Source organism: Lysobacterales bacterium, assembly GCA_019634735.1.
Lineage (GTDB): Bacteria > Pseudomonadota > Gammaproteobacteria > Xanthomonadales > UBA2363 > Pseudofulvimonas.
In genome coordinates this window covers 1-57671 of the sequence record JAHCAT010000019.1, presented here as the reverse complement: position 1 = coordinate 57671, position 57671 = coordinate 1, and the positions used below count along the sequence as shown (strand labels likewise).

The 57671-nt window shown below is 68.5% G+C and carries 51 protein-coding genes, 1 tRNA gene and 1 pseudogene (1 of these 53 running past the window's edge); 34 read left to right on the top strand and 19 right to left on the bottom strand.

Annotated features, from left to right (window positions below):
* From rplM to KF823_15320, 8 genes are all read left to right on the top strand, one after another.
* Positions 1–117: the final stretch of a 50S ribosomal protein L13 gene (gene rplM / locus KF823_15355; protein MBX3727284.1), read on the top strand. The gene continues 315 nt to the left of window position 1, outside the view; only the last 117 of its 432 coding nucleotides appear in the window; its start codon lies beyond the left edge, outside the window; it ends in the stop codon at positions 115–117.
* Between the two features lie 11 nt (positions 118–128).
* Positions 129–521, top strand: coding sequence for a 30S ribosomal protein S9 (gene rpsI / locus KF823_15350; GenBank protein ID MBX3727283.1), 393 nt, complete (start codon positions 129–131; stop codon positions 519–521).
* 74 nt (positions 522–595) lie between these two features.
* Positions 596–669, top strand: a tRNA-Gln gene (locus KF823_15345).
* A 1242-nt stretch (positions 670–1911) separates the two neighbouring features.
* Positions 1912–2829, top strand: a complete 918-nt coding sequence (locus KF823_15340; protein ID MBX3727282.1) for an AAA family ATPase — start codon at positions 1912–1914, stop codon at positions 2827–2829.
* Positions 2826–3299, top strand: coding sequence for a hypothetical protein (locus KF823_15335; protein ID MBX3727281.1), 474 nt, complete (start codon positions 2826–2828; stop codon positions 3297–3299). Before KF823_15340 ends, KF823_15335 begins: the two co-directional genes overlap by 4 nt.
* Positions 3296–3799 (top strand): HORMA domain containing protein, encoded by a 504-nt coding sequence (locus KF823_15330; protein ID MBX3727280.1) that lies wholly within the window; start codon positions 3296–3298, stop codon positions 3797–3799. The genes KF823_15335 and KF823_15330 overlap by 4 nt, the downstream gene beginning before the upstream one ends.
* Complete coding sequence (locus tag KF823_15325; protein MBX3727279.1) at positions 3796–4695, top strand: nucleotidyltransferase; 900 nt, start codon at positions 3796–3798, stop codon at positions 4693–4695. Before KF823_15330 ends, KF823_15325 begins: the two co-directional genes overlap by 4 nt.
* 15 nt (positions 4696–4710) lie before the next feature.
* A complete protein-coding gene (locus KF823_15320) occupies positions 4711–5445 on the top strand; it encodes a hypothetical protein (GenBank protein ID MBX3727278.1) in 735 nt (244 codons plus the stop codon).
* A gap of 70 nt (positions 5446–5515) precedes the next feature.
* Here KF823_15320 and KF823_15315 read toward each other — a convergent pair whose 3' ends face one another.
* Complete coding sequence (locus tag KF823_15315) at positions 5516–5764, bottom strand: transposase (GenBank protein ID MBX3727277.1); 249 nt, start codon at positions 5762–5764, stop codon at positions 5516–5518.
* A gap of 48 nt (positions 5765–5812) precedes the next feature.
* On the opposite strand from KF823_15315, the gene KF823_15310 reads away from it, so the two are divergent.
* Positions 5813–6691 carry a DUF4238 domain-containing protein gene (locus KF823_15310; protein ID MBX3727276.1) on the top strand — a complete coding sequence of 293 codons (879 nt, stop codon included), beginning with the start codon at positions 5813–5815 and terminating at the stop codon, positions 6689–6691.
* Between the two features lie 60 nt (positions 6692–6751).
* Here KF823_15310 and KF823_15305 read toward each other — a convergent pair whose 3' ends face one another.
* The 7 genes and pseudogenes from KF823_15305 to KF823_15275 all read right to left on the bottom strand — a co-directional run bounded on the left by KF823_15305 (position 6752) and on the right by KF823_15275 (position 19400).
* Positions 6752–7768, bottom strand: coding sequence for a site-specific integrase (locus tag KF823_15305; protein MBX3727275.1), 1017 nt, complete (start codon positions 7766–7768; stop codon positions 6752–6754).
* Between the two features lie 215 nt (positions 7769–7983).
* Positions 7984–9114 (bottom strand): hypothetical protein, encoded by a 1131-nt coding sequence (locus KF823_15300; protein MBX3727274.1) that lies wholly within the window; start codon positions 9112–9114, stop codon positions 7984–7986.
* The gene (locus KF823_15295) at positions 9111–10406 is read right to left on the bottom strand and encodes a TniQ family protein (protein ID MBX3727273.1); all 1296 of its coding nucleotides are present in this window, start codon (positions 10404–10406) and stop codon (positions 9111–9113) included. The genes KF823_15300 and KF823_15295 overlap by 4 nt, the downstream gene beginning before the upstream one ends.
* Entirely contained in the window at positions 10403–11452 is a 1050-nt protein-coding gene (locus tag KF823_15290; protein ID MBX3727272.1) for an ATP-binding protein, read from the bottom strand. Before KF823_15290 ends, KF823_15295 begins: the two co-directional genes overlap by 4 nt.
* Positions 11449–13809 (bottom strand): DDE-type integrase/transposase/recombinase, encoded by a 2361-nt coding sequence (locus KF823_15285; GenBank protein MBX3727271.1) that lies wholly within the window; start codon positions 13807–13809, stop codon positions 11449–11451. The genes KF823_15290 and KF823_15285 overlap by 4 nt, the downstream gene beginning before the upstream one ends.
* 688 nt (positions 13810–14497) lie before the next feature.
* Positions 14498–15749, bottom strand: a pseudogene (locus KF823_15280) (transposase).
* Positions 15750–16076: 327 nt separating this feature from the next.
* Positions 16077–19400, bottom strand: coding sequence for an N-6 DNA methylase (locus KF823_15275; protein ID MBX3727270.1), 3324 nt, complete (start codon positions 19398–19400; stop codon positions 16077–16079).
* Positions 19401–19548: 148 nt separating this feature from the next.
* Between KF823_15275 and KF823_15270 the strand changes: the two genes are divergently transcribed.
* From KF823_15270 to KF823_15225, 10 genes are all read left to right on the top strand, one after another.
* Positions 19549–19743, top strand: coding sequence for a hypothetical protein (locus tag KF823_15270; GenBank protein ID MBX3727269.1), 195 nt, complete (start codon positions 19549–19551; stop codon positions 19741–19743).
* A gap of 78 nt (positions 19744–19821) precedes the next feature.
* Positions 19822–20202 carry a DNA-binding protein gene (locus KF823_15265; protein ID MBX3727268.1) on the top strand — a complete coding sequence of 127 codons (381 nt, stop codon included), beginning with the start codon at positions 19822–19824 and terminating at the stop codon, positions 20200–20202.
* A 237-nt stretch (positions 20203–20439) separates the two neighbouring features.
* The gene (locus KF823_15260) at positions 20440–20673 is read left to right on the top strand and encodes a hypothetical protein (protein MBX3727267.1); all 234 of its coding nucleotides are present in this window, start codon (positions 20440–20442) and stop codon (positions 20671–20673) included.
* Positions 20674–20965: 292 nt separating this feature from the next.
* The gene (locus KF823_15255) at positions 20966–22108 is read left to right on the top strand and encodes a LysM peptidoglycan-binding domain-containing protein (GenBank protein ID MBX3727266.1); all 1143 of its coding nucleotides are present in this window, start codon (positions 20966–20968) and stop codon (positions 22106–22108) included.
* A 28-nt stretch (positions 22109–22136) separates the two neighbouring features.
* Complete coding sequence (gene dprA / locus KF823_15250) at positions 22137–23306, top strand: DNA-processing protein DprA (GenBank protein MBX3727265.1); 1170 nt, start codon at positions 22137–22139, stop codon at positions 23304–23306.
* Entirely contained in the window at positions 23303–23782 is a 480-nt protein-coding gene (locus KF823_15245; GenBank protein ID MBX3727264.1) for a DUF494 domain-containing protein, read from the top strand. The genes dprA and KF823_15245 overlap by 4 nt, the downstream gene beginning before the upstream one ends.
* Before the next feature lie 808 nt (positions 23783–24590).
* Positions 24591–26048: a TIGR03013 family PEP-CTERM/XrtA system glycosyltransferase gene (locus tag KF823_15240; protein MBX3727263.1), complete on the top strand. Its 1458-nt coding sequence runs from the start codon at positions 24591–24593 to the stop codon at positions 26046–26048.
* Between the two features lie 96 nt (positions 26049–26144).
* Positions 26145–26969, top strand: coding sequence for an acyltransferase (locus tag KF823_15235; protein ID MBX3727262.1), 825 nt, complete (start codon positions 26145–26147; stop codon positions 26967–26969).
* A gap of 113 nt (positions 26970–27082) precedes the next feature.
* On the top strand, positions 27083–27340 hold the full coding sequence (locus KF823_15230; protein MBX3727261.1) for an acyl carrier protein: 258 nt from the start codon (positions 27083–27085) through the stop codon (positions 27338–27340).
* On the top strand, positions 27340–28905 hold the full coding sequence (locus KF823_15225; GenBank protein ID MBX3727260.1) for an AMP-binding protein: 1566 nt from the start codon (positions 27340–27342) through the stop codon (positions 28903–28905). Before KF823_15230 ends, KF823_15225 begins: the two co-directional genes overlap by 1 nt.
* 10 nt (positions 28906–28915) lie before the next feature.
* Here the strand turns inward: KF823_15225 and KF823_15220 are convergent, their stop codons facing one another.
* Positions 28916–29830: a glycosyltransferase gene (locus tag KF823_15220; GenBank protein ID MBX3727259.1), complete on the bottom strand. Its 915-nt coding sequence runs from the start codon at positions 29828–29830 to the stop codon at positions 28916–28918.
* Here KF823_15220 and KF823_15215 point away from each other — a divergent pair.
* On the top strand, positions 29829–30848 hold the full coding sequence (locus KF823_15215) for a polysaccharide deacetylase family protein (GenBank protein ID MBX3727258.1): 1020 nt from the start codon (positions 29829–29831) through the stop codon (positions 30846–30848). The genes KF823_15220 and KF823_15215 overlap by 2 nt on opposite strands.
* Before the next feature lie 35 nt (positions 30849–30883).
* Here KF823_15215 and KF823_15210 read toward each other — a convergent pair whose 3' ends face one another.
* Genes KF823_15210 through KF823_15190 form a run of 5 tightly spaced genes read right to left on the bottom strand, consistent with a single transcriptional unit; the run spans position 30884 to position 35827 of the window.
* Entirely contained in the window at positions 30884–32083 is a 1200-nt protein-coding gene (locus tag KF823_15210) for a PQQ-dependent sugar dehydrogenase (GenBank protein ID MBX3727257.1), read from the bottom strand.
* Positions 32084–32085: 2 nt separating this feature from the next.
* Positions 32086–33135, bottom strand: coding sequence for a hypothetical protein (locus KF823_15205; protein MBX3727256.1), 1050 nt, complete (start codon positions 33133–33135; stop codon positions 32086–32088).
* 5 nt (positions 33136–33140) lie between these two features.
* Positions 33141–34127 carry an NAD(+) synthase gene (gene nadE, locus KF823_15200; protein ID MBX3727255.1) on the bottom strand — a complete coding sequence of 329 codons (987 nt, stop codon included), beginning with the start codon at positions 34125–34127 and terminating at the stop codon, positions 33141–33143.
* A complete protein-coding gene (locus KF823_15195) occupies positions 34124–35617 on the bottom strand; it encodes an AMP-binding protein (protein MBX3727254.1) in 1494 nt (497 codons plus the stop codon). Before KF823_15195 ends, nadE begins: the two co-directional genes overlap by 4 nt.
* Before the next feature lie 3 nt (positions 35618–35620).
* Positions 35621–35827: an acyl carrier protein gene (locus KF823_15190; protein MBX3727253.1), complete on the bottom strand. Its 207-nt coding sequence runs from the start codon at positions 35825–35827 to the stop codon at positions 35621–35623.
* A gap of 76 nt (positions 35828–35903) precedes the next feature.
* Between KF823_15190 and KF823_15185 the strand changes: the two genes are divergently transcribed.
* Entirely contained in the window at positions 35904–37112 is a 1209-nt protein-coding gene (locus tag KF823_15185; GenBank protein ID MBX3727252.1) for a PQQ-dependent sugar dehydrogenase, read from the top strand.
* Between the two features lie 34 nt (positions 37113–37146).
* Here KF823_15185 and prmC read toward each other — a convergent pair whose 3' ends face one another.
* The 5 genes from prmC to KF823_15160 all read right to left on the bottom strand — a co-directional run bounded on the left by prmC (position 37147) and on the right by KF823_15160 (position 41923).
* Positions 37147–38064 carry a peptide chain release factor N(5)-glutamine methyltransferase gene (gene prmC, locus KF823_15180; protein MBX3727251.1) on the bottom strand — a complete coding sequence of 306 codons (918 nt, stop codon included), beginning with the start codon at positions 38062–38064 and terminating at the stop codon, positions 37147–37149.
* A 5-nt stretch (positions 38065–38069) separates the two neighbouring features.
* A complete protein-coding gene (locus KF823_15175; GenBank protein ID MBX3727250.1) occupies positions 38070–38339 on the bottom strand; it encodes an acyl carrier protein in 270 nt (89 codons plus the stop codon).
* Between the two features lie 286 nt (positions 38340–38625).
* Positions 38626–40575, bottom strand: a complete 1950-nt coding sequence (asnB, locus tag KF823_15170; GenBank protein MBX3727249.1) for an asparagine synthase (glutamine-hydrolyzing) — start codon at positions 40573–40575, stop codon at positions 38626–38628.
* Positions 40576–40592: 17 nt separating this feature from the next.
* Positions 40593–41201 (bottom strand): class I SAM-dependent methyltransferase, encoded by a 609-nt coding sequence (locus KF823_15165; protein MBX3727248.1) that lies wholly within the window; start codon positions 41199–41201, stop codon positions 40593–40595.
* Complete coding sequence (locus KF823_15160; protein MBX3727247.1) at positions 41198–41923, bottom strand: J domain-containing protein; 726 nt, start codon at positions 41921–41923, stop codon at positions 41198–41200. Before KF823_15160 ends, KF823_15165 begins: the two co-directional genes overlap by 4 nt.
* A gap of 373 nt (positions 41924–42296) precedes the next feature.
* On the opposite strand from KF823_15160, the gene KF823_15155 reads away from it, so the two are divergent.
* From KF823_15155 to KF823_15095, 13 genes are all read left to right on the top strand, one after another.
* A complete protein-coding gene (locus KF823_15155) occupies positions 42297–43295 on the top strand; it encodes a polysaccharide deacetylase family protein (GenBank protein MBX3727246.1) in 999 nt (332 codons plus the stop codon).
* Positions 43295–44563 carry an O-antigen ligase family protein gene (locus tag KF823_15150; protein MBX3727245.1) on the top strand — a complete coding sequence of 423 codons (1269 nt, stop codon included), beginning with the start codon at positions 43295–43297 and terminating at the stop codon, positions 44561–44563. Before KF823_15155 ends, KF823_15150 begins: the two co-directional genes overlap by 1 nt.
* Positions 44560–46116, top strand: a complete 1557-nt coding sequence (locus KF823_15145; protein ID MBX3727244.1) for a polysaccharide biosynthesis C-terminal domain-containing protein — start codon at positions 44560–44562, stop codon at positions 46114–46116. Before KF823_15150 ends, KF823_15145 begins: the two co-directional genes overlap by 4 nt.
* On the top strand, positions 46113–47468 hold the full coding sequence (locus tag KF823_15140) for a phenylacetate--CoA ligase family protein (protein MBX3727243.1): 1356 nt from the start codon (positions 46113–46115) through the stop codon (positions 47466–47468). The genes KF823_15145 and KF823_15140 overlap by 4 nt, the downstream gene beginning before the upstream one ends.
* On the top strand, positions 47465–48592 hold the full coding sequence (locus KF823_15135; GenBank protein ID MBX3727242.1) for a glycosyltransferase: 1128 nt from the start codon (positions 47465–47467) through the stop codon (positions 48590–48592). Before KF823_15140 ends, KF823_15135 begins: the two co-directional genes overlap by 4 nt.
* Positions 48589–49758, top strand: coding sequence for a glycosyltransferase (locus tag KF823_15130; protein MBX3727241.1), 1170 nt, complete (start codon positions 48589–48591; stop codon positions 49756–49758). The genes KF823_15135 and KF823_15130 overlap by 4 nt, the downstream gene beginning before the upstream one ends.
* Positions 49755–50396 (top strand): polysaccharide deacetylase family protein, encoded by a 642-nt coding sequence (locus tag KF823_15125; protein ID MBX3727240.1) that lies wholly within the window; start codon positions 49755–49757, stop codon positions 50394–50396. Before KF823_15130 ends, KF823_15125 begins: the two co-directional genes overlap by 4 nt.
* Positions 50393–51568, top strand: coding sequence for a glycosyltransferase family 4 protein (locus tag KF823_15120; GenBank protein ID MBX3727239.1), 1176 nt, complete (start codon positions 50393–50395; stop codon positions 51566–51568). The genes KF823_15125 and KF823_15120 overlap by 4 nt, the downstream gene beginning before the upstream one ends.
* On the top strand, positions 51559–52764 hold the full coding sequence (locus tag KF823_15115) for a hypothetical protein (protein ID MBX3727238.1): 1206 nt from the start codon (positions 51559–51561) through the stop codon (positions 52762–52764). The genes KF823_15120 and KF823_15115 overlap by 10 nt, the downstream gene beginning before the upstream one ends.
* Positions 52761–53702 (top strand): methyltransferase domain-containing protein, encoded by a 942-nt coding sequence (locus KF823_15110; protein ID MBX3727237.1) that lies wholly within the window; start codon positions 52761–52763, stop codon positions 53700–53702. The genes KF823_15115 and KF823_15110 overlap by 4 nt, the downstream gene beginning before the upstream one ends.
* Positions 53699–54454 (top strand): glycosyltransferase family 2 protein, encoded by a 756-nt coding sequence (locus KF823_15105; protein MBX3727236.1) that lies wholly within the window; start codon positions 53699–53701, stop codon positions 54452–54454. The genes KF823_15110 and KF823_15105 overlap by 4 nt, the downstream gene beginning before the upstream one ends.
* A 20-nt stretch (positions 54455–54474) precedes the next feature.
* Entirely contained in the window at positions 54475–55476 is a 1002-nt protein-coding gene (locus KF823_15100) for a glycosyltransferase (GenBank protein MBX3727235.1), read from the top strand.
* A gap of 194 nt (positions 55477–55670) precedes the next feature.
* Positions 55671–57671: DUF11 domain-containing protein (locus tag KF823_15095; GenBank protein ID MBX3727234.1), on the top strand; the 2001-nt coding region annotated here is incomplete at its 3' end.

Genomic DNA, 57671 nt, shown 5'->3' with positions numbered 1-57671 from the left:
GTCAAGGGCATGCTGCCGAAGAATCCGCTGGGTCGGGCCATGTTCAAGAAGCTGAAGGTCTACAAGGGTGCCGAGCATCCGCATACCGCCCAGCAGCCGGCTCCGCTCGAGATCTGAGGACAGCAACGATGGCAACCAACCAGCACTACGGCACCGGCCGCCGCAAGTCCTCCGCCGCGCGCGTGTTCCTGCGCCCGGGCAACGGCAGCATCGTCGTCAACGGCAAGCCGCTCGACAAGTTCTTCGGCCGCGAGACCGCGCGCATGATCGTGCGCCAGCCGCTGGAACTGACCCAGAACACCGACAAGTTCGACGCCTACGTCACCGTCGAGGGCGGCGGCATCACCGGCCAGGCCGGCGCCATCCGCCTGGGCATCTCCCGCGCCCTGGTCGAGTACAACGCCGAGCTGAAGACCGACCTGCGCAAGGCCGGCTTCATGACCCGCGACGCCCGCGAGGTGGAGCGCAAGAAGGTCGGCCTGCACAAGGCCCGTCGCGCCACCCAGTTCTCCAAGCGCTGATCCGCCTGCGTCTGCCGCGACCCTGCCGGGTCGCGGCCGGCCTTCCGGGTTTGTTACGCTTGCACCGGTCCTGCTGGGGGATCGTCTAACGGTAGGACAACGGACTCTGACTCCGTTTATCTAGGTTCGAATCCTAGTCCCCCAGCCAATCATTGGAGGCCGCCCGTCCAGGTGTGGGCCTCACCATAAAGTGGCACGAACTGCCACTTTATGCTTACCAAGCCACCATAAAGTGGCACGGAAGGCGAAAGACTCCAGCCGCCGCGGTCCGCAAGGCCCCGGCGGCTTTTCTTTTTCTGGGTGCATCGGGTCACCTTGGTCTGTCAGGACTTCTGTGGGCGGCTTGGGGGCAGTCGCCCGCACTTCAGCTCGCCCCGACACGGCTGGGCTTGTTCTCAGCCGAGACTGTAAGTCCGCGATATCGGCACGTGTCACGGTATGTAGCTTCCAAGGCCCGCCCTTGAGCCCAAGTGGCCGCAGGCACGACGAATGATCGTCGCCTCTCGTTAAGCTTCTGTTTAGGTTTGCCCCGGCCTTCGCGAGCGCTCCCGGCCCCTTGAGAGCTAAGGCAGCGCCAACACAAGGTTGCCGCCATGGGACACCGGGACACCGCAATGCCGGGCCAGAACTCACCCGGAGCTGGTTACCGAGCTCCAGAACCGCCCTGGAGCTCGTGCACATTACATCGCGCCAACCATACGCCTCAGGGTCCCAATGCCTCGATATAGACAGGCCCGACAAGTGTGGGGCCTCTCATAAAGTGGCACGAAGTGCCACCTTATGCTTCCCGGGCCACCATAAGGTGGCAATGGGAGGCGAAATACTCGAGCCGCCGCGGGCCACAGGGCCACGGCGGCTTTTCTTTTGCTAGGTGCATCCGGTCACCCTGGTCTGTCGGGACTCCTGTTGGTGGCTTTGGGGCAGTCGCCGGCGCCCCGACGCTGCTGGCCTTGCCGTTTGTTGAGACTGCAGGTCCAGGGAATGTAGCTTCACATCGCCCACCACCGAGTCTCAGTTGCCGCAGACATGGCGGATATCGTCTAATATTGTTCAGTTTCTATTTAAGTATTACAGCGGCTTTTGCGACCGCGTCCGGCCCCTTTGATAGCTGCGGCAGCGCCACTGCGCCAAGCTTGCGGACTTTGGGGCACGGGGGCATGGCAGTGCCGGCCCAACTCCCCGGATGGCGTCCCGCCTACTGGTCTAACAGTTCGATCCTAACCGCCTAATCGGGGAAGCGAGAAAACGGCGAGTTCGACTGTCCCCTTGAAGCTCAACAACCACGCCCCAAGATCTTGTGTTTGAGGTAGTAGCGGACAACCACATCTGGTGTCTCGCTTGGTGAGACGTGGCTCATCTAGCCTCTCCTCAGGTCAAAAGAGGTACAATGATGTCGCAACGGCCAGCTTCAGATCCTGACCACCTTCCTACGGGAATCCAGCGGATTCGGGTCCTGCCCGACCCCGAATTGGACGCCTTGTGGGTGTCGATCTTCACGGAGCCCCGATTCAAGGAAAGCCTTGTCGGCCAGGCCGTCCTCAACTTTACGATCCGGCGCCGCGTGAAGCGCTCGGTGTTGCCGCTCCATGGGGTGATCCTACTCACCGGCGAACCCGGCACGGGCAAGACGTCTCTGGCCCGTGGGCTGGCCAGCCGGATCGCCTCCATCCTCACGGGCGTAAGAAACTTCAGACTCTTGGAAGTCGAGCCGCACGCGTTGACCAGTTCGGCAATGGGCCGGACGCAGCGCGCCGTGTCGGACCTTTTCTCGAAGGCGATCGCGGAGGCAGCGACGCTGGGGCCCACCGTGGTGCTGCTAGACGAGGTTGAAACCCTGGCGGCAGATCGCGCGAAACTCAGCCTAGATGCCAACCCTATTGATATCCATCGCGCGACCGATGCGGTGCTGGTGCAGCTGGATGCTCTCGCTGAGGAATACCCCGACCTGCTCTTCGTGGCCACTTCGAACTTCCCTGCAGCCGTTGACAGTGCCTTCACCTCGCGCTGCGATCTCTTAGTGGAAGTCCCCTTGCCGGACCGCAGCGCCTGCAAGCAGATCCTCACAGACTGCCTCGAAGGACTCGGCGAGGAGTTTCCATCAATCGCCAGGTTGGCGCGATCCTCCGCCGTCGACGCCTGCGCGGATGCGTGCGTGGGACTCGATGGACGCGCCATTCGCAAAGCCGTTGCCGCGGCAATGGCGAGTGACCTGCACGTTGCGGCCGACCCCAACAAACTGACGGCTGACCAGCTGCGCAACATGCTGGCCACCGTTCGCCGCAGTCGCCCGGGAGCGCCGAAGCAATGAGCACGGTCACCAGTCGCACATTCCGCAGTACGCCCTACCGCACGGGTTCCGACACGTGGTTCGCCATCGTCACGCTCCTGACTCGTGGCCAGACGTCAGACAAGTCGAAGGAACTCAACTCGGTCGTCGGCGTTGCGTCCAGCGTCATCGTCGACCACGCGGCCGGGGGCGCGCCAATCGTCGTGACCTGTAGCGGGCCGCGCACGCGCATTTACTGCCTCTACGACGACGACGCGCTCGACGAATCGGCCGCCAACGAATCGCCGCTCGGTTTTGATCCCCTCGCGGGCGACTGGCACGTGTCGCTGCCGTGTTCCGCCGATGACTTGGCATGGGTGCAGCGCGCCCTCAAGGAACACAGCTCGCGGATCACCGCGCGAGACGCAGCGGAGGGGTTCGCGGTCAGTGAAAGCAAAAACGCCGCGGCAGCGGCACCGCTCCAGATCAACATGCAGGAGCTCTTCAAGTGACCAGCGTCTGCGCCTACTCCTACACCCATTCCGTTACCTACGTTGCTGACAACATCCTCAAGAGCTTGAAGGACATCATCCGGCTCAGCGGTCTGGACCCGGCCAAGTTCGCCGACGACTGGGAGGTCAACCAGCGTGGCATCCGCAGTTGGCTCGATTCAGGTCACCTCGAGCTCGTGACGCTAGAGATCTACCATCCAAACACCGATGCGCTGATCACGCGCTGGGACATCACGGTCGTGTACCAGTGGTCGTCTGGCAACGGGTCGTTCTGGACCGATACCGAACAGCTTCGGTACGCCATCCTCAAGGCGGGGGTGGTGCCCAGTCAGGCGAAGTATCGTCTGATCCTTCAGAACAAGCCGGGTCGGCCCAACGTTGACGGTTGGTCTTCGGCGTCGTTTCGTTCCACGGATGGCATGGTGCGCCAGAGCCTTGGCGCTACGGTCCAGCATCAGGGGCTAGGCGCGAATGCCGCGTACTGGAGGAAGGTCGGATGATCACGCTAGACGAGGCGTTTCGGAAGTTCAAGAGTCGACTGGAATTGACGCAGCGCGAGCAGGACAACGCGAGCGCGCGGCACACGGAAGTGCGCGAGTACCTTGCTACGAAGTTCAAGATCGATCGCGACTTCCTCACCGGTTCCTACAAGCGGCACACCAAGACCAAGCCGCTCAAGGACATCGATATCTTCTTTGTCCTCGCGCAGGCTGAGCGCCACTATCGCGAAAAACATCCCTCGGCGGTGCTGGACGCGTTCTACGATGCCCTGGCCGAAAAGTACGGTAAGGATCGCGTTCGCAAGCAGGGGCGGTCGATCAATGTCGACTTCGGTATCAAGCCGGATGACGAAGACAACACCAACGAGCAGATTCTGAGCATTGATGCGGTACCGGCGTTCGCCGCCGGCGACGACTACGAAATCCCGGACAACGCGTCCGGAAAGTGGATCAAGACCAATCCGGAAACCCATGCCAAGAAGGCGATCGCGGCGCACCAAGCCTACTCCAATGAGTGGAAGGGGCTGGTACGCATGATGAAGTACTGGAACAACAACCTGAAGCACGGGGAAAAGCCGATCAAGCCGTCCTTCCTCGTGGAAGTCATGGCGCTCGAATGCCTGCACGGCGATTTCCACGGCCGCTTCGATTACGAGTTCCAGGGCTTCTTCACCACCTTGGCGGACCGGATCATGGACGAATGGAAGGATCCCGCCGGCCTGGGCCCCCCGATAAGCAATGACATGGACACCGCTCGCAAGCAGCGGGCGCGCTCGTTGTTGGAGACTGCCAGCCACGAGGCTGCCAATGCCATCCACTTGGCTCGCCAAGGCCGCAACGGTGACGCACTCGTCGAATGGAGAAATCTTTTCGGCCCGAAGTTTCCGCTCTCGTAACGAAGGAGGCGTCCCATGGAATCTGAACGCAAGGCCGATACCGCGTGGATGCGCGATGCTTTTGTCGACGTGCAGAGCGAGCTTGCGCTGAGAATTCGGCGTGCGTCGCAGTCGATCGGGCACCCCGGCACGCAAGGCAGCGTCAACGAGGACCACTGGATCGAGGTCTTTCGTGCCTATTTCCCTAACCGGTATGAGGTCGCAACCGGGTTCGTCATAGATAGCCGCGGCGGACGCAGCGAGCAGATCGACATCATCATTTTCGATCGGCACTTCACGCCGACCTTGCTCGACCAGCAGAAGCATCGGTACGTTCCTGCCGAAGCCGTCTATGCGGTCTTCGAGTCGAAGCCCCATCTCGACAAGGCCTACCTTGCGTACGCGGGACAGAAAGCGGCGTCTGTCCGGAAGCTGTATCGAACCTCGGTCGCCATCGCGCACGCTGGCGGTGTACACAGTCCAAGAGAGCCCTTCCCCATCGTCGCCGGCATCGTGGCGCCGCGATCAAGTTGGTCTGATGGGCTGGGAGCGACGTTCGAGATGAACCTCCCGACGGAGCATGAGGAGCGGCTCGACTGCGGGTGCGCGCTGGATCACGGCGCCTTCGACACTTTCGAAGGGAAATTGAGAAAGCTTCCTCCGGAAGGAGCCCTCATCAGTTTCTTGTTCCGGCTGCTCTCCAAGTTGCAATCACTAGGAAGTGTCCGGGCCATCGACTGGGCTGCTTACGCGGCCGTAGTCGACGCATGAGCAGACATGGCATCGTGTCGAAGTGCTACTCAATTTAGCTCCGCGAGCGGGCCGTCCGTAAGCTTCCCCGTCAAGCAGACACTCCAAAAGTAGAACCTCCGGCGGCTTTTTGGCGGAACTCTGCGGGCGTCAGGTCGCCCAGGGAATCGTGGGGGTGCTCCTCGTTGTACTCGGTCATCCACGTCCAGGCGGCTTCCCGGACGTCTTGGATCCGCAGGAACAGGTGCAGGTCCAGTACCTCATCCCGGAAGGTGCGGTTGAAGCGTTCGACGTAGGCGTTCTGGTTGGGCTTGCCCGGCTGGATGTACTGGATGGCCATGCCATTGGCATGCGCCCAGGCCACGAACGCTTCTCAAAGGTGAACTAAGTGACCGCTAAAAAGCCCGCCCCCAAGCATCACCACTGGGTTCCGCGCTCGTACCTTCAGCATTTCGCCACTCCTGAGTCACGCCGGTCTAAGACACCCCGCGTCTATGTCTTCGACAAAAACAACACTGGACAGACACCAAGACCTACGTCGGTGAAGGAAGTTTGCGTCAGGCGATATCTCTACGCGCCAGCAGACCAGAACGGCCTGCGCGACTGGGCACTGGAAGTGGCCCTCGACAAGATTGAGGCCAAACTTGGCCATCGATGGATCGAGTTCACAGAAGGTGAGCCGAGCTTGCAGGATGAGTCACTCCGCAATGAGCTGTCGCTATTCGTCGCCACATTGCACCTCCGTAACCCCGACATCTTGAAGACGATCGACACAATAATGAGTCTCCGGAATAGGTTGTACGGACAGACTCAAGGCCCACCGAGCGCCAGCGAATGGTGCTCTCCACAAGTGCTCGGTGATCCCGTCGACCCCAGCCACCGTCCGGATCCCACTGACCCCCATCGGTTCTTCACCCACATGGTGTGGACCCAAGCAGGCGCAATCGCGAAAGCCTTCTTTGGGATGCGATGGTCAGTGCTCTGCACCGACGAGGACGTCTTTGTCACCTCCGATCGACCTGTTGGATTTCAGCATGCCCAGCGGCTGCGGGCGGGCCCCCTGACACCCGGCGCGCTCACCATTTTTCCAATCAATCCACGCCGCATGTTGCTGTTGGGCGATGGCCTTAAACCACCATACGAACAGTACGCTAAGGTAAGCGCGCTTGTTGCGAGGGGATACAACCGAGTACAAGAGCTGACCAGCACACGCTTCGTTTTCACGGGGAGATCCGGGCCCGAGGTGTTCCGCGAGATCCAAACATAGAACGGGCCGCACGGTAATTGCACCCCCAGATCGGTACCACTCCGCTATCTCAAGCAAGCCTCACTCAAGCAGTCTGGACGCTTGGGAGTGGATCAGCGACCCCATCTGGAAGTATCCAATCACGCTCGCCACGGAGCGGTGGTCGGTGAGCTGCATGGTCTCCTGCAGCGACACGCCACTGAGACCCGCCTCTGTGGCAAAGCCCGATCGCAGGCTGTGACCGCCGAAATCCCCCTCGAGCCCGGCCTGGCGCGCCCGCGACTGGACGATGTTGTTGACCGCCTGGGTGGACAATGGCCGGGTGCCGAGCTGGCCATTGCTCAGGGACCGGAACAGCGGGCCCTGGCTGATCTTCGAGGCGTCCAGCCAGGCCGTCATGGCGTCGGCGGCGAGCCCGAACAGCGGCTTGTCCGGCGTGGACCCTGCGCTCGGGCCGGCCTGAAGCGTCTTACCGTGCCCCAGGAAGTAGGTGTAGGCGTCGTCGCCGGCGCGTCGCAGGTTCTCGTAGGTCGCTGAGGCAATTTCGCTGCGCCGGCGCCCGCCGGTGGCGAAGCCGAATGTGAGCAGGGCAGCGTCCCTCAGTCCCAGCAGGGAGTCGTCGCAGGTGGCCAGCATGGCCCGCAGGATGTCCGCGGTGATCGCGGTCTTCTTGCGCGGGCGCTCACCGCGCTTGGCGCAGGCGCGGCGCGAGCGCGACAGCAGGTGGCGCACCGCCGGCGCCTCGCAGGGGTTCTCGCTGCTGCGCAGGGTGTGCAGGCTGGAGAGCACGGCCACCCGGTGGACCACTGTGGCCAGCGCCAGGGGGCCGGGCTTGCCCTTCATGCCCGCGGCTACCAGCACCTGGTCGATGGCCGGCGGCAGCTCGATACGCAGGTGACCGCGATCGTTATGCGCCAGGTGGTCGACGATGAACTGGATGACGGTCGCCTCAGGCACCGGCAGCGCCAATGCCTCGCCGAAACGGGCCAGATGCCAGGCATGCCAGTACCGCAGCGCGCTGGCGTAGCTGCGCTTTGTGTTGGCGGACGCGGCCTCCTCCAAGATCAATCGGACCGCGGCGGCCGCTGCGCTGGCCAGGCCGTCTGGCAGCGGAACCCTATCGGGATGTGCGAGTACGCACTTGGACGACTGGTGATGGCGATCGGGGCGCTTCAAGAGGCTCTCCAGCAAGATGGGCAACTCGCAAAGCCGTACGATGAAGACGCTCGCTTAGTTGCCCGAGACCTTACCCGTGAATCTGCGTTTTGCGCAGCGCCAAGGTTAATCCTTCTCAGTTTGGAAAACATGGCCTGTCAGGAGTTGCGCAAAGGGATTGAGGAGTGTCGCCGGCATTTCCTTTCGATTGCCAGCCGCCCCGCGCGCTCGACCCGACATTGCCTGGTCTTGTCCTCCAGACGAGACTGCAGGACTGAGATCTCGGCACGAGCCTGCGCAAGGCGCTTTTCAAGATCCCGCGCTCCAGACTTCGCGGTCGCAAGGAGGGCAGATAGACGCTGAACCTCATCCTTCGTTCGCTCAAGCTGGTCGGCGAACTGTGCTGCCGCCATCCGCTCCCTTGAGAGCTTTGCGTTCGCCCCATCCAGCTGGTTCCTCAGCCTCTTGGCCTCACCGAGCATCCGATCCCGCGATTCGAGCAACTCTTCCAAAGCACTGCGGGAGGCCTCGACCCGCTCCTGGCTCTCGGCCAGGCGGGTACTGAGATCGCCGGAAATGCGACACTCGGCATTCAGCGCCGCCTTGGCCAGCCCCAGATCCCGGGTAGCCACCGCCAGCAAGGTGTCTTTCTCGGAATTCTGGAGGCTGAGTCTGCCGATACGATCATTCAGGGCCGCAACTTCAGTCTCGTTGGCGAGAAGCCTGGACTGTTGTTGATCAAGGTCGACAGTGGCGCGGTCGAGCTCTGCGGTCTTGCGCGAGATCGTCTCAAGTAGCGAGTCACGGTCGGCGCTGAGCGACCCAAGGTCCACCCGAAGCACCTGTATGGCCTCCATCGTCGCTTCCCGTTGCCGGATCACCTCAGCCATGGCCACCTCAGCAGCCTGCTGCAATTCGCGGGCAGAAGTCCTTGCAGCCTCTAGGTGATCGAACTCGATGGCCAGCCCCCTGAGAACATCCTCGCGGATGTCCGAAGCCACGACTTCATAGAGCCTATGGATTGCATCGGGCTTCGTCGTCGACACCTCCGGAATGACCACCGCTCCCCGTAATCGAAACACCTCCAGGACAAGCGGCTCGAGGGATTTCTGGCTGGGTCCTCCCAACACCTTTGCTATCCAGCGAAGGCTTGGGTAGACGCCAGCCGACACCAGAGAAGAGATCGCCCACTCCACGTGGTCCAACTCAATCGCTTGCCTATCGATGCCGGGCGGCTTGAGCCTACAGATCCTCTCGATCACCTCGGACTGGTCAAACACCTCGCTCATGGGGAAAGCCTCCTAGGTTTGGCCGTGTGATCGAGTTGGCGTCGAATCTCGTGTTTAAGCACGTCCTCGGGGAGCCCTGTTTCGGCACGCAGTCGCCGGAACAGCGCTCTGCCACTGAGGGCAACGGGGCAAGCGGATCGAAGGTCCTCGATTCCACGACGGACGACTTCACGGCAGCGGGAGAGGATCGACCTTCTGTGTTGCCGGCAGGAGACCTTGAACCGCAAAACCCACTCTTCGACCAGATCAGGAAAGCGGTAGCGCAGTGCGCCAACCGACACATCCAGGCTGGTCGCTAGAGCTCGGAGAGGCGTGGCGTAGGAAACCGTGCCCATGGCACGGGCGATTCTCCGCCGCATGGCCAAGGGATCATCAATGCGCCGGCGCTCAAGGGCCTTCCCTGCAGAGGATGGCGAAGCCAGAATTCCCGGTAGTGAGGAGGTGTAGGGCGCAATCTCACCCTTCAGGACGCCCAGAAGGGGGTAGTCGAGCGCATGCGAGATAGAAAGTGCCGTCTTCAGCGTGATGGGATGGTTGCGGCAGAGCAGGCTAAGCAGCTGGTCTCGCCCGACCATTCGGTACAACCGCTCTTCCTTTCCTGTCTCCCATGCGGCATCTAGAAGCGCCTCCAGGAACCTGTGCACGCCTGAGGCAGGGAAGCGGAAACCTGGGTGCTCGGCACAGTACTGGATGACCGACTGCAGCTCCGGCCCCTCCCTGCTGGGAGAAGCAGGTTTGGACCCGAGGCTGAGCGATGCACTACAGCGCACGCAGGCCGACAGATCCCGGCGTGGCCGAACCCCATCCTGCTGTGCTCCACATGAGGCGCAGGCATCCCGGAGGAGGGCGCCGTGACGCGTACAGTGAACGACCGGCTGCAGCTGCCAGACCAGTCGGAAGTAGGGAGGCTTCCCGGACGCTCCAAGGCCCATGCAGTCCGGACACCAGCGCAACGTCTTGGCGAAGGTCCGCTCAGACCTGGCCAGTGCGCCGTGAAATGCCAGGAACGTTGTCTGGTCCAGATGTCCGTCGGCCACGCCTAGAGCGTGCGCGAGGGCGCGAACCAGGTACTCCGTGGTCTGATTAGGACGTACGAACCGCGAGCTGGATGAAGTGAAGATTCCGCCCATACTTCCAGCCCCCTTCGCGTACCGTTGGTCCAGCGCGAAGCGGATCAGGCTCGTGGCAGGTGCGGCATGGATGGTGCTCAGGCGGATCAGATAGGAGCTGAGGCACTCCACGTCGCCCGTTCCCTGGCCCAGTACATCCAATGGGAGCAACCGTGTGTTCATGCGCGCCCGCCCCGCTCGTAGCGCTGTGGCTTGCGCTTGAAGGGTTTGCCGCTCTTGCGGCCGGCCTCTGTCGGACCAGGAAGCTCGCGAGCGACGGCAGCCCCAACCTCGAAGAACCGTTCTCCTATAGCGATGTCGTCGAGGATGGTTCTCTCAAATTGCGCCGGATGCCTCGTCTCAGCAAGCACCTCCAGACCGAAGGCATCTAGGTCGCGTGTCTCACAGAAGGAAAGGGCAGTCCGAAGCCACTTGCTCAGATGGCCGATGCAGCCGTAGGAGTGCTTGAACAGGTAGGAGTTGACGCGGCGTAGTGAGTCATCCGAGCCAAATCGAAGATGCTGGCCCCAGGTGTGCAGGATCTGCTCGAAAGCCGCCACATCGCCAGCATGGTTCGACTGGTAGCGGGAGAAGTGGATGGGTCGAAGCCGTCCCACCAGGTGGGACGCAAGGCCAATAAGGTCCAGAAGCCTGTACCCGCCAACGAGGACCAGCACCACGCCGGTCTTGTTGGCCATGCATTTCCACGAGTCAAGGATGGCCTGCCCCGCGTAGCTTGACCGGCCCGAGTAGCCCACATGGTGGGCTTCGTCGATGATGAGGTATCTCGTCTGCCGGATCCTGAGTGCATGTTCCAGCGCCTCCCGAAGGACCCCCTCCGGTGTCCGGTTGATCCGGGTATCGAGTCTGGACCTGGAATCCTCGTCTTGCTGACAGGCGCCATAGATCGGGTGACCGACGGCTTCAAGGCAGCTCCGCATGAATGCCTTGCTCGAGAACGAACCCATGCGAGACGAGTTCTCAGCTTCGACAATGATGAAGGGCAGAACTCCATCCTGCGGAGTGGCACCTTCAATGAGGCGATCAGCCGCCAGGTGCGCGGCGCGGCTCTTTCCCACCCGACTGGGCCCCACTAGGACGATCACCTCGCCTGGCTGTGCGAAGGTCATGTGGTTGAACAGGTACTCGACGGTCTCGACAAACCGCCTGTGCTGCACACAGCCGTCGCTGATCTTCCGGTGAGCTTCCAACCTCCACGAGATACTCATGCCTTACCCCACTCTTTGGTAGGCAGAACCTCAATCTCGGTGCCACGGACGCTCTCAAATGGATCACTAGGTTCGCCGTCTGGGGGCTGGAGTTGCGGCTCAGCCTGCTGAGCCATCAGCTCGTCGGCCCGGCGAATCTGGTCGATGAGGCGTTCATCCGCCTCCGACCGGGCTTGCTCTCGCAACTCACGCGACGTGTACAGAGCGATGGATTGGTTTCGGGCCTTCGCTGGGTCCTCATGGGCGTGGACCAGATGGCCCGATGAGTAACATGGCTCCCATGCGCTTCCGATCCGCGCGTAGATGACATGGATGTTCTCGGGGTCGCGTCGTGCTTCAACTCGCGTGCGGGGTTTGAGCCCTGCCAGCGCGGGTGACCAGTACCAGAGCTTCGGGTCCTTCATCTGCAAGCCACGGCGGGGATCGAAGGAGACATTGGCCTCATCCACGCAGCTGGCGACATGAAAGGATGCATGGTCATCCACAGCAACCCCGGAGAAGGGGAAACGCTGCATCAACTGGGCGAATTCCACAGCGGGACTGGATTCGCGCGCATTCCTCACCTTGTTTGAGCGCCAACTTATGTACTGGCCGAGTTCCGAGTGCAGACCACCTAGGTCCAGTTGCGCGTGACTTCGGGATTGATGTCCCGCAGAGACGGCGCGGCTTTCCACCTTCGACACGGTGTTCCCCGGCCGCAGGCTGAGCCACTCCGACTTGAAGAGCCCGAAGAATCGCTCGGCTTCGGATCCGAAGCGTGGGTGGGATGTCGGTCGGACTACCTGGGTCACGCCACAATGGGCAAGCAGCGCCGAGAAATAGATGGAGCGGAACTCCGACCCTCTGTCCACCACGATCTGCTCAGGCAGGCGGCCGTGACGTCGCACTACATCCCGCAGTACGAGAGCGCAGCTCGTTCGGCTCGGACTCATGAAGCCAAGCGAGAAGCCAAGGATCAGCGAGCTCGCGACGTCGATCAGTACCGTCAACCAGGGCAGGGCTGTGTACGATCGCTCCCCACTCAAGACGCGCAAATGAACGTCGCACAGATAGTGATCGCAGCTAGCCGTCTCGAACGGACGCATGGCTGGAACCGCGCGCGACAAAACTTCGGTCGGGCTCGCTGCTGCGTTGGCAGCTCGGACTCCGCCCCGGCCAATCGCCGAGGCTTGCTGGGCACACTCGATCCTTCTCCTGAATGTTGTCAGGCCGACCGGGCTGACACCGGGGTGCGCTTGGTGCGCCATGGAGCGGTAGAGCCGAAATGCCGCAGCGCCAGTGAGGCGATCGGGCGAGGCCCAGTAGGTTTCAATGAATCTATCCAAGGTCTGCAGCACAGCTGCCGGACGCTTTGGAGACCGATTGCCTCGAAGATGAAATTTCGGCACCACGGACTGGATAAGCGTTAGACCAGTACGCTCCCCCTCCTTGATGAGCTTTCGGTACCGGAAGGAAGATCGACCCCCAATGCCCGACTGGAGGCGGTTAATGACCGCCATCGCCCTCTCTGCCTGCCTTCGTGTGAGGACCTTGGTGATGGCCACCTTCTGGCTGTTGTGCTCAACCGTGTCGGGCACATCCAGAAGCTCGGGGTTGGCTGAAACCAAAGTGGACTCGGGCAAGGCCAAAAGACAGTGCATCAGGTCAGCGAACAGGACACCCCTGTCAATCAGCCGAAGAATGGCGGTTAGGTCCGTCACGCCAAGGGAGACTGCCAGCTCGGCAATGGACATCGTCGAATGGGACGAAAGTCTGGCGAGCGCACGCTTCTCGATCTGCGGAGAGATCGCCGTGTCGAAGCAGCGGGCCTGCATGAGCAGTCGAACATTCGCAACGTAGGTCTGCGAAAGCTCCGCAATGTTGATGACCTGGTGCGCGAGCCCTAGCTTGGCAAAGGCCTCTACGGCAGGCAGGTCTTGTGCCTGACCCTCGTCGGTACGTAGCCAGTCCTCTGGGTAGCGGGCCAGCCGGTCTTCGATTTCCTGTGCGCTCTTTACCTCAACGACCCGGGGGCCGGTGGCGCGAAGGACCAGGAAGTCGGGTGTGTAGAGACGAGGACCCCGCCTGCCCTTCCGGTCCTGCCGGATGCACTCTACCGGTGGGGGCTGGTCGAAGTACGCGACGACCCCCGGGTCGTACTCAAGAGTGAGCGAGTACGCATGTTCGCCCGTGCGACTTTCGCCGACAATCGAACGCCCCATCTTCCTTGACGGGTACTCGCACGCGACTGACTTGTAGCCCTGTGCGCTGGCCAGCCGCGAAGGCCTCTCGGCGGTCTCCAGGACGTAGTCGCGAGACAACCCCGCAATGCCGTGCGCAGCGCAATACGCTTCGAGATCCTGCTTGGTGAACGCCATGTCCGCACCCATAGGGCACGGGATGGGCAACCCCCCTTGACAGGCAAAAGAGTGCCGCCTAGCATCGGGTTGTCAGCCTGCCAGCGACAACCCAAGCCAGGGGCCCAAGTTCGCAAGAACTTGGGCTTCTGTCATTTCAGATATGCCCTCCCGCTAACCCCTCCTATTGATCGCCGGATTGCTGGTTCGGACGCGCGTCGACCGATCCGGAGTCGAGGAGCAGCCAGGTCGCGAGATCTCGCGTCCGGACGAACTTCCCCCGACGGCCTGGCAGGCTGATGACCTGCATCGGTGCGCTGTTTCGTGCCGCGGCCTTTCTGGCCGCCTCCAGACTCGGGTACCCAAGTTTCGCCCACACATCAGAGAGGCGGACAAAGGGCCCGTACTCCCCGATGAGGTGATTGGTCAGGTCTGCCGCAGTGCAGCAGGTGATGTCATGAGGGGGCAGGCGAAGTCCGGACATAAGGCCACGATAGCCAGTCCCCGAAGCCCTGCAATCGATCGTTTTTTCTGTTCGCTTGCTGAGAGTCGAGCTTTAACCGTGCAACGGTAAAAGGACGACGCTAGGACCCGTGTCAATGTCAAAAAGCTGGCGAAAAACCTGAATGCGGGCTGAATTTGGTCTTTCGACGGCCCGCTGTGTTTGCGGGCAGCGGTCCCCGAAGCCAGTTGTGAGTACACCAGCGCCTGCACCGTGCTTTTCGAAGTGGGCGAGGATGGCGCGGATGGCAGTGGGTGCTTCGATGCTGGCAACGATCTGCACCGCACCGCCGCAGTGGACGCAGGTGGTGACGTCGATGTTGAAGACGCGCTTGAGGCCTTGCGCCCAGGTCATCGCGCGGCTCTTCTCCTCGGGGCTGGGCGGCGTGTCGTTGGACGTGACCGCAGCCGGTGTGGCGTCGGTCGCAGGCCGCTTGCCGCGCCCCGACGGCGTCAACTGCGCGCCCAGGTTTGCGTTGGGGGCAAACACGCCGTGGAACCGTGTCAGATGTGCGCGTGGTGGCGGGACCAGCGCCGCCAGCTTGGCGATGAAGTCCACCGCATCCCATTCGACATGCGTGGTGCCATTACGCAACGGGGTCTTGAGCTGGTAACGCACCCGGCCCTGCGGCGCTATCGACAGCCTTTTCTCGCTGAGCGCCGGGCGCGTGATGTACCGGCACAGCTTTTCCAGCTTATGGCTTTCGTGCGCTGCGGCGGCCACGCCGGCATGCAGCGAGAAGCCGCCGACCTGGCCGGCCCGGCCTTGTAGCGCATCCGCAACGGCCGGGATCGTTTGCGGTAGGTGATCGAACTCGTCCGCAGCGCGTCCATGCCGTCGTTGCCTGCAGCCCTGTCTGCCAGGCAGACAGATTCTTCCTCGCCTTCGAGCCAGCCTTGCGGGTCAGATGCCGGCACACGCGATGCGCGATCGTGTCGGCCAGGTGCGTCAACTGCGCGGACGTGGGTGCGCTGGCGAGATGCAGGCGTGGTTTGCGCTGAGGTCGCTCGGTGGTGTCCTCGTACACGCCGTCAAGCCACAGCATGTGGACGTGCATGTTCAGATTGACCGCGCTGCCGAAGCGCTGGATCAGCGTCACCGCGCCGCGCTGCGCGATAGCGCGCTCGACGCCCGTTTGATCAGCAAGCCAACCGGAGATCACCCGATGCACGGTCCCCAGCACCGGGCCAATGGCCTCAGCTTCGCTGGCGAACAGGAAGCGCAAGGGGTAGGGGAAACTCAACACCCATTGCCTCACTGGGCGCGGGCCGAATACCTTCCCCACCAGATGCCGCGCACTCTCAGCCATGCGCCGAGCGCCGCAGCTGGGGCAGAACCCGCGCTTCTTGCAGGAGAACGCCACCAATCGCTCTTCGCGGCACTGCGCGCACACCACCCGCAGGAAGCCGTGCTCGAGCACCCCGCAGCGCAGGTATTCCTCGAACTCCTCGCGCACGTAGGCGGGTGACGCTCCTGCGCATGAACAGCTGCACAGGGTTGCGCGCGGCCTCAACGCCGACCATCGGCGTTGCTCCCGCGCAGGGGTAGGAAGCGGCCGCTGCGCAGCGTAGGACATCGCCGACCTTCCTCGACAGCCTCATGCACTGCGCCGCCATGGCAGCCCTCGACCGCGCCCTGCGGCACCGCCACCAATCCCGCGCAGGCCATAGGCCTGCACGCCGCAGGGCATCACACCGCCAGTGGGATGAATCGCTACGGCGCCTCGCTTGCGTCCGATATCTGTCAGGAAAAATCAACAAACGCGCCCTGCTCGCACCGCTCGCCTTCAGAACATTCCTAACTGAGGGCTGGCGTTTGCCGCGTTGACCTTCGCCTCGGCGGGCTTCGCGAATGCTCCCTCGGCGCGCAGATCGGCTTCAGGAATCAGCGCGCCTTCGCAGACATTCTTGAGCAGTCGTGCTTGCTCCGGCTCCAGCTCGACAACCAGCGCGAGCACGTTGAGAAGGTCGATCAGATCGGTCGTGTATTCCGCCAGCCAATGCTCAGGCTGGATGTGCTGCAGCGGTGACGGCGGACGCTTGTCGCCCATCGGCGGCTTGCTGCGATCGCGGCGGCGATAGCTAAACCACTGCGTCAGCACATTCTTTCCATCGACTTCATACGCCCACACCGCGGGCGGCACGCGGTCGACATAGCCACCAGCGATCGAGAGACGCTGCTGCGTCGGGTCGTAGGCCATCGCCTCCGGCAGCGGCGCATCCACCGCGATCGCACCGTCCTTCGGGATGGTGGGGCGCTGCGATTCGGCCACGCGCGGCGGACCAGAAGGCCGACTGTCGCTCGCATCCGCCATGCGCTCGCCATACGTGTGGAGCCACACCACGCGTCGACCGACATTGGCGACGTCAGCGAACGTCGAGGCCTCAGCAGTGAACGGAATGCGCAAGCCCGGCGTGGACAGGTCCTCCTGGAATCGCGCTGTGTAGGCCGGGTGCGCGGCGACGCCTGCGATGTAGGCGAGCACGTCCTCGGCGGTCACCGCGAGGCCATAGCGCCTTGAGAGCGATGCCAGCAGGCCGGCGGAAACGTTGGGCTGCGTGGCTTCGGCGTCGGCCCAGAGCGGGTAGATGCGACCGCCACGGCCGCTGTAATGGTGAAGGTCGGGAATGTGGCTTGAGAACGACAAGCCCGGCCCGTTCTTTGGCGAAACGTCGGCCGGCGCCGTCAAGAACATCTGCTTTCGCGACTGCAACTGCCACAGCGTGGGATTCGGCCGATTGATCAGCCGCGCGTCGGGGATGATCCACTGGCGATCGAACGAGCGGAACGCGTAGCGAACCGGCGGCACGCAGGGCTCGGCGTCGTTCGCCACCGGGACGAGGCGCGCAGGTTGGCCGGCCAGCGCTTCCTTAACCGGCTTGTTGCTGTGGCGGTCGCCCGGCTTGCCCTTGCAAAGGTGCGGATGGAACAGTCGCTCTTTCTCGGCACCCGCTGGCGCTGCCGTCAGCACGTCCCATCGGCGAGTGAGGCTGTTCGCGTCCGGGGCAATCACCCAGGTGCGGCCGGGCATCACACCGGAGCCGCTGTAGGCGAAACAGTCGTCCAGTGCGACGTAACTCGCCCATGCGCCGGTTGATGCCGGAAGGAAGGGCGCGTACGGCGCGTCCGGGCACGCTGCCCAGCCGTCATCCTGCAGCGTGAAGCGGCCGAGTGCCACGAACTTCTCTTCGCGCCGTCCTTCCGGCAGGGCGCGGAAGTGCACGCGTGCTTGCGCTCCCACATCGCGCCGCTTCGAGCGCGACGCCAGCACGATGCACACCGGCTGCTGCACGCCTTGGAACAGGCGCGTGGCCGTTTCGGGCTGATGCCCTTCCGGGGTGCCGTCCACCACCCAGATGTCATCGCAAGTCTCGCGCAGCCACGCGCGCATCTGCTGGAAGCCCGGGCCACTGAGAAAGCCGGAAACCGTGATGAAGCAGACGATGCCGGCTTTGTCGCCGGGACCGTGGTCCCAGACCTTCCAGGTCGCCCAACGCCAGAAGAAGACGTAGAGATTGCGCAAATGCTTGGCGTGGGCGCTCGCCTTCAGTTCCTTCGGCGGCTGCCACACGTCCAACAGCGGCTCGATCTCCCGCGTGCTGTCGCCGCTCTCCACGAAGCCGCCCTTGCCTTTGGCTTTTTCCTTGTAGGGCGGATTGCCGATGATCACCGTCACCTGCGTCTCGCGCTTGATGCGGTTCGCGGCCTTCCGCGACTCGGCGATCGGCGCGAAGATTTGCGCCATCTGCCCGCCGTCGTCATGCGGGTTGCCCAGCGTATCCGTCACGAACAGGTGGGGCGCCTGCGCTGGCGCGCCACCCGTCAACGCCACCACTTCCGCGAGCAAGCGCAGCTGCGCCACGGCATACGGCCCAAGCTGGAGCTCGAAGCCCGCGATGCGCGCCAGCGCGGACTGCACGTAGCCCGCGACGGCGCCCTCGCCCCGGTCCGCCTCGACCTGCCGCGCGATGTGCCGCAGCACGCCCAACATGTAGGTGCCGGTGCCGACGGCCGGGTCCACCAGCCAGACGTTCGGCGACAGCAGGCCTTGCGGGAGCTCGTAAGTTGGCGCGCGCAGCGCCTCGTCCGTCCATCGGACCATCGCCTCCACCACCTCGGGCGGCGTGTAGTAGGAGCCGGTCTGTTTGCGGAGCGCGTTGTCGTAAACCTCGAGAAAGTCTTCGTAGAAGTACAGCCACGCGTCGCTCTTGCCCTTCGAAAGCTTCGACCAGTCGACAACCTCCAGCACTCGCGACAGGGTGGCCAGCGACGTCTTGATCGCCGATTGGCTTGATTCGTCAACCAGCAACTGGATGGCGCTGCCGATCAGCGAGCGCGAGGCCTTGAGCGCCCTGATGACTGGCGCCACGCCGCCTTTCAGGCTGACGCCCTGAGCCCGCGCCATCAGGAAGCCGAAGGTAACGGCCTGCGCGTAACCGTCGGCAAACCGCTCGTCGGTCGCCTCGGGAAACAGCATGGTCCGCCAGTCCGAAGCGAAGTTCTTGAACTCCTGAGAATTGTGGGCGAGCTGCTCTTCCACTTCGTCGCGAAGCAGGCGACAAAGGCGAGCAGAAACTTTCGCGAGCTCTTTGACGCTTCTCGGTGGCACCGGCTGCCAGCTCAGGAAATTGGCAAACAGCTCAACGAGATCCATGTTGGCGCGCAGCTGAGCGCCCGAGGTTGAGACGTCGCCCTCCAGTCGCACGATGGCGTTCACCAACTCGCCGTCTCGCCACAGACTGAACTGGTTGCCGTCCGTGTAGATCAGATTCGGTAGATGGCGCAGTCGCTCCCACTGCGACTTGTCGTGTTTATCCTTGAAACGAGGCGGATCAGCACCTTTACCCGGTGCCTTCAGCTCGACGAAGCCCAGCAGCGCGCCACTGAAGGTGACCGAGTAGTCGGGGCGGATCTTCAGATCGGCAATCGAGGTCTCGCCAACCGCGACCACCTGCTCCGGCTTGTGTCCTGCCAGCTCTGTCAGGTCGGCAAGAAGCTGCTCGAACGGCGCGCGGAGCTGATCCTCCGGCGCGCCGGTTGCCGCGGCATTGGAGAGCTTCTTCTTCGCGCTTTCGCCGAATCGGGATACAACGGCGTCCAGGCTGGGCATCGTTGTTCTTTGCAGTGAGGTCGGAGCGATGGTATGGGCCTTGCGGTCGCAGGGGAAGCACGCCCGCGCCAGGCGCAACGCGGACTCAATGATCAGATCTTCCCTAAGGGGAGGTACGGCAGCCAACGGACGGCGCTATGTTGCTTGGATGGACACCCAGACCGATTTCGAAGCACTCGCCGAGCTGGTGGTGATCTGGCGCAAGCTCGCCAGGCTCCACGCGGCCGACCCGCACGGTCCGGCGCGGCTATTGATGAGCCCGGTCGCGAGCGAGGCGTTAACCCTCGCAGGGCGATTGGGGGTGGACCCGGCGCTGGTCCTCGAGGAGGGCGGCGCCACCTAGACGGCAGGTCGCGAGTCGCTGCTGGTGGGCGCGGATTGTGCGAGAATACAGCGCAAACACAGCAGGTCAGTCACCCTCATGAACGTCGCCACCGACCAGTTCGCCACCTTCCTCTCGACCCTGAGGGAAGAATCGTCCCGCACGGCGCTCTCCCCCGGGCGCCTGGCGGAGGCGTTGGAGCTGCCCATTCAGAAGCTCGCCAGCCTGGCGCGGGTCCATCGCAACACGGTCAGCCTCTCCCCTACCTCGCCGAAGCTACAGGAAGCCATGGGGGACGTTGTTCGCGTGCTGTCGGCCGCCCATGAGCTCAGTGGCGACCTGGACACCGCGCTGTTCTGGTTTCGCAATCAGCCGATCCCCGAGTTCAACCACTTCACGCCGCTGCAGCTGGTCGAGCAAGGCAAGGTGCAGTCGCTCATCGACTACATCGACTCGATCAGCAGGGGTGCAGCAGGGTGATCCTGACCTATCTCACCGGCCCGGCGTATTTCTACAGCGCTCACGCTCCGAGTGGGCCAGCCAGGCTTTGAGCGGGGCCGCCGCACTGCCAGTTTATGCAAACACTTGACTGCCACTTTATGGTGTAGCCCACACAGGGCGGCCTCTTTCGTTGAGGCGCAATGAGAGCCCGGGCATCCGGGGGTTGGCTGGATCCGACAGGCCATCCATGGCCTGACTTTCAACAACAGCCGCTTCATGGGTGGCATCCGGGCCGCCCATCCAGGGCGGCTTTATTTCTTTCCCGGCCTCGGCTCCGGGCTGTACTGGGCGCTCGGCCCGGTCCGACAGGCCATCCCTGGCCTGACTTTCAACATCAGCCGCTTTGTGGGCGGCATCCAGGCCCGACCAGGGCGGCTTTTTTCGTTGCAGCGTACCGAACGCCCGGACGCGCGCAAGCAGGATCGACCCGACAGGCCATCCCTGGCCTGACTTTCAACAACAGCCGCTTCATGGGTGGCATTCCGGCGACCGCGCGAAGGACGCCTGGGCCCGGGGCGAGGCCCGATTGGTCGCCGCCGTCATGCCCGTTTCGGGCCATTCGACGGCCCGAGGGGAGGCATCGCCGGGGCCTGCCGCGCCGGCGCCCGCGGCGGCAACAGGCCCGGGGGAAGGCCACTTCCGGCCCCATTCCTGCGAAGCGGATCACGAATTCCCCGCAAGGTCTTGTTTGCTTGTGATTTGCGCTGGAGTACACTGCGACGACCATCAGGGGGAGACACCGATGTTCAAGCGCCTGCTTGTGCCCGTGGTCGCATTGCTGGCCCTGGTCGCGGTGCACGCGGCCGAGACCGTGCTGCGCGCCGACCATCCCGACCGCTACGTGGTCCAGCGCGGCGACACCCTCTGGGACATCGCCGGCCGGTTCCTCCGCCATCCCTGGCTGTGGCCGGAGATCTGGCAGGCCAACCCGCAGGTGGCCAACCCGCACCTGATCTACCCCGGCGACGTGCTCAATCTCAGCTACCTCGGCGGCCGTCCGCAACTCAGCCAGGACGGCCCGCGGATCCGCGAGCGCGATGCCCAGGCGATCCCGCCGTTGCCGCTCTCCGACATCGAGCCGTTCCTGCGGCGTGTGCGCGTTCTCGAGGGCGATGCCTGGAAGAACCTGCCCTACGTGGTCGCCGTGGAGGAAAACCGGCTGCGCGCCACCGAATCGCAATACATCTATGCCCGCGACCTGGCCGCCGAGCCCGGCCAGCGCTTCGCCGTGGTGCGGCCGACCCTGGTCTACCGGGAGGCCCGCGGCCGCCATCCGCGTACCCAGCAGCGGGTCGATTTCGAGCGCGGTTCGCCCTGGCACGCGGCCGACAGCATCCACGCCGGCCCGAAGCCGCCGCGCCGCGCCGAACGCATCCTCGGTTACGAGGTGGTCGAGATGGCCCATGCCCAGGTGCTGCGTACCGGCGATCCGGCCACCCTGCTGATCGACGACGGCGACTACGAGGTCAAGGCCGGCGATCTGCTGCTGGCGATCGACGAGGCGCCGTTCGACCTGTACTTCCAGCCGCATGCGCCGGCGCGCATTCCGGAAGGCGCCGAGGTTATGGCGACCACAGACGCACCATCGGTGGTGGGTCGCTACCAGGTGGTCGCGATCAACCGCGGCGCCCGCAACGGCGTCGCCAATGGCCAGGTCTACAGCCTCTTCAAGCCCGGCGAACGCATCCGCGACAGCGTCCGCAACCCCGATCCCAATCCTTTCCGAGACAGCCGCCGCGAAGACGCCTGGGTCACCCTTCCCGACGACTTTGCCGGTCATCTGATGGTGTTCCGGGTGTTCGACCGCATCAGCTACGGCCTGGTGATGGAGAGCCAGCGTCCGGTGCAGGTGCGCGATCGCCTGCAGGCGCCGTACGGCCTCTGAGCTGATCAACCGGGGTCGGGAGCGCACGCTGGCGACCGCCTCCGAAAACCGGGCCTGGCTGCACCTGTTGAGGGCGCCCGGGCTCGGTGCCGAGCGCCTGCGCGGGCTGGTCGAGCGGCACGGCAGCGCCAGCGCGGCGCTCGCGGCTGCGCAGGCCGGGCGAGCAGGCCAGGAGATCCCGGTCGCCGCACTGTCGGCGCTGCGCGGTGCGGACGACCCCCGGATCGAAGCCGACCTGGACTGGCTGACAGGTCCTGGCAACCACCTGCTGACCTGGCTGGACGAGGACTATCCGGCGCTGCTGCGCGAGGCATCCAGGCCGCCGGCGGCGTTGTTCGTGCGCGGCGACCCGGGGCTGCTCTGGCATCCGCAACTGGCCATGGTGGGCAGCCGCAATCCGACCGCCGGCGGCGCCGACACGGCGCGAGCCTTTGCGGCGACGCTGGCAGGGACGGGCCTGTTGATCACCAGCGGGCTTGCCAGCGGCATCGACGCCGCTGCGCATCGCGGCGCCATGCAGGGTGGGGGCAGGACCATCGCCGTGGTCGGCACCGGAGTCGACGTGGCCTATCCGGCCAGCCATGCCGGCCTGATGGCGGAAATCGCCGCGTCGGGCGCCGTGGTCTCCGAGTTCCCCCTGGGCACCGCGGCGCGGCCGCCGCACTTTCCGCTGCGCAACCGCATCATCGCCGGCCTGTCGCTGGGCACCTTCGTGGTCGAGGCGGCACTGCGCTCGGGTTCGCTGATCACCGCGCGCATGGCCGGCGAGGCGGGTCGCGAGGTGTTCGCGCTGCCGGGCTCCATCCACAACCCGATGGCACGCGGCTGCCATCGGCTGATCCGCGACGGCGCGCGCCTGGTCGAGACTGCTGGCGAGATCCTCGAAGAACTTCGCCCGCTCGCGCAGGCCCTGGCAGCGCGGCTGCGCGCGGGCCTGGCGGCGGGTTTCGGGGACGAGGCTGGCTCGCCGGTCTCCACAGGCGGCCCGCTTAACGCGCCCGACCGGCTCGCCGACCCCGACTACAAACGCCTGTGGCAGGCCCTCGGCCACGACCCGCAGCCGGTCGATGTGCTGGCCACCCGCAGCGGATTGACGACCCCGCAGATATCGTCCATGCTGCTGCTCATGGAGCTGGATGGGCTCATCACCGTCGGCGCCAATGGCAGGTACTGCCGCGCCGACAGGACGGTGGAATGAAAGAGAACATACTCGACGTACTGCTCTATCTCTTCGAAAACTTCGTCTACGACGACCCGGACAGCCTCAACGACCGGGACTCCCTCCAGGCGAACCTGCTCGAGGCAGGATTCTCGCCCTCCGAAATAAACAAGGCTTTCGACTGGCTCGACGTGCTGGCCCGCGAGCGCCCGGCGCTCCTGCGCGTTCCGGGAGACGCCGGTGCGCCGGTGCGCGTGCACGCGCCCGAGGAAGTGGCGAAGCTCGATGTCGAAGCGCGGGGCTTCCTGATGTTCCTCGAGCACAGCGGCGTGCTCGATGGCGAGCGCCGCGAGCTGGTCCTGGACCGCATCATGGCGCTGGGCGCCGACGAGGTCGATCTCGACGACCTCAAGTGGATCATCCTGATGGTCCTGTTCAGCCAGCCGGGCCAGGAGGTCGCCTGCGCATTCCTGGAGAGCGACCTGCTCGGCGGCGAGGGCGAGCTGCTCAACTGACCTGATCGGCGTCGCATCCCGGCCACGCTTCAGAGCCGCGCCCGCCCGACCCCCTTGCCGCGCGCGTTCCACCGGTGCCTCGGCACCCGCGGCACTCTCCCCCCAACCGTGCGGGGGGCTGATCAGCGTCGTGTCTCAGCCCGCTGCCAGGCGGCGTGTTGGCCAGTGCGACGGCACCGCACTTCTCCCCTCCCCCGCCTGCGGGGCAGGGGCGGGGGAGAGGGCCGCCCCGGCCAGCGCGCGTCGCTGGGCCGGCAATAATGCAGATCATGGCAAGTGCCGGCCCTCTTGCCCGGCCCGTTTCCCAAAGGGAGAGGGAGAGGGGAGCACAGCGCGCTTCGCGCACCGAACACCGAGTCCTGGCCCTCGGTCCCCGACCCTGCGTCGAGGCGCGACGCCGATCAGGTTCGACCTGGAGGGGCCGCTCATGCGGCGCTGCCCGGCCGGCCAGGGCACCCCCACAACGGCACAATGCCGTTCTGGAACAGGCGGCCAACGGGCCCCCAGTCCGGCCCGGGCGCGTGCAATTTTTCTTCCAGGTTCGGCGAACGCACCAGAAATTCAATGGGATCAGGTATCTGCAGGCTGCCGCGGCTGACTGGCCACCCTCGCCGGCCCTGCCCTGTCGCGTTCCGGCAGCCTGCTAGTATTCGTCCTGTGCGCCAGTTCACGGTCGGGGGACGGGAACTGGGTGAGCTGCCATTGATCGGGCCGGCATGCGCCAGGCCGACCACAACTTCCGCCCGGGGATCGGGCGGCGACCGGGAGCACCCGCAATGCCCGCACAGCGCATCCCCCCGGTCCGGCGATGACAGGCACCGAGCCCGTCAAGCTGGACGGTGCGCCGCAGTACCGCCTGCTGCCCCGCTTTCTGCGCCACACCGCGTCGCGCTGGCGCTCGGTGGTGCTGGCGGTGGAGTTCTCCTTGCTGGTGCTGGCCGTGGTGCTGGCGGTCTACCTGCGCTTCTTCACCTACGACGCGCCCCTGCAGGCCTACACCTCGCTCTGGCTCCAGTTGGCACGGGCCGCCGCCTTCGCACTGTTCATCATGTTCGGCCTGACGGCGATGGGCCTGTACCAGGCGCACCTGCGCGAAACCTGGTTCGGCGCCGTCGCGCGCCAGGCGCTGGCCTTCCTGCTGGGCGCCACCGGGCTGCTGGTCCTGTACTACGTCCTGCCGGAACTGGCCCTGGGCCGCGGCGTGCTGGGCCTGGCCCTGCTGATCGGCTTCGCCCTGCTCGGGCTGTTCCGGGTGGCCTCGGCGCGATTGTTCGACCTCGAACCGCTCAAGCGCCGGGTGCTGGTGCTGGGCGCAGGTGAAAGGGCCGCGCTGATCGAACAGCGGCTGCGCCGTCGTGCCGACCGACGCGGCTTCCATGTCGTCGGCTACGTGCCGCAGGCCCATGACAAGACCTGCGTGCCGGCCGAGAAGCTGCGGCACCCGGACCTGCCGCTGGCCGCCTGGGCGCAGCGCGAGCGCATCGACGAGATCGTGGTCGGGCCGGACGAGCGCCGCGGTGCCCTGCCGATGGACGAACTGCTGGGCTGCCGCCAGGCCGGCATCAACCTGATCGACCTGGTCGGCTTCTTCGAGCGCGAGTCCGGAAAGATCAAGCTGGGCCTGACCGATCCGTCCTGGCTGGTGTTCTCCGGCGGCTTCGACAGCTCCCTGCTGCGCCGCATAAGCAAGCGCGCCTTCGACCTGGTCGCGGCCGGCTTGTTGCTGGTGCTGACCGCACCGGCCCTGCTGGTGGTGGCGCTGGCGATCCGCCTGGAAAGCGGCCGCGGACAGCCGATCCTTTACAGGCAGCAGCGGGTCGGCCTGAACAACCGGGAATTCACCCTGGTCAAGTTCCGCAGCATGCGCACCGATGCGGAACTCGACGGCGTCGCGAAGTGGGCCAGCAAGGACGACGACCGGGTGACCCGTACCGGCCGCTTCATCCGTCGGGCCCGCCTGGACGAGCTGCCGCAGCTCTGGAACATCCTGCGCGGCGACATGAGCGTGGTCGGGCCGCGGCCCGAGCGGCCGCAGTTCGTCGAGCACCTGGCCGGCAAGCTGCGCTACTACAACCTGCGCCATTGCGTGCGGCCGGGCCTGGCAGGCTGGGCGCAGCTGCGCTATCCCTACGGGGCCTCCGACGACGACGCGCTGGAGAAGCTCAAGTACGACCTGTTCTACGTGAAGAACAACAACCTGCTGTTCGACGTCCTGATCCTGATCCAGACGGTCGAGGTGGTGCTGTTCGGGAGGGGCGTGCGGTGATCGCCCTCGGTGCCGGAGACGACAAGCGCCTTTGGCGCCATTGCCGTATAGTCCCGGCAGGGGGATTGTCCAGGAACCTCGCTGGGATGATCCGGAATGCGTAAGGCCGCGTCCATCCGGCATTGGGCCGCCAACTCCAGCCACCCGGTCGCGAGCGCACTGCGCTGGCTGCGCGACCGCTGGCGCTATTTCACGCTGCCGGCACCGAAGATCCTGGTGCTGCCGATGCTGTGGCTGTTCCTCGCCCTGCGCGGCGTGGTGTTCTTCCTGCGCCGCGTGCTGCTGGCCGAGCCGCTGTTCAAGGCCTACTGCACCCGGCACGGGCGCGGCGTGACCACCGGCATCTACATCCCCTGGATCCGGGGTCGCGGCGAATTGATCGTCGGCGACTACGTCTACATCAGCGGCAAGCTCAGCATCATCTTCGGCGCCCGATTCAGCAGCCGTCCGCGCCTGGTGATCGGCGACCACACCGACATCTCCCACGAGACCAGCTTCGTGGTCGGTCGCGAGATCGTCATCGGTCGCCACGTGCAGATCGCCGGCGGCGTCGCCTTCAAGGACTCCGGCGGTCATCCGGCCGACCCCCACCTGCGCCAGAGCGGCGCGCCCCCCGACGGCGGCGACGTCAAACCGATCGTCGTGCACGACAACGCCTGGATCGGCTCGGGTGCGCTGATCATGCCCGGCAGCGAGATCGGCGAGGGCAGCATCGTCGCCGCACGCGCCGTGGTTTCCGGAACGGTCCCGCCCTACACGGTGGTGGCCGGCAACCCCGCTCGCCGGGTCGGTACCCTGACGCCGCCGGAAGGCCGCGAACACCTGGTGCCGCCGGCGCAGGCGCCCAGAGCGTCGCCGGCCCGCGACCCTGCCCGCCCGGCCCGGACCCCGGGCACGCCGCTGGCCCAGGGCGGCGGCTGAGACATTCCCGGCCGTTTTCGCGCCTGTGCCAGTGTGCCTCGTTCTGGCACACTTTCGCCCACCGGCGCCTGTCGCCTCCTGATTCCGGACTGCTGCTGACAATGGATGTCCCGATGCCGGCCACCGAATTCCGCGTGCGCACCTTCCTGGCCGAAACCTTCGCTGCGCCCGAGGATCTCGATGCGCAGCAGAGCTTGCTCGAGGGCGGCCTGATCGATTCGTTCGGCGTCCTCACCCTGGTCACCTGGATCGAGGAGACCTGGGAGGTGGTGGTCGACGACGACGAGGTGATCCCGGAGAACCTGGACGGCATCGCCCGCCTGGTCGACTTCATCGAGCACAAGGCGGCCGACGCCGGCCACCGGCACTGATGCGCTTCGAGCAATACCTGGCGCGGTCCGCCGACGCCCGCCCGCAGCATGCGGCCTTGGTCTGCGCCGGCCGGCGCATCGACTACGCGACCCTGCACGCCGACGCCGAACGGCTCGCCGCCGCCCTGGTCCACGACGCCGGGCTGGCGCCCGGCGAGCGCTGCATCGCCTTCCTGGACAACCGACCGGAGACCGCGGTCGCGGTGTTCGGCATCCTGCGTGCCGGTGGCGTGTTCAGCGTCATCAATCCCTCGACCAAGGCCGACAAGCTGGCCTACGTGCTGGCCAACTGCGAGGCCTCGGTGCTGGTCACCCAGGCCAGCCTGCTGCCGGTGGCGCGCGCCGCGGCGGCGCAGGTGCCCTCGGTGCGGCGGATCGTCGTGGTCGAGGCCGATCCCGCGCAGTGCCAGGGCATCGAGGTCCCGTGGCAGGCCTTCCTGGACGCGCCGGTGCCGGCCCTGGGTGCGCTGCCGCGCGGCATCGACATCGACCTGGCGATGCTGGTCTACACCTCCGGGTCCACCGGACGCCCCAAGGGCGTCATGATGACCCACCGCAACATGGTGCACGCGGCCGCCTCGATCACGCAGTACCTTGAGGCCAGCCCGGACGACGTGGTGCTGAGCGTGCTGCCGCTGTCCTTCGACTACGGCCTGTACCAGCTGCTGATGGCGGTGCGGATGGGCGCCACCCTGGTGCTGGAGAAGTCCTTCGCGTTCCCGCAGAAGATCCTGCCGATGCTGGCCAGCGAAGGCGTGACGGCCTTCCCGCTGGTGCCGACCATGGCGGCACTGATCGTCCAGCTGCGCAACTTCGACCCGGCCTGGGCGCGCAGCGTGCGCTACCTGACCAACACCGCCGCGGCGCTGCCGCCGGCGCACATCGAGCGGCTGCAGACGCTGTTCCCCGGGGCCCGCGTGTACTCGATGTACGGCATGACCGAATCCAAGCGCTGCACCTGGCTGCCGCCGGCGGAGCTGGCGCGGCGCCCGGACAGCGTCGGCATCGCCATCCCCAACACCGAGGTCTGGGTCGCCGACGACGAAGGCCGGCCGCTGCCGCCGGGCAGCACCGGCGAGCTGGTCGTGCGCGGCGGCCATGTCATGCAGGGCTACTGGGGCGATCCCGAAGCGACCGCCCGCGCGCTGCGCCCGGGCCGGCATCCCTGGGAGCGGGTGCTGCATACCGGCGACCTGTTCCGCATGGACCAGGAGGGCTTTTTGTACTTCGTCGGCCGCAAGGACGACATCATCAAGTCGCGCGGGGAGAAGGTCAGTCCCAAGGAAGTCGAGAACGTGCTGTACGCCCTGCCCGGGGTCCGCGAGGCGGCCGTGGTCGGCGTCCCGGACGAGGTGCTGGGCCGCGCCCTGAAGGCGATCATCGCGGTCGAGGACGGCCATGCGCTGGCCGCGCGGGACGTGGTCGCGCACTGCGCGAAACACCTGGAGGACTACATGGTGCCGCGCCTGGTCGAGTTCCGCCCGGAACTGCCGAAGTCGGCGAACGGCAAGATCCGCCGCGCCGACCTGCAGGCCGAGGCCGAGGGCCGCGACAGCGCCGGTTGACCGACGCGGCTCAGCCGCGCCCGGGCAGCAGGGCGCGCAAGGAACGACGCGCGGCCATCGGCAGCAGGCGCAGCAACCGGCTGCGCAGGGCAGGATCCAGCGACCAGGCCCGGCGCGCCGCGTGCCAGCCATCGGCGAACCGGCGCTGCCAGACATGGCCCTCGGCGGCATGGGCCAGCGCCCGCGCCAGCGCCCGGTGCCGGACCTCGTCCTCGACCTTGCCGGCGGCGGCATCGACCGCGCGCTCGATCACCCGCAGGTAGTCGTCGTAGGTCTGCTGCAGCGAGGACAGGCCGTCGTGGCCGCGCACGGCGCGCGCCAGGGTCGCCTCGACCACGCCGATCGGCCAGCGCGCCGCCACCCGCAGGTGCCAGTCCAGGTCCTCGCCGGTGCGCAGGGACTCGTCGAAGCCGCCGACCGTCTCCCAGACCGCGCGCCGGAACAGCACCGACAGCGGTGCCAGCGCCGGGTTGCCGAGCAGCCAGCGCAGCGCCGCGCCGTCCTGCGGCACCTGGCTGCGGCGCTCGAACACGTCGATCTCGCGGCCGTCCGGCCAGACCCGCTGCACGTCGCACAGCACCATGCCGAAGTCCGGATGGCGCTCCAGCCAGTCGACCTGGCGTTGCGTCTTTTCCGGCAGCCAGACGTCGTCGCTGTCGAGCAGGCCGATGTAGCGTCCGGTGGCGGCCGCCAGGCCGCGGTTGCGCGCCGCCGACACGCCGGCGTTGGCCTGCACCAGGCAGGTGACGCGGTCGCCGTAGCGGTCCGCCAGGTGGCCGGCGGTACCGTCGGTCGAGCCATCGTCGACGACGATGACCTGTTCCACCGGCCGGGTCTGCGCCAGCACCGAGTCGATCGCCCGGCAGACCAGCCCGCGGCGGTTCCAGGTCGGTATGATCACCGAGACCTCCGGTTGGCCCGCCATGTCCGCCGCCCTCCTGAAAAGATTGCTCTATCGTACCGGCGCGCTGGGCCTGCTCCACCGCCTGCGCAACCGGCACACCCTGACCGTGGTGATGTTCCACCGGGTGCTGGCGCCGGACGATCCGCGCTGGGCCTCGAGCGACCCCGACTACACGCTGCGCGACGACCTGTTCCGCGACTGCCTGGCGTTCTTCCGCCGGCACTACAACGTCGTATCGCTCGACCAGGTGCTGGCCGCCGTCGACGGTGGCGCGCCGCTGCCGTCGCGCGCCCTGCTGCTCAGCTTCGACGACGGCTGGGCGGACAACCACGAGCACGCCCTGCCGGCGCTGCGCGCGGCGGGCATGCCGGCCGTGCTGTTCACCGTCGCCGATGCCGTCGGCACCCGCCAGCCGTTCTTCCAGGAACGCCTGGTCGCGGCGCTGCGCCGCGGCGCGCTGTCCATCGCCGAGCTCGCGGACGCATTGGCCGCCGAGGGCCAGGCGGTCGCGGCGTGGCCGGAGGGGCTGGCCGGGCTGCGCCAGGCGATCGCCGTCCTGGAGACGATGGAGGCCCCGGCGCGGGAGCGCGTACTGGCGCGGCTGGCCGAGCGCCTCGACGATGGCCTGCGGCACATGATCGATGCCGACGAGCTGGCAGCCATGGCCGGGGCGGGCGTGGCGATCGGCCTGCACGGCAAGAGCCACGTGCCGATGACCCGTGCCGACGACCTCGACGCCGAGCTCGCCGGGGCGCGCAGCGCATTGGCCCGCCATCTGCCTGGCCAGGCCCTCGACACCCTGAGCTATCCGCATGGCCGCTACGACGCGGCGATCGCCGCGCGCACCCGGGCCGCCGGCTACCGGCTGGCCGGCACCAGCGTGCCGGCGATCAACCCGGCCCATCCACGGCCCTCCTGGCTGCTGGCGCGGCTGGGCTTCGAACAGGCCGGCATCACCGACGGCGCCGGCCGCTTCCTGCCCGAACGCCTGGCCCTGTACCTGTTCCGCGCACCGCACGCGGTGCCGGCCGGCGCCTGAGGCGGGGTTACCGCTGCGCAGAGGGTCGGGCGGGCTCAGTCGCCCTGCAGCCGGTGCACGGTGCCGTGGGCGTGATCGAGCACGTACAGGTGGCCCTGCACGTCCTCGCCGAACGAGGAGATGCTGCCGTAGCCGCGCGGCATCGAGACCGGCAACACGCGCACCTTCCAGCCCTCGCCCTCGGCGCGCGCCGCCAGCACTTCGCCGGAGCAGGCGTCGCCGAACACGTAGGCGCCGGCCAGGGCGGCGACCGGGCCGCGATAGCGGCGGCCGCCGATGATGGCGCAGCGGCCGTTGTCGCCGCCGGCATAGGCATACACCGGTGCCAGGCTACCGGTGCGCTGCGGGCAGTCCGTTGCGCCGGTCGAGGGCCAGTCATGGTGGGCCTGGCAACGCGGGAAGCCGAGGTCGCGGGTGGGTTGGTCCGGATGCCAGCGCGACAGCTCTTCGCGGTCGACGCCGACGTCGCCGATCCAGATCGCGCCGTCGAACGGGTCCAGCGCGAACCGCCAGGGATTGCGCAGGCCATGCAGCCAGATCTCGCCGCACTGGCCGCCGCGCCCGGCCCAGGGATTGTCGTCCGGAATGCCGTAGCCGACCCGGCCGCCGGCGCTGCCGCAGGTGCCGGCGCCGCGCGCCGGCCGCGCCTGCGGCCGCACGTCCAGACGCAGGATCTTGCCGCGCAGGTCGTCGGTGGTGCCGGCCCAGGGATGGTCCTCGGGCTTGCCGGTGCCGGCGCCGACGGCCACGTAGAGCATGCCGTCCGGACCCAGGTGCAGGTCGCCGCCGTTGTGGTTGGCGACCAGGCCGGTCACCCGCAGGATCTGGCGGTCGCTGCCCTGGAACGTCGCCGCCGCCGGATCGGCCGCGGTCAGCCGGCGCACCACCAGGCCCCACTGCTCGGCCGGCGTCGCACTGTAGGCGATATAGACGGTGCCGTTGTCGCGGAAGGCGGGGTCAAAGGCGATCCCCAGCAGGCCCTGCTCGGTATCGTGGGTGTTGACCTCGCGCTGGTACCAGGGCGTCGCCGCCAGGGTGCCGTCGGCTTCGATGATTCGGATCCGCCCGGGACGCTCCAGCACGAACAGCCGGCCGCTGCCGTCCTCGGGCTGGGCCAGCGCGGTGGGTCCCTCCAGCCCGGTAGCCACCGGCTGCAGGCGCAGCTGCGCCGCCGCCGTCGTCGGCGCCGCCAGCGCCATCGCCAGCGCCAGGCGGCGCCCGATTCCGTTGTCCATGCTCATTCGTCCTCGTCCGCCGACGTCAGCCACAACCCGTCCAGATCCCGGGCATCGCCACTCGCGGCGATGCCGATCACCGGCCGCTTGCCGCGTGCCCGGAAACCGCAGGCCTGCCACCCCGCCAGCGCCGCAGCCGGACCCAGGAACTCCATCGAGACGCTGGCGTGACCGGCGGCGCGCGCCGCCCGCAGCAGGGCCGTCACCTCGGCGGCCGAGGGACCTGCCGCGCCGCGCCGGCTCCAGAAGTCGCGCACGTGCAGCGCCGCATCGTCGGCCTGGCAGGCGAACCAGGCCTGCAGCGCGCCACTGCGGTCGTTCACCAGCAGGTAGCGCGTGCGCGCCAGCGGGCAGCGGTCGAAGCGCCAGGCCAGGAAGGCGCGGTCGCGCACGGCCACCGGCCCGCGGCCGGGCTCGGAATCCTGCCAGAGCGCGTCCATTTCCGGGACCACGCCGTCGCTCCACCGGCTGCGCAAACGCGTGCGCGCGAGACGCAGCCTCAGGTAGTCGGCGGCGTCCGCCAGCCAGGCTGCCGGCCCGGCCAGCATGGAGGGCAGGCGTCCGGCCAGGTAGCGGCCCACCCGCAGCGGCCGTGCGTGACGTACCAGCTCGCCGAGCGGCGCATAGCCGACGTGCCGGCACAGCGCGACCGCCTTGGGATTGGGAAAGCCGTAGAGCAGGGCGAAGCGCTCGCGGCCGTGCGCCATCATCGCCTGCTGGAGCTGCAGGGCCGGGCCCAGAGAGCGGTGCCCGGCGTCGACCGCCAGGTCGACCAGCACACCGGCGACGATCTCGCGCCCCTGCCAGCGCATCCGCCGCGGCCCGGCGCTGGCGATGCCCACCCAGGCGTCGCTGGCGAGGTGGTGCAGCTTGAGCAGCAGGGGTGCGCCTGCGTCCCCGTCCTGATAGAACCAGGCGTACTTGGCGGCCATGCGCGCGTCCTGGCCGAGGTTGCCGCGCCACACCGACAGCGCGACCTCGCGATCGGCATCGACCGAACCGGCGACCACGCCGTACGCCGACTGCGCGCCCGCTGGTGGTACGGCCGCCACGGCGGTCAGTGGCCGTGCGGCTCCGGCACCGGCTCGACCAGGACCGGCGGCCGGTGCAGGTAGCTGGTGGCGCGGCGCTTGGCGGCGATGTCGGCGAAGACCGCGCGCGCCCGCGCCTCATCGATGCCCAGTGCCTGGGCGAGCTCGCCGGCGGGATGGCCATGGTTGAGCGCCCACAGCGCCAGGTCCATCTGCCGGTAGGGCAGCGCGAAATAGAATTCGTCCTGGCCCTGCTCCAGGGAATAGGTGTCGGTGGTCGGCACCGCGGCGCAGATGCGCTCGGGCAGACCCAGGTGGCGGGCCATCGCGTAGACCTGGCTCTTGTACAGATGGGCGATCGGCTTGACGTCGGCGCTGCCGTCGCCGTTCTTCACGAAGAAGCCCTGGTCGTACTCCAGCCGGTTCGGCGTGCCGACCACGGCATAGTTCAGGCGGTCGGCGTGAAAGTACTCCAGGGTCTTGCGGACGCGCTGCTTGAAGTTGGTGGCGGCGACGATGGTCAGATAGGCGTCCAGCGGCAGCTCGCACTCGTGGTCGCCGCCGTCGGGGTCGCGGGCGATCAGCTTGAAGCGGTTGACCAGGCCCTCGCTGCCGCCGGTGATCGCCAGCTTGAAGCGCCAGCGCTCGTCGTAGTCGGACAGCACGCTGCGCACGGCGGCATCGCGCTGCGCGTAGCAGCCGATCGCAGCCAGGGTCGGCGCGATGTCGACAGTTTCCACGCGTACGCCCAGGTGCGCCGCCAGCAGGTTGGCGCGCGCGGCGCTGTCGTCGTCGGAGTCGCGCTCGGGCAGGATCAGGCAGAACACGCGCTCCGGTCCCAGCGCCCGGACCGCCAGCGCGGCGCACACCGAGCTGTCGATGCCGCCGGAAATCGCCACCACCAGTCCGCGTCGGCGCAGCACGCGCGCCACGCTGTTGCGCAGCGCCTCCGCGATGCGTTCGGCTTCGGCGCTGCAATCGATCTCGAGAACGGCAGGGTGCAAACGACTCATGACAGCTCCGTGGCGAGGTCGGCACGACGTATCTTGCCTGAAGCGGTGCGCGGCAGGGCGTCCACGAAGCGCACCAGGCGCGGGATCTTGTAGGTCGGCAGGTGCGCGCGGCAGTGCGCCTTCACCGCCATCTCGCCGGATAACTGCGCCGGATCGGCAACCACCAGGGCCGCCACCGCCTGCCCCAGCAGGGCGTCGTCGACGCCGCAGACGGCGACCTCGCGCACGCCGGGCAGCTCGGCGATCACCTGCTCGACGTCCACCGGATGCACGCGGTGGGCGCCGGTCTTGATGATGTCGCTGCGCCGCCCGGCCAGCCACAGGTCGCCCTCCTCGTCGATCCGGCCGAGGTCGCCGGTGCGCAGCCAGCCGTCGCGCAGCACCTGCGCGGTGGCCTCGGGCGCCTGCCAGTAGCCGGCCATGATGTTGCCGCCGCGCGCCCACACCTCGCCCTCCTCGCCGGGCAGCGCGGTGCTGCCGTCGGCGTGCCGGATGGCCAGCTCGACGCCGGCCACCGGCCCGCCGACCGCGCCGGGCTTGCGGTCGACGCGGTCCGGGTCGAGAAAGGTGAGCCGGGCGCTGGCCTCGGTCTGTCCGTACATGACGAACAACCGGGCCGCCGGCAGCGCGGCACGCAGCCGCCGGGTCAGTGCCGGCGCCATGGCACCGCCGGCCTGGGTCAGGTAGCGCAGCGCGGACAGGTCGGCCTGGTCGAGCCGGCCGTGCTCGAGCAGCAGGGCGAAGGTCGAGGGCACGCCCGAGAAGCCCGTGGCGCGATGGCGCTCGAGCGCCTGCACCACCAGGTGCGGATACTGGCTGTGGGTCTCGATCGCCAGGAAGGCGCCGGCGGCAAGGTGGGTGTTGAGCACCGACGCGCCATAGGCGTACCAGAACGGCAGCACGGTGACGCCGCGGTCCTCGGCGCCCAGCTGCAGATAGTCGATGATTGCCGCGGTGTTGTGGTGCAGGTTGCCATGACTGAGCGTCACGCCCTTGGGCGTGCCGGTGGTGCCCGAGGTGTACACGATTGCGGCCGGGGCAACAGCATCGAGCTGCGGTTCATCGGCGAGGATCGGCCCGCCAGACGGCGGCGCCGCGGGCGGGGACGGCGCCAGAAGGTGCACGGGAGCCGGCATCTGCGCGCAGGCGGCGGCGATGCCGGCATCGTCGTCGCGGCCGATGACGGCGATCGCGCCACTGTGCGTCAGCCAGGTGACCAGATCCCGGGCGTGCACCTGCGGATTCAGGGGCACCACCACGGCGCCGGCCAGCCAGGCGCCATACCAGGCCGCCACCGCATCGACGCCGTTCGCCAACCGCACCGCCACCCGGTCGCCGGCTGCGACGCCGGCAGCCTGCAGGCGCGCCGCCATTGCGGCGATTTCCCGCCACAGGCCGGCGCGGTCGAGGGCGCGGCCACCTTCGGCCAGCGCCGGCCGGTCCGGCGCGGCACGGACCTGTGCGGCCAGCCGGGCCGGCAGCGTGCTCATGGCTCAGGCGGTCGCCATCCGGCGCCCGACGTAGGCATCGATCGCGAGCACGGTGTCGAAATTGTCGGGCGTCATGTCCTCGGGCGGCACCTTGATGCCGAGGGTGGTCTCCAGGAACATGATCAGTTCCAGGATGCCGGTTGAATCGACCAGGCCGCCCCGCACCAGCGACGTGTCGTCGGCAAGCGCCGACTCGTCGTCGCTGAACAGGAAGTTGCCGAGCACGAACTGCTTGATCTGCCGTAGCCGGTCCATCCGGTCCCCACCCCTCGAAGAGGCGCCGATTATGACGCAAGCAGGACGGCTGGTCGGTGGCGCCGGGCTGCTCCTGGCCCTTGCGCTGGCCGGTGCGGGCTGCCGGGACCCGGGCGCCCCCCCGGCTGCCGGTCCGGCCGATCCGGTGGTGGTCGCCGCAACGCCCGGGGCGACCGAGGCCAGTGAGCTGGGCCGGTTCCGCGTCCGCGAACTGGTTCGCGGCCTGGAGCACCCCTGGAGCCTGGCATTCCTGCCCGACGGCGGCCTGCTGGTCAGCGAGCGGCCCGGGCGCCTGCGCCGGATCGACCTCGCGGTCGGGACGGTCTCGGCGCCGATCGCCGGCCTGCCGCGCATGTTCGTGCGCGGCCAGGGCGGCCTGCTCGACATCGCGCTGTCGCCCGGCTTCGGCGACGACCACCTGGTCTACTTCGCCTGGTCGGAGGCCAACTGGCGCGGCAACAAGGCGGGGACCACGGTGTCGCGGGCGCGCCTGGACGGCGATTCGCTGGGTCCGGTCGAGCCGGTCGTCCGCCAGGAACCCAGGCTCTCGTTCGGCACCCACTTCGGCGCACGCCTGGCGTTCGACGACGCCGGCCTGTTGTTCGTCGCCCTGGGCGACAACCGGGTCAGCGCCAGTGCGCAATGGCTGGACCACCTGCAGGGCAAAGTCCTGCGCCTGCACCCGGATGGTCGGGTGCCGGAGGACAATCCTTTCGCCGGTCGCGACGATGCCCGACCGGAGATCTGGTCGTACGGGCACCGCAACATTCAGGGCATGGTGCTGCATCCGGGCACCGGCGCGCTGTGGACGCACGAACACGGCCCGCGTGGCGGCGACGAGATCAACCTGCCGGTGCGCGGCGGCAACCATGGCTGGCCGCTGGCCACGCACGGGCTCGAATACTCCGGTGCGCCGGTGCCGGAAGCGCTGGCCACCGAGCCGGAGGGCCTGGTGCCGCCGCTGCACTGGTGGCCCGAAAGTCCGGCGATCAGCGGCATGGCCTTCCATGGCGGCGGCGTGCTGCCGGCCTGGCGGGGCAACCTGTTCGTCGGCGCCCTGGCCGGGCGTGCACTGCTCCGGCTGGTCGTGGAGGACGGGCGTGTCGTGCACGAGGAGCGACTGCTGGGCGGGCGCGGCGAGCGCATCCGCGACGTGCGCGAGGGATCGGACGGGCTGCTCTACCTGCTCACCGACGAGGTCGAGGGCAGGCTGCTGCGCCTGGAGCCTGCGGACGACTGAGCGTGCGGTGCCTGCCTCCGGCAGCCGGTTCTGCTCAGTCGCCGGCTGCCGCGTCGGCGCGCCGCAGCTCGAGCACGCGGATCGCGCCGCTTGCATCGGCGTGGCCGCCGGTCTTCGACCAGGCCGGGTCGCGGGCCAGCCTGCGCAGCAGGGCGGGGCCCTGGCCCAGGCCGACTTCGACCACCAGCACGCCGCCCGGCCGCAGCCAGGCGGAGGCCTCCTCGAGCAGGCGCGACAGCAGGGACACGCCCAGCGGTCCTCCGTCGAAGGCCATGGCCGGCTCATGGCCGGCGATCTCGGCGGCCATCAGCGGCACCTTGGCGCTGCTGATGTAGGGCGGGTTGCAGGTCAGCAAGTCGACGCGCCCGGCGACCTCAAGTGCCGCGAACGGCGCCAGCAGGTCGCCTGCCAGGAAGCGCACCCGGTCGTCCAGGCCCAGCCAACGGGCGTTGGCCCGGGCCAGGTCGATGGCCTCGGCGCTGAGGTCGGCGCCAGCGACGCGGGCGCCCGGGCAGTGGTGCGCGATCGCCAAGGCGATGTTGCCGCTGCCCGTGCAGGCGTCAAGGACGATCGCTTCGTGGTCGACCGCATCGGGGCGCCGCTGCAGCGCCGCGATCGCCGCCTGCGCGAGCAGGGCGGTCTCGACCCGGGGCACCAGGGCCTGGCGGCCGGCCAGCATCTCCAGGCCGCAGAAATGCTGGCGGCCGGTCAGGTGGGCAAGCGGCTCGCCGGCCAGCCGGCGCCCGACCAGCGCATCGAGCCGGGCCAGTCCCGCCTCGTCCAGCGCGGGCAGCGCAGCCACCCCCTGCGCCGCCACCACCGAGCACGGTTGCCCGGCAGCGGCCAGCCACAGCGCGCGGGCGCTGCCTTCCGGGGTCTCCTCGGGCTTGTCCGGCAGCCAGGCGATGCCGTTGCGCAGGCGGGCGATCAGCGCAGCCAGCCGGGCGTCCACCGCGCTCAGGCCGCTTCGGCCAGCCGGCGTGCCACGTAGCCGCTGATCGCCAGCACCGAGCCGAAATTCTCCGGCAGCAGCTCGGCCTCGCGGACCTTGAAGGCGTAGCGTTCCTCCAGGAACACCACGATCTCCAGCACGGCCGTCGAGTCGATCACGCCAAGGTCGACCAGCGAAGCGTCGTCGCTCAGCTCGGCCGGGTCGCGGGCCAGCAGCAGGTTGTCCAGCAGGAAGGTTCGCACCTCGGTGCGGAGGGTGCCCTCATCAACGGCCATGTCGCGCCTCGTGGATGGTCGGGACGGTCGATCTTAACCCGGATGTTCAAAGAGACCGTTACTGTTGCCGCCGATCTTCGCGCCGTGGCACGGTCTGCTCCCGTTGGCCGGTTCGACGCAGTGTCGGCGATGCCTTCACTGTCCAGCGGTCCGCTGTCCGCACCACGCCACGATCTCGACGGCCTCGCTACGCGCTCTCACGAAAAATCCGGGTCGACCCGCCCGCCCGCGGCGGGCACCCGCGGGCAGCTCGGCGCCGGCGGCCCCGCCGCGACCGCGGTCGCCGTCAGGGCAGGCCGCCGCCGCGCACGAACAGGTGGTCGACCAGCTGGGTCGACAGAATGCCCACGAAGGCCTGGTTGTCGGCGAAGCCGGCGACCCGGCCGGCGCGCGCCTTGTCGAACAGGCGGCCGGCCGGGACCGGGTCGAACAGGCCGGTGGCGCGCAACCGGTCCGTCGACATCAGGTCGGCCACGTAGTCGAGCGGCTCGCCGTCGACGAAGAAGCTGGCGGCATCCGGGGCGCGGTAGGGCTGCTTGGGCCGGGCGGCGATGTCCGGCGGCAGCAGGTCGGCCAGGGCGCGGCGCAGGATGTCCTTCTCGGTCAGGCCGCGCAGCTTCCAGTGCGCGGGCAGGGCATTGGCGAACTCGATGACGCGGTGGTCCAGGTAGGGGACGCGCCCTTCCACCGAGTTGGCCATGGCGACGCGATCACCCTGCGACCAGAGCAGGTAGCCGCTCAGCAGGGTGTGCGCCTCGACGTACTGGTCACGGGCCAACGGCGACCAGGTGCCGGCGCGGACGGGCAGGCGTGCCTCGACGAAGGCAAGCGGATCGAAGTCCGCGCAGGCGGCACGCGCCTGCGGCGACAGGAAGGCCAGGGCGCGCGCCGAGGTGGTCCAGCGCGGCACGTGGGCGAACACCGGCCGGTGCAGATGCTCCAGGCCCTGCCCGAAGAAGGCCTGCGCGAAGGCCGGGCTGCGCACCGGCGAGTTGGCCAGGTAGCCGTACAGCCGCTCCAGCAGGCGCGGGCGCCAGCGCGAGTCGCGCTGGCGCGCCCAGAACCGGCGCACCTTGGCCTCCTTGAACAGGTCGTAGCCGCCGAACACCTCGTCGGCGCCCTCGCCGGTCAGCACCACCTTGTAGCCGGCCGCGCGCACCGCCGCCGACAACAGCATCAGCGGCACCGCGGCGGTGCGCAACACCGGCGTCTCGGTGTGCCAGATCAGGCGCGGGAAGGCCGCGCCGATCGCCGCGCGGTCGACCTCCAGGGTGGTGTGCGCGCAGCCCAGGTGGGCGACCATCGCCTGCTGGTGGGCGCGCTCGTCGAACTCGGCGTCGGCGAACGCCACCGAGAAGGTCCGCACCGGGGCGTCGCTGAAGCGGCGCGCCAGGGCCACCAGGCCGGAGGAATCCAGGCCGCCGCTCAGGTAGGCGCCGACCGGCACGTCGGCGCGAAGTTGCAAGCGCACCGCGTCGACCAGCAGTTCGCGCAGCTCGGCCACCGCCTGGTCCCGGTTGCGGCCGCGCCAGCGCGCACCGGCGCCGGTGGCGGCGTCGAAATCCCAGTCCCACCAAGGGCGCAGGTGCTCGCGGCCATCGGACTCGATGGTCAGCAGGTGCCCCGGCGGCAGGCTGTGGACGTCCTCGAACACGGTGTCCGGGTCGAGCGTGCCCCAGAAGGTCAGCGCCTGCGCCAGGGCCGCGGGCGCCAGCGTGGCCTGGCCGGTGCCGGCGGCGAACAGCGCCTTCATCTCCGAGGCGAACCAGAAGGTGCCACCGCTGCGGCGGTAGAACAGGGGCCGGATGCCGACGCGGTCGCGGGCCAGGACCAGCCGCCGCCGGCGCCGGTCCCAAACGACGATGGCGAACTGGCCGTTCAGGTGCTCGACGAAGGCGTCGCCGTAGCGGTCGTAGAGGTGGACGATGACCTCGGTGTCTGATTGCGTGTAGAAGCGGTGGCCCTGCGCCTCGAGCGTGGCGCGCAGTTCGACGTAGTTGAAGATCTCGCCGTTGAACACCGTCCAGGTGCTGCCGTCGGCATTGCGGATCGGTTGCTCGCCGGTGGCCAGGTCGATGATCGACAAGCGGGCATGGGCCAGCCCGACGCCGGGCTCGACATGGAAGCCGTAGCCATCCGGTCCGCGGTGCTGCAGGCGGGTGATCATCCGCTCGAGCAAGGCGCCCTGTTCCCCGCCGGGGACCGGCTCGCCCAGGAATCCGGCCAGGCCGCACATCGTTCAGCGCGCCCCGCTCACGGGTTGCGCCACCAGCAGACCAGCCAGGTCACGCCGTTGTGCTGCATCCAGTCCTTGTGCAGGTCGGGGATCGCCGCCAGGTGCGGGCCGACCCGGGACAGCGCCGGCGCGTAGAAGGTGGCCAGGCAATCGCGGCCCAGTTCCGACATGCGCGTCAGCGTCGCCGGGATGTCCTTGATGTAGTAGAGCACCTCGCAGGCGACCACCAGGTCGAAGCGCCCCGGCTGGTCGCCGAACGGCTGGCCGTGGATGTCGGCGACCGCGAAATCGGCCTCCGGCACCCGAAGCCGGGCGCGCTCGATGGCGCGGGCGCTGACGTCGATGCCGCAGACCTGGTCGGCAACCTCGCGCAGCCAGCGGGTCTGGTGGCCCTCGCCGCAGCCCAGCTCCAGGATGCTGCCGACCCGACCGAAGGTCGCGGCGATCAGGGCGTTGGTCTGGGCGAAGCGTGCCTGCTCCAGCGCCGAGTCCATGTGCCAGGGGTCGGGCACGGCATAGGCGTGGTCCAGGCGCTGCCAGGCGTCGGCGCCGCCGACGCCGCGCATCGCGTACTTCATCCACAGCCGGCGCGCACCGCGCGCCAGCCGGGTGGCGAATCGGCTCATGGTCGATCTCCGGAACGTGTCGCGGCGCCATCGACGACCGCTTGCGGGCAGGGGCGCCGGTCGGCCGCAGGGCCGGTCGGCGGACGATCCGCGCTGCTGTTCAGCGGGCGCAGGGGAGAGCTGTACCAGTCGACGACGCGATCGCAGTGGAACTCGATCCACGAGGGTCCGTACAGCCACCTCGGGCTGCTGCGCGAGACGGGCTCACCCTGGCCGGCGCGCACGGTGGTGCCATCCTGGCCGAGCGCGAGCGGCGCCCCAGCCGGCCGCCGTGCCGCGACCGGCAGCGTCGCTGCCGCCCCGGAGAAGTGGCCGGGGGCGCCGCCACCCTCGCCGTCGCCGGCCGGCAGGAACATCCAGATCGCGCCGATCACCACCGCCACCAACAGCAGCACGCGCAGCAGGCCGCCGGCCGCGGGCGGCTGAGCGCGCGATGCCGGCAGCCCGCCGCCGCGCGCCGATGCCGGTGCCGGGCGGGGAGCGCTGCGCGACGCACTCGGGACCGAGCCGGGCAGCCGACCGTGTTCGCGCGCGAACGCCAGGGCGGCGGCGTAGCGCAGGTTGAGCGACTTGAGGGCCTCGGCCGCGGCAGGGTCGCCGGTGCGGTCGGGATGCAGGTCGGCGACGCGCCGCCGGTAGGCCAGTCGGAACGCCTCCGGATCGCAGTCTGCGCCGATGTCCAGCTCGCGGTACAGCCCGATGAAGTCGGTGTCGTCGGCCATGCCCCAAGGGCCTGCTTGCGTGGATGTCCATGGTGGCACATCGACGATGCCGGTCGCTGCTCAGGCGGGTGGTGCAGGCAATCGCACCCCCAGGGCATCGCCGGCCAGCCCGGGCATCCGTCACCGGCCTGCTATTCTTGCGCGCGTCGCGCCCGGGGACCGGGTGGCGCGGCAACCGCCGTTCCGCCGGCCCGGGACCCATGGTATTGAGCCGCTTCCAGATGCCAGCGCGCGCGCACGCGACGGCGCCCTCTCCGGCGCTGGCGACCCGCGCTGCTAGGGCGTTCGGCCGGTGAGCGCCATGGCGATCCCTGTCGCGGCGCCGCCCGGACGGCGGCAACGTCTGGCGCATCGCGTCGCGACGCTTGGCGCGATGCCGCTGCTGCAGGCCGCGCGCCGGCTGCTGCGCCGCGACCTTCGCGTCTATGCCTGGCACAGGGTCCGGCCGCTCGACGACGGCTTCACGTTCGACCCCAGTCTGGTCAGTGCCACACCGGAGGCATTCCGCGACCAGGTCCGGCACCTGCGCGACCGGTACCGGCCGGTGCGCTGCGCCGACCTCGCCGAGGCGCTCGCCGGCGGCCGGCCACTGCCGCGCGACGCCGTGCTGCTGACCTTCGACGACGGCTACGACGACAACTTCCGGTTCGCCTTCCCGATCCTGCGCGAGCTCGGGGTTCCGGCGCTGTTCTTCGTGGCGACTGGCCACATCGACAGCGGCGAGCCATTCGCCTACGACTGGCTGGTGCACCTGTTGCTGACCGCCACGCCGAGCGCCACCCGTTTGCCGGCGCCGCTCGACGACCTGCACGTGCCGCCCGGGAGACAGGCCAGGCTGGAGCTCGCCTGGCAGGCCCTCGACCGCCTCAAGGCGCTGTCCGCCACCGACCAGGAGGCGTGGATCGGCTCGGTCGCAGGCATCGGCGGTGCGGCCCCGGCGTGCGCGCACCCGGACTGCCGGCCGATGGACTGGGACATGCTGCGCGCGATGCGGGCGGGCGGCATGGAGATCGGCTCGCACGGCGTCAGCCACCGGATGCTGGCCAAACTGGACGACGCAGCGCTGCTCGCGGAGATTCGCGGCTCGCGGGCGCGACTCGACGAGCAACTGGTCCAGGACACGCTGGCGATCTCCTACCCGGTGGGCGGCGACGACAGCTTCGACGCCCGGGTGCTGGCCGCCGTCGAAGACGCCGGCTATGCCTTCGCGTTCACCTACAACAACGGCAGCAACCGGTGGCCACCGGCCCGTCGCCATGCCTTGCTGCGGCAGTCCGTCGAGGCCGACATGGATGCCGACTGGTTCGCCGGAATCGCGGCCCTGCCCGAGCTGTTCGCCCATCCGTCGGTGCAGCGGACCTACCCGGCATGATGATCTTCTTCCTGCTGGCCTACGTGGCGCTGGTGCTGATCCGGCCCCAGGAATACCCCGGCATGGAGACGTTCCCGGTGCCTGTCCTGCCGCTGGCGCTGCTCGCCGCGCTCGGCGCCTGGCTGGCGACGCCGGGGCGAAAACGCTTCGAGCAGCCCACCTACCCGTTGCTGCTCGCCTTCATCGCGGTGTGCATGGCCTCGATGGTGACCTCCGGCTGGACCGGCGGCGCCCTGGTCCGGCTGCAGGAGTTCCTGCCCACCCTGATCGCCTTCGTGCTGGTCGCGCAGGCGGCGCGCGATCCTGCAAACGTCCTCCGGCTGATGGCGGTGATCGCCGTGTGCGCCGGCGTGATGGCCCTGCATGGCGTCGAGCAGGCCCAGCTCGGCGAGGGCTGGACCGGCATTCCGACCATCCAGGACGGGCGCATCCAGTACGTCGGCATCTTCAACGATCCCAACGATCTGGCGATGGTATTCGTGATCGGCCTGCCGTTCGCGCTGCTGCTGTCCAGCGCTGGCGGCCTGCGCCGTCCGGCCTGGTGGACGGTGGCCCTGCTGCTGGTCTACGGCATCTACCTCACCGATTCGCGCGGCGCCTTCCTGGCAGTGATGCTGATGGCCGGCCTGTGGGTCTGGCGCCGCCGCGGTCTGCTGACCGCCGGCGTGCTGGGCGTCGCCGGGCTGTCGGTTCTGATGATGCTGCCGACCCGCATGCAGGAGCTCGACGCCAGCGAGGCGTCGGCCTACGGGCGCATCGATGCCTGGTACGAGGGCATCCAGATGTTCATCTCCCGGCCCTTCCTGGGGGTCGGCATGAACAACTTCGGCGACCACCACCACCTGACCGCGCACAACTCGTTCGTCCTGGTCCTGGCCGAGACGGGCCTGATCGGATTCACGCTGTGGCTGGCCTTCGTGGGCTACGCCTTCCTGATGGCGGTGGCGGTGCTGCGGCATCGCCCGACGCTGGCCGGACCGGCCGATGCCGGTCGCCTGCGCGATGAGCGCACCGCCGCGACGACCCTGCTGCTGGCCCTGGCCGGCTTCTTCGCCTGCGCCTTCTTCCTCAGCCGCAGCTACGTCATCGTCCTTTACATCCTGGTCGGCCTGGTCACCGGCTGGTATGCCGGCGCCCGGGACCGCTGGCCCGGCCTGCCGGTGTTCCGGCTGGTTTCCGACCTGCCGAAATGGGGCTTCCTGGCGCTCGGCGGCGCCGTGGCGCTGTGGCTGCTGGTCAAGGTCCTGCTGGTGATGGCCTGGTCATGAGCACGCGCGGCGCGGCACTGCGCAACACCCTGTTCTCCTCGGTCGGCATCTACACCGAGTACTTCCTGGGCATGCTGACCTCGATCGTCATCGCCCGCCACCTCGGCCCGGGCGACTTCGGCGCGTACTCGCTGGTGATCTGGCTGGTCGCGGTGGGTGTCGCCGCGACCAATTCCGGCGCCGCCAGCGCCGTCATCAAGTACGTCGCCGAGCTGCGTGGCGCCGCGCGGCTCGACCTGGTCCGGCCGCTGCTGGCCTGGCTGCGCCGCGCCCAGCTCGCCTTCCTGGCGGTGGTCATGGTCGCCGGTGCCGTGCTGTTCGTACGCTATGGCGACCGGGTGATGCCCGACTTCGACCATGGCGTGTTGCTGGCGATCCTGGTGGCGACCACCTGGCTGCGCAGCAGCTACATGTTCAACATCAGCATCGCCAAGGGTTTCGAGGACTTCCGGGCCACCGCCGTGGTCGCCGCCACGGTCGCGCCGCTCAACCTGGTGCTGGTGGTGGCCGCCTGGTGGCTGGGCGGGCCGATGGAATGGTTCCTGGGCGTCTTCACCTTGTCCAGCCTGGCGTTCTGGTGGGCGTCGCGGCGCCAGGTCCTGCGCCTGCTGCCGCCGCCGCAGGCACAGCCGCCGGCGCTCGATGCCGAGCTTCGTGCCCGCATGCGCAGCTACATCGCGCTGGTCGCGGTCTCCGTGACGGTCGGCTTCGTGACCGCGAGCGAAGTCGAGGTGCTGTTCCTGACCCTGTACGACAGCGCCGCCTCAGCCGGCCATTTCAAGGTCGCCTTCCAGCTCGCCACCGGCGCCGCCCTGCTGGTGCCCGGGGTGTTCGGCGCCCTGCTGCTGCCGATGATGGCGAACGCCCTGAGCCAGGGCCGCGAGCTGGCCGGCCGCCGGCTGTCGGCATCGACCAGCTACCTGGCACTGCTGGCTGCGCCGGTGGTGGCGTTCGGCATGGTCATGTCGCCGGCGATCATCGGCCTGCTGTACGGACGGCCCTATGCGCCAGCGGCGCCGGTGTTCGCGGCCTGCCTGCTGGCGGTGTCGGTGTCGACGCTGTCGCAGGGCGCGTCCTCCTACCTGCTGGGCGCCGACCGCCAGCGCAGCCTGATGAACGTGATCCTGGCCGGGGCGGTCCTGAAGGTGGTCCTGGATGTCGTGCTGATCTCGATGTACGGGCTGGCAGGCGCGACCGTCGCGTTCGCGCTCACCACCATCGTGGTGGCGCTGGCGCTGATCGTCCTGGCCCTGTCGGCCAGCGGCGCGCGCCTGGATCTGCCCCGCCTGTCCCGGATCGTGCTGGCGGGCGCCCTGGCGGCCCTGGTGGCCTGGCCGCTGGCCCGGCACCTGTCGCCGCTGCCCGCCCTGCTGCTCGGCGGGCCGCTGGTGGCGCTTGTCTATGCCGGCGCCACGCTGCTGCTGCGCTGCTGGACCGCCGCCGACATCGCCTGGATGGGCCAGATGCATCAGCGATTGGCGGGGGGACGGCCACGGGCGCTCGGTCGCCTGCTGGTCCGCGCCGGCCAGCACGCCCGGAACGTGCCGCCATGAGTCTCTACGCGACCGCCTTCCGGCACCTGCTGCTGCCCGCCTACGAAGGCCTGCGCGGCCGCCACACCCTGCGCCACCTGCGCGAGTACGAGGCCAGCCAGTGGCTGGATCCGGAGCAGCTCGACGCCCTGCAGTGGCGCAAGCTGACTGCACTGGTGGCGCACTGCTGGCAACACGTGCCCTTCTACCGGCAGCGCTGGCAGGCGATCGGCTTCGAGCCGGGCGACCTGAAGTCGATGGCCGACTGGGCCCGCCTGCCGCTGCTGGACAAGGCCGCCATCCGTGCCGGCTTCGAGGACCTGAAGGCGGCGCCGTTCCGCGACCGGCTGATGTTCAAGGCGACCGGCGGCTCCACCGGCGTGCCCCTGCGCTTCGGCTTCACGCGGGAGAGCAACGACCGCCGCACCGCGGTGATGTGGCGGGGTTACGGCTGGGCCGGCGCCGAGCCGGGCCAGCGGGTGGCGATGGTCTGGGGCGGCGCGGTCGGCTCGCCCACTGCGCGGACGCGGATCAAGGACGCGCTCTACCACCGTGCCTTCAACCGCAAGGTGCTGGACAGTTTCCGGATGCGCGAGGACAACCTGGCGGACTACGCGCGCGCCCTTCGGGCATGGCGGCCGCGCGCCGTGGTCGGCTACACCGGGCCGCTGGTGCGCCTGGCGCAGTGGCTGGTCGACAACGGCCAGGCGATCCGGGGCCCGCGCGCGGTGCTCGCCGCGGCCGAGGCGCTGCACGACTTCCAGCGGCCGGTGCTGGAGGCGGCGTTCCCCGATGCCCGGGCGTTCAATACCTACGGGTGCCGCGAGTTCATGCTGATCGCCAGCGAATGCCAGGCCCACGAGGGCCTGCACGTCAACGCCGACCACCTGCTGGTCGAGCTGGTCGATCCCGCACCGCTGGCCGGTGGCGGCGAAGGCGGCCAGGTCGCGGTGACCGACCTGCACAACTGGGGGATGCCCTTGCTGCGCTACGTCAACGGCGACCTGGCGGTGGCCGGACCGACGGGGCGCTGCGCCTGCGGCCGCGGCCTGCCCCGCCTGTCCGGTATCCAGGGGCGGCGGCTTGATGCCATCCGCACGCCGGATGGCCGCCTCCTGCCGGGCGAGTTCTTCCCGCACCTGCTCAAGGACGTGCCGGGCATCGCCCGCTTCCAGGTCGTCCAGGAGCGGCTCGACGCCCTGGTCCTCAGCATCGTGCCCGGCGCCGGGTTCGGACCGGCGCAACAGGCGACGGTGCAGTCCGAGGTCCGGCGGGTGCTGGGCGATGCCATCCGGCTCGACCTGCAACTGGTCGACGACATTCCCCTGACGCCGTCCGGCAAGTTCCGGGTGACCATCTCGCGCCTGCCATGAACATCACCCACGTCGTCGAGAACCTCAACCGGGGCGGGCTTGAGCGCGTCGTCATCGAATTGGCCAAGGCGCAGCGCGCGGCCGGCCACGAGGTCCAGGTGGTCTGCCTGTACGATCGTGGCGGCCTGGCCGGCGAGCTGGACGCCGCGGGCATCCCGGTGCGCGCCGTGGAGAAGCGACAGGGCATCGACCTGCGCGCCCTGCTGCGCCTGCGCCGGGCGATCGGCCGCCATCGCACCCAGGTGCTGCACAGCCACAACAGCATTCCCCACTACTACGCGGTGTTCGCGACGGTGGGCATGCGCTTCCGGCGCGTCGTCAACACCCGGCACGGCATGGGCGACATCAATCCCTCCAGCCGGCGCGAGTGGCTGTTTCGGCAGTCGATGCGCAGGACGGATGTCGCCGCCACCGTCTGCGAGGCCGCCCGGACCCGTCTGGCGGAGATTTCGGCGGCGCCGCGGGACAAACTGCGGGCGGTACCGAACGGCATCCATGTCGAGCGCTTCCGGCAGGCCGACGCCGGATCGCGCGCCCGGCTGGTCGCCGGCCTCGGCCTGCAGGACGGGACGCACCTGGTCGGCTTCGTCGGCCGGCTGAACTGGGCCAAGGACCTGGCCACCCTGGTCCGCGCCTTCGCCATCGTCGCGACGCAGCGCGACGACGTCGCCCTGGTCCTGGTCGGCGACGGCGAGGAGCGCGAGGCGCTCGCCGGGCAGATCGCCCAGGCCGGCCTGGGCGATCGGGTCCGTCTGCTCGGGGACCGCAGCGACGTCCCCGACCTGCTGTCCGGTTTCGACCTGTTCGCCATGTCCTCGATTTCCGAGGGCTATTCGATCGCCTTGCTGGAAGCCTGCGCCAGTGGCCTGCCGGTGGTCGCCACCGATGTCGGCGGCAACCGCGAGATCGTCCACGACGGCAGCCACGGCCTGCTGGTGCCGGCGCGCGATCCCGACGCGCTGGCGGCCGCCATCGTTTCCCTGATCGCCGATCCGGTACGGCGCACCGCGATGGCCGGCGCGGCACGGCGCTGGGCGCTTGCCGAGGCGACCTTTCCGGCGATGGCTGCCCGCTACCAGTCGCTGTATGCCGACGGCCTGGCGCCGGCCGACCTCGGGTCGTGAAGGTCCTGGTACTCAGCAACCTGTTCCCGAGCGCCTGGGACCCCCTGCGCGCCAGCTTCAACCGCCAGCAGTTCGACCGCCTCGGCGCGCGCCATGCGGTCGAGGTCCTGGTGCCGGTCGATTTCCGCCAGCACCGCCGGCCCCCTGCCGGTGCGCCGCCGCTGCTCGCGCATGCCGGCACCGGCACCTTCACGTTCTGGTATCCGCCGCGCTTCGGCCGCAGCCTGCACGCGCTCACCTGGTACGCCAGCCTCCTGGGCCAGCGCAGGCGGTGGCTGCAGCAGGGCGGCTTCGACGTGCTGCTGGCGAGCTGGGCCTATCCGGACGCCGTCGGGACCGCCTGGCTGGCGCGGCGCCTGGGCCTGCCCTATGCGGTCAAGGTGCACGGCAGCGACCTGAATGTGCTGGCGGACTACCGGCTGCGCCGCTGGCAGATCGCCCGCAGCCTGCGCGGTGCCGGCGCCGTGGTGGCGGTCAGCCGGGCCCTGGCCGGGCGCGCCGTCGAGCTGGGCGCGACCCCAGAGGGCGTGCACGTGCTCTACAACGGCGTCGATGGCACGCTGTTCCGGCCCGGCGACCGCGCCGCGGCGCGGCGCGCGCTGGGCCTGCCGGTGGAGGGACGCCTGCTGCTGTTCGTCGGCAACCTGAAACCCGAGAAGGGCTGCATGGATGCCCTGGCGGCCCTGCCGGCGGTGCGCGACCGCCATCCGGACACCCGGATCGCGTTCGTGGGCGAGGGTCCGGCGCGGGCGCGCCTGCAGGCGTCCGCCGCCGGCAGCGGCCAGTCCGATGCCTTGATTCTGGCCGGCGCGCGCGGCCATGCCGAGCTGCCCACGTGGATGCAGGCGGCCGATCTGCTGGTGCTGCCCAGCCACAACGAGGGCGTGCCCAACGTCGTGCTGGAAGCGATGTCCTGCGGCCTGCCGGTGGTGGCGACGGCGGTGGGCGGAATACCCGAGGTGCTGCCACCGCTGGCCGGCCTGCAGGTGCCGCCCCGCGCGCCGGCCGCGCTGGCGACCGCCCTGGCCGAGGCCCTGGACCGGCGCTGGGATGCGCTGGCGATTCGCGGCCATGCCGCCGGTTTCGACTGGGACGACAATGTCGCCCGGCTGGACGCTATCCTGACCGGGGTCGTCCAGGCCCACCGTGCCCGAATCCCCGAATGAACCCCCGCTCGCGCAAGACCCGGCTGCTGGGCCTGCTGCCCTCGTCCCTGGTGGTGACCCGGCTGCCCGCGCGCGGCAAGGCCTTCCACCTGACCTTCGACGACGGCCCGGACCCCGAGCACACGGCCCCGGTGCTCGACCTGCTCGCGCAGCATGGTGCCAAGGCCACCTTCTTCCTGGTCGGCAATCGCCTGGACGATCACCCGGGCGTGGTCGAGCGCATCGTTCGCGAAGGCCACCAGCTGGGCAACCACTCGTGGACCCATCCTTTCATGTCGGATCTGCCGCTGGCGGGCCAGCTCGAGGAGATCGAGCGCACCGACCGCGCGCTGGCCCGCTTCGACGGCATCGAGCGGCATCCGTTCCGGCCGCCCTGCGGCGTCCTGCCGGCCAACCTGCTGCTGCACTACGCACGACGCCGGCGCACCATCGCCTACTGGTCCTACGACAGCCACGACTACACCAAGCTGCCGGCCGACCGGTTGGCCGCCAACCTGGAACAGCATCCGCCGCGGCCCGGCGAGGTGGTGCTGATGCACGACGACAATGCGCAGACCTCGGCGCTGCTGGCGCGCATGCTGCCTGCCTGGATCGCCGCGGGCTGGCAGGTGCAGGCACTGCCGCCGCTGCGCGCATGAAGGTGCTTTTCCACCACCGGACCCGCGGCGAGCATGTCGAGGGCGTGCACATCCGCGGCGTGGTCGGCGCCCTGCGCGAACTCGGCCACGAGGTCGAGGTGCTGTCCTTCCCCGGCGCCGATCCCGAGCGCGAGCCCAGCGCCGCAGCGGCCGAAACGCCGGCACGCCGCGGTCTACTGCCGCGACTGGTCACCCGCCTGCCCGGCGTGCTGTTCGAGCTGGCCGAGCTGGCGTGGAACGCGGTGACCTGGTGGCGGGTCGGCGGCCACCTGCGTCGTGCCCGGCCGGACTTCATCTACGAGCGTTACGCGCTGTTCCTGTTCGCGACCGTCTGGCTGGCGCGCCGGCGCGGCGTGCCGGTGATCCTGGAGATCAACGATTCGGCTGTGGTCGAGCGCGTCCGGCCGCTGTACCTGAGGCGCCTGGCCTGCCGGATCGAGCGCTGGACCCTGGCCAACGCCACCGGCCTGGTGCACATCTCCAGCCGCTTCAAGGCCACCCTGGAGGCGGCGCACGGACCGCTGGCGCCGGGCGTGGTGTCGCCGAACGCCGTGGACGGCCGTTTCGATCCTTCCCGCTTCGACCGCGAGGCGCTGCGCTCGGCGCGCGGGGTGGCGGGCCGGGTGGTCTGCGGCCACGTCGGGGTGTTCGCCCACTGGCACGGCGTCGCCGGCTTCGTGCGCGCCGTGATCGACCGCCTGGACCAGGCGCCCGACCTGGTCCTGCTGCTGGTCGGCGATGGCCGCGAACTGCCGGCCGTGCGCGAGGAGGTGCGTGCGCGCGGCCTGCAGGACCGCATCCTGCTGCCCGGCCGGGTGCCGCATGCCCAGGTGCCGGAGTGGCTGGCCTGCATGGACTACGGCGTGTTGCCCGACTCCAACGAATACGGCTCGCCGATGAAGCTGTTCGAGCAGATGGCGATGGGCGTGGCGGTGGTCGCCCCCGATTACGACCCGGTCGCCGAGGTGATCCGCGACGGCGCAACCGGCTGGCTGTTCCCGCGTGGAGACCTGGCGGCCTGCGTCGACCGGGTGCTGACGCTGGCGGGCCGTGACGACGAACGGCGGCGCGTGGGCGCGGCCGCACAGGCCTACATCACGGCCGAGCGGCAATGGCGCAATAATGCCCTGCAACTGCTGTCGCTGCTGCCCGAAGGGGGGCGATCCGGGTGAAGCCGATCCTGCTGCTGATTCCGCCGGCGCTCGCGCTGCTCACCCTGCTGCGCCTGGTCTGGCGCGACATCCGCGCCCGCAACATGCAGATCTGGCTGGGCAGCTACATCAGCCGCAAGCGCCGGCCGGCGGTCGTCGGGCCGACCCACGTCATGTTCTGCTTCGTCGATCACTTCGAGCCGATGCATGGCAAGGTCGACCTGGCCACCCAGCGCGCCCGCGTCGACCGCTGGGCCGAGGGCTGGCGCGCCCTGGCCGGCCGCCACCGCGACGCCGACGGCCGTCCGCCGCAGCACGGCTTCTTCTATCCGGAAGAGGAGTATCTGCCCGAGCACCTCGACAAGCTGTCGGCCCTGTGCCGCGAGGGCTTCGGCGAGATCGAGGTGCACCTGCACCACGACAACGACACCGAGGCCAACTTCCGGCGCACCATCGCCGGGTTTTGCGAGGTGCTGCACCGCGACCACGGCGCGCTGTCGCGGCACCCGCAGACCGGCCAGCTCATGTTCGGCTTCATCCACGGCAACTGGTGCCTGGACAACTCCAATCCGGACGGCCGCTGGTGCGGCCTGGACAACGAGCTGATCCTGCTGCGCGAGCTGGGCTGCTACGCAGACTTCACCATGCCCTCGGCGCCCAGCCCCACGCAGACTCACATCATCAATTCCATCTACTACGCCACCGACGATCCCGACCGGCCGAAGTCGCACGACACCGGCGTGCGCGTGCGCGTGGGCGGCGAGCCGACCGGCGACCTGCTGCTGGTGCAGGGCCCGATCGGCCTGAACTGGGCCGACCGCCGGCGCGGCATCGTGCCGCGCGTCGAGAACTCCGACATCCGCGCCAACTATCCGCCGACGCCGGCACGGGTCGACGGCTGGATCCGCACCGGCATCCATGTCGAAGGCCGGCCGGAGTGGGTGTTCGTCAAGATCCACACCCACGGTGCGCCGGAGAAGGACGCCGCGGTGGTGCTGGGTCCGGCGGTGGACGCGATGTTCGACCACCTGGAACGCCACTACAACGACGGCGAGCGCTACGTGCTGCATTACGTCAACGCCCGCGAGGTCTACAACATCGTCAAGGCCGCGGAGGCGGGCAGGACCGGCAATCCGGCCGATTACCGCGATTTCGTGCTGCCGCCGCCAGCGGCGTCCTGGGCCGGAGGCCTGAACGGGGCGGACTCGCGGCCGTGAACTGGCGGCTCAAAGCGGCCATCCAGAACGCCATCGCCCTGCTGCCCGGGGCCATGTCGCAACGCGTGTACTACGCGATGCAGCGCCGCTTTGGCGGCCTGCGCAGTCCGGCGGTGGAGGACAAGCTGCGCCAGGGCGTCGAGGTCGCCGAGCGTGTCGAGGCCAACGGCGCGACCGTGGACGGCGCCCGGGTCCTGGAGGTCGGCACCGGGCGACGCCTGGGCCTGCCCCTGTCGCTGTGGCTGCAAGGCGCCGAGCGCGTGACCACGGTCGACCTCAATCCCTATCTGCGCGCCGAGCTGGTGCACGAAGACCTTGTCCAGATGCGGGCGCAACGCGACCGCGTGGAAAGCCTGCTGGGTGAGCGCCTGGATCGTCGTCGACTCGATGCGCTGCTCGAACTCGCCGGTGCGTTTTCGCTGCCCGCCTTGCTCGACCTGTGCGCGATCCGCTATGCGTCCCCGGCCGACGCGGCGTCGCTGGAGCTCGCCGACGCCAGCATCGACCTGCATGTCTCCTACGAGGTCATGGAACACATCCCCGGCCCGGTGCTGGCGGCGATCCTGCGCGAGGCGGCCCGGCTGCTGCGCCCCGGCGGCCTTGCTGTGCACTGCATCGACCTGACCGACCATTTCAGCCATTCCGATCCCGGTATCGGCCCGCTGAACTTCCTGCGCTTCGGCGAGCGCGGTTTCCGGCTGCTCGCCGGCAACGGCTTCATGTACATGAACCGGCTCCAGGTCGACGACTATGACGCGATCTGGGCGCACACCGGCCTGGCGGTGCGCGAGCGCCTGGCCGAGCCCGACCCGGACGTCGGCGCCGCCCTGGCCGCCGGCGCGATCCCGCTGGCGCCCCGGTTTTCGGGCAAGCCGGTCGAGGTGCTGGCGGTGCTGCGCGCCTGGTACGTCGGCGCCGCGGGTGGCGACCGGCCATGAGCGGTCGGCTGGTCAGCGTGGTGATGCCGATGTACAACGCCGAGCGCTTCCTGCGCCGGCCGGTGGAATCGGTGCTGGCGCAGAGCCACGGCGACCTGGAGCTGGTGGTCGTCGACGACGGTTCCCGGGATGGATCGGTGGCGCTGGTCGAGGACTATGCCCGCCGGGACCCGCGGGTACGCCTGATCCGTTCGCTGCGCAACGGCGGTGTCGCCGCCGCGCGCAACCAGGCGCTGGACGCGGCATCGGGCCGTTATGTGGCCTTCCTGGACAGCGACGACTGGTGGGAGCCCGACAAGCTGGCGATCCAGCTTGCCGTGCTGCAAGCCGGCCCCGCGGCGCTGACCTACTCGGCCTACCAGCGCGTCGCCGAGGATGGCAGCCCATTGGGGGTGGTCCGCCCGCCCGATGAGCTGGACCACGCCCGCCTGCTGCGCAGCAACCACATCGGCAACTGCACCGCGCTCTACGATCGCCAACGCATCGGCAGCGAGCCGCGCTTCCAGCGCATCGGCCACGAGGACTACGTGTTCTGGCTGGCCCTGCTGCGGGGCGGCGCCCGCGCGGTGCGCGCCGGCGACGGCAGGCCGCTGGCCTGGTACCTGGTGCGCGACGGCTCGCAGTCCGCCAACAAGCTGCGCGCCGCCGGCTGGCAATGGCGCATCTACCGCGACATCGAGGCCATGGGCGTCATCAGGAGCGGCTGGCACATGCTGCACTATGTCCGGCACGCCCTCGCCAAGCGCCGCTGAACGACCTCCCGGAGACCGCCATGAAGCCCGAAGTCACCGTCATCATCAGTCCGCGCGACCGTTACTCGGGCCTGGACGACTGCGTCGAGACCCTGATCCGGCACACGCCACAGCCCTTCGCGCTGTGGATCCTCGACCTCGACTATCCGCGCGCGGATATCGAGCCGGTACGGCGCGGCCTGGCCGGGCGCGAGAACGTGCGCTTCTTCGAGCTTGGCCTGAAGACGCCGATGGACGCCCTTCGCGCGGTGCGCGACCAGATCGGCACGCGCGCCGTGGTCCTGCTCGACAACGACTCGCGGGTCACCGAGGGCTGGCTGCCGCCATTGCTGGCCGCCATGGACGATGGCCATGCCGTGGTGTCGCCGCTGATCCTGGAGCGCGAGGGCGTCGACCGCGGCGCCCCGCTGCGCAACCACCTGTACACCGGCGAGCTGCGGGTGGTCGACGTCGACGGCACGCCCTACCTGATCGAGCACAAGTCGCTGCGCCGGGCCGATCTGCCGGAGATCCCGCGCGAGCGGGCGCCGACCGGTTCCTTTGAGCTGCACTGCGTGCTGTTCGCAACCGACACATTCAAGGCCATCGAGCTTCCCTCGATGGTGATCCGGGAGCACCTCGACATCGCCCTCCAGGTCGCCGCCCGCGGCGAGTCCATGGTCGTGGAGCCAGCCTCGGTCGTGCAGTTCGACAACCTTGGCACGCGCATGGCCGCCTCCGACATGCGCTTCTTCTGGTTCCGCTGGAGCCCGCGCCTGACCGGGCCGTCGTCGCGCCTTTTCGAACGCCGCTGGGGTTACCGGTTCTATTCCGAGCAGTCCATGTACAACTGGGTGGTACGGCGCAAGGCCTTCCTGCTGGCTCGCTGGGCCGGCGCGCCGATCGGCCTGGCGAACAAGGCGACCGTGGTCGCCCGCAAGCTGTTCTGCCGGGACTGGGACCCGCATCCGGATCCGGAGGGCGCTTCCCGTCCGCTTCTCGCCGGCGGGGTGCCGGTGCAGCGCAGCCATGACATCGCCTGAGGCAAGAGGCGCGCGAGCATGCCGCCTGTAATGTGATGTACATCACACAATAGGCGTTTGCTGACACAAAAGTTTGCTGCCGCGTGACACACATCACGCCATGAATCCCATACAGTCCGCAGCGCAAAGCCCGGCTTGAACCGGGCTCGCATGTGACGGCGACCACAGAGCGCCGGACTGAACTGGGGAATTTCATGTACAACGCACGCGGTTTCACCGGCCGACCCGCCGCCGAGGGTCGCCGGTTCCGGCAGCTTGCAGCCGCCGTCCTGGCCCTGCTCGCCGCCCTCGTCCTCGCCCAGGCCGCGCAGGCCCAGGTGGTCCGGGCCTTCGACCAGCGCGCCTCGTTCAACGCACGAGGCGACATCGCCCAGATTGGCAACGTGCTGGTCACCTGCCAGGCAGGGGGCACCTGCGCTGCGGTCCAAGCCGGTACCACGAGCGGGAACAACAACAACCGCCAAACGGCCTTCGTCAATGCCGACGCGGGGGCGGGCTTCACCAATTCCTCGACAGCCGACCTGTCGCTGCCCGCCGGCTCGACGGTACGCTTCGCCGGCCTGTACTGGGGTGCCCGCGCGAACCCGTCCAGCACCGGACGCGGAACCCTGCAGTTCCGCACCCCTGCGATGGGCGCCTACCAGGCGATCACCGCCAGTCAGATCGACACGATAACCAACCAGGGCGCCAACACATCCAGGCCCTACATGGCCTTCGCCGACGTCACCAGCCTGGTACAGGCCGGCGGCAATGGCACCTACCGCGCCGGCGGCATCACCGCAGTGAACGGCAGCGACAGCCTGGGCTTCTACGGTGGCTGGACCCTGGTCGTCATCTACGAGAACGCGTCCGATCCCTTCCGCCGTCTTATGGTCTTCGACGGATCGGCCAGTGTGACCAATGGCAGTCCCGTCACCGTCGGCGTTTCCGGCCTGCTCACACCACTGGTCGGCGCCTTCACCACGCGCATGGGTGCCCTGGTCTGGGAGGGCGACGAGAGCCTGACCGGCGACAACTTCCGCCTGAACACCACCAATCTGGGCGACGCCCTCAATCCGGCGACCAATTTCTGGAACAGCAGCATCACCCGGCTTGGCACGCGCTTCAGCGCCAAGAACCCGGACTATGTCAACCAGCTGGGCATGGACCTCGACTACGTCAATGCCTCCGGCATTCTCGCCAACGGTGCGACCACCGCCAGCTTGCAGTTCACCTCGAGCGGAGACGTCTATTTTCCGCAGATGCTGGCCTTCGCGGTCGACCTGTTCGTGCCGGATCTGGTTACCTCCCTAAGCAAGACGGCCGTTGACCTCAACGGCGGCGAGCTGCTTCCGGGCGACGTCCTCGAGTACACGATCGCGTTCACCAACACGGGACAGGACGGCGCCACGAATGTCGTAGTGACCGACCCGATTCCCGCGGGGACCACCTACGTCCCGGGCAGCCTCCAGATTCTCACCAACGCAACCGGCGCGCCGACCGGTGTGCAGACCGACGCCACTGGCGACGACCTTGCCGAGTTCCAGGTCGGACCCAACCAGGTCAGGTTCCGCCTGGGTCAGGGCGCAAATGCAACCTCGGGTGGTCTGGTGCCGAACGGGCAGGGTGCGAGCTTCCGTTTCCGGGTACAGCTGGACAACGACATCTCACTTGCTGATCAGGCCATCACCAACACGGCCGAGGTGGTTCACAACGCGCAGACCCTGGGCAACAGCTTCGTCGCCAACGGCACCGCGAGCGTGTCCAACACGGTCGCGCCGATCGCCGACGTGCGCGTCGCGAAAGTGGTGGACAACACGACCCCGCTGGTGGGGACGCAAGTCCAGTTCACGGTGACGGTCACCAATGACGGGCCGTCCACCGCGAACGCCGTGGTGCTGAACGACGCGCTTCCCGCCGGCTACACCCTGGTTTCCGCCACCCCGTCCATCGGCACCTGGCTGGCGCCCAACTGGACCATCGGCAACATGACCAGCGGTGCCTCGGCCCAGCTGGTCATCCTGGCCACCGTCAATCCGGCCGGTCCGTACCTCAATACCGCAACTGCGAGTTCATCCACGCACGATCCGGTTCCCGGCAACAACTCCGCAAGCGCCGGCACTACGCCGATTCCTCTGAATCCGGCGATGACCGTGGTGAAGTCTGCGCCGACCGGCAGCCTGGCCGTGGGCCAGACGATCACCTACACGGTGACC

What these genes read in the sequence shown, in the direction of transcription:
- KF823_15100 (MBX3727235.1), top strand. Translation starts at nt 54,475, where the DNA reads ATGAAGCCCGAAGTCACCGTCATCATCAGTCCGCGCGACCGTTACTCG.
- KF823_15255 (MBX3727266.1), top strand. Translation starts at nt 20,966, where the DNA reads ATGTTCAAGCGCCTGCTTGTGCCCGTGGTCGCATTGCTGGCCCTGGTC.
- nadE (MBX3727255.1), bottom strand. Translation starts at nt 34,127, where the DNA reads ATGAGTCGTTTGCACCCTGCCGTTCTCGAGATCGATTGCAGCGCCGAA.
- KF823_15285 (MBX3727271.1), bottom strand. Translation starts at nt 13,809, where the DNA reads ATGGCGTTCACCAAGCAGGATCTCGAAGCGTATTGCGCTGCGCACGGC.
- KF823_15325 (MBX3727279.1), top strand. Translation starts at nt 3,796, where the DNA reads ATGATCACGCTAGACGAGGCGTTTCGGAAGTTCAAGAGTCGACTGGAA.
- KF823_15315 (MBX3727277.1), bottom strand. Translation starts at nt 5,764, where the DNA reads ATGGCCATCCAGTACATCCAGCCGGGCAAGCCCAACCAGAACGCCTAC.
- KF823_15275 (MBX3727270.1), bottom strand. Translation starts at nt 19,400, where the DNA reads ATGCCCAGCCTGGACGCCGTTGTATCCCGATTCGGCGAAAGCGCGAAG.
- KF823_15230 (MBX3727261.1), top strand. Translation starts at nt 27,083, where the DNA reads ATGCCGGCCACCGAATTCCGCGTGCGCACCTTCCTGGCCGAAACCTTC.
- rpsI (MBX3727283.1), top strand. Translation starts at nt 129, where the DNA reads ATGGCAACCAACCAGCACTACGGCACCGGCCGCCGCAAGTCCTCCGCC.
- KF823_15220 (MBX3727259.1), bottom strand. Translation starts at nt 29,830, where the DNA reads ATGGCGGGCCAACCGGAGGTCTCGGTGATCATACCGACCTGGAACCGC.
- KF823_15140 (MBX3727243.1), top strand. Translation starts at nt 46,113, where the DNA reads ATGAGTCTCTACGCGACCGCCTTCCGGCACCTGCTGCTGCCCGCCTAC.
- KF823_15225 (MBX3727260.1), top strand. Translation starts at nt 27,340, where the DNA reads ATGCGCTTCGAGCAATACCTGGCGCGGTCCGCCGACGCCCGCCCGCAG.
- KF823_15185 (MBX3727252.1), top strand. Translation starts at nt 35,904, where the DNA reads ATGACGCAAGCAGGACGGCTGGTCGGTGGCGCCGGGCTGCTCCTGGCC.
- KF823_15290 (MBX3727272.1), bottom strand. Translation starts at nt 11,452, where the DNA reads ATGAGTATCTCGTGGAGGTTGGAAGCTCACCGGAAGATCAGCGACGGC.
- KF823_15340 (MBX3727282.1), top strand. Translation starts at nt 1,912, where the DNA reads ATGTCGCAACGGCCAGCTTCAGATCCTGACCACCTTCCTACGGGAATC.
- KF823_15210 (MBX3727257.1), bottom strand. Translation starts at nt 32,083, where the DNA reads ATGGACAACGGAATCGGGCGCCGCCTGGCGCTGGCGATGGCGCTGGCG.
- KF823_15245 (MBX3727264.1), top strand. Translation starts at nt 23,303, where the DNA reads ATGAAAGAGAACATACTCGACGTACTGCTCTATCTCTTCGAAAACTTC.
- KF823_15320 (MBX3727278.1), top strand. Translation starts at nt 4,711, where the DNA reads ATGGAATCTGAACGCAAGGCCGATACCGCGTGGATGCGCGATGCTTTT.
- KF823_15270 (MBX3727269.1), top strand. Translation starts at nt 19,549, where the DNA reads ATGGACACCCAGACCGATTTCGAAGCACTCGCCGAGCTGGTGGTGATC.
- KF823_15175 (MBX3727250.1), bottom strand. Translation starts at nt 38,339, where the DNA reads ATGGCCGTTGATGAGGGCACCCTCCGCACCGAGGTGCGAACCTTCCTG.
- KF823_15300 (MBX3727274.1), bottom strand. Translation starts at nt 9,114, where the DNA reads ATGAGCGAGGTGTTTGACCAGTCCGAGGTGATCGAGAGGATCTGTAGG.
- asnB (MBX3727249.1), bottom strand. Translation starts at nt 40,575, where the DNA reads ATGTGCGGCCTGGCCGGATTCCTGGGCGAGCCGGTCCCCGGCGGGGAA.
- KF823_15195 (MBX3727254.1), bottom strand. Translation starts at nt 35,617, where the DNA reads ATGAGCACGCTGCCGGCCCGGCTGGCCGCACAGGTCCGTGCCGCGCCG.
- KF823_15260 (MBX3727267.1), top strand. Translation starts at nt 20,440, where the DNA reads ATGGGTGGCATCCGGGCCGCCCATCCAGGGCGGCTTTATTTCTTTCCC.
- KF823_15295 (MBX3727273.1), bottom strand. Translation starts at nt 10,406, where the DNA reads ATGAACACACGGTTGCTCCCATTGGATGTACTGGGCCAGGGAACGGGC.
- KF823_15125 (MBX3727240.1), top strand. Translation starts at nt 49,755, where the DNA reads ATGAACCCCCGCTCGCGCAAGACCCGGCTGCTGGGCCTGCTGCCCTCG.
- KF823_15135 (MBX3727242.1), top strand. Translation starts at nt 47,465, where the DNA reads ATGAACATCACCCACGTCGTCGAGAACCTCAACCGGGGCGGGCTTGAG.
- KF823_15240 (MBX3727263.1), top strand. Translation starts at nt 24,591, where the DNA reads ATGACAGGCACCGAGCCCGTCAAGCTGGACGGTGCGCCGCAGTACCGC.
- KF823_15265 (MBX3727268.1), top strand. Translation starts at nt 19,822, where the DNA reads ATGAACGTCGCCACCGACCAGTTCGCCACCTTCCTCTCGACCCTGAGG.
- KF823_15335 (MBX3727281.1), top strand. Translation starts at nt 2,826, where the DNA reads ATGAGCACGGTCACCAGTCGCACATTCCGCAGTACGCCCTACCGCACG.
- KF823_15165 (MBX3727248.1), bottom strand. Translation starts at nt 41,201, where the DNA reads ATGAGCCGATTCGCCACCCGGCTGGCGCGCGGTGCGCGCCGGCTGTGG.
- KF823_15105 (MBX3727236.1), top strand. Translation starts at nt 53,699, where the DNA reads ATGAGCGGTCGGCTGGTCAGCGTGGTGATGCCGATGTACAACGCCGAG.
- KF823_15235 (MBX3727262.1), top strand. Translation starts at nt 26,145, where the DNA reads ATGCGTAAGGCCGCGTCCATCCGGCATTGGGCCGCCAACTCCAGCCAC.
- KF823_15120 (MBX3727239.1), top strand. Translation starts at nt 50,393, where the DNA reads ATGAAGGTGCTTTTCCACCACCGGACCCGCGGCGAGCATGTCGAGGGC.
- KF823_15155 (MBX3727246.1), top strand. Translation starts at nt 42,297, where the DNA reads ATGCCGCTGCTGCAGGCCGCGCGCCGGCTGCTGCGCCGCGACCTTCGC.
- KF823_15215 (MBX3727258.1), top strand. Translation starts at nt 29,829, where the DNA reads ATGTCCGCCGCCCTCCTGAAAAGATTGCTCTATCGTACCGGCGCGCTG.
- KF823_15145 (MBX3727244.1), top strand. Translation starts at nt 44,560, where the DNA reads ATGAGCACGCGCGGCGCGGCACTGCGCAACACCCTGTTCTCCTCGGTC.
- KF823_15150 (MBX3727245.1), top strand. Translation starts at nt 43,295, where the DNA reads ATGATCTTCTTCCTGCTGGCCTACGTGGCGCTGGTGCTGATCCGGCCC.
- KF823_15160 (MBX3727247.1), bottom strand. Translation starts at nt 41,923, where the DNA reads ATGGCCGACGACACCGACTTCATCGGGCTGTACCGCGAGCTGGACATC.